General features: G+C 63.2%; 40 protein-coding genes (1 of these 40 cut by a window edge). 24 read left to right on the forward strand and 16 right to left on the reverse strand.

Annotated features, from left to right (window positions below):
• From urtC to KHP60_RS01835, 10 genes are all read left to right on the forward strand, one after another.
• Positions 1 to 906, forward strand: partial view of an urea ABC transporter permease subunit UrtC gene (urtC, locus tag KHP60_RS01790; protein WP_213561825.1) — the 3' portion only. It extends 231 nt beyond the left edge of the window; the window shows 906 of its 1,137 coding nt (coding positions 232–1,137); the start codon falls outside the window, past its left edge; it ends in the stop codon at positions 904 to 906.
• A gap of 3 nt (positions 907 to 909) precedes the next feature.
• Positions 910 to 1,662, forward strand: coding sequence for an urea ABC transporter ATP-binding protein UrtD (gene urtD, locus KHP60_RS01795; protein WP_213561827.1), 753 nt, complete (start codon positions 910 to 912; stop codon positions 1,660 to 1,662).
• A 2-nt stretch (positions 1,663 to 1,664) separates the two neighbouring features.
• Entirely contained in the window at positions 1,665 to 2,360 is a 696-nt protein-coding gene (gene urtE / locus KHP60_RS01800; RefSeq protein ID WP_213561899.1) for an urea ABC transporter ATP-binding subunit UrtE, read from the forward strand.
• A 115-nt stretch (positions 2,361 to 2,475) separates the two neighbouring features.
• The gene (locus tag KHP60_RS01805; protein WP_249688398.1) at positions 2,476 to 3,189 is read left to right on the forward strand and encodes an urease accessory protein UreD; all 714 of its coding nucleotides are present in this window, start codon (positions 2,476 to 2,478) and stop codon (positions 3,187 to 3,189) included.
• Between the two features lie 9 nt (positions 3,190 to 3,198).
• On the forward strand, positions 3,199 to 3,819 hold the full coding sequence (locus KHP60_RS01810) for an urease subunit gamma (protein ID WP_213561829.1): 621 nt from the start codon (positions 3,199 to 3,201) through the stop codon (positions 3,817 to 3,819).
• Positions 3,819 to 5,546, forward strand: a complete 1,728-nt coding sequence (gene ureC, locus KHP60_RS01815) for an urease subunit alpha (RefSeq protein WP_213561830.1) — start codon at positions 3,819 to 3,821, stop codon at positions 5,544 to 5,546. Before KHP60_RS01810 ends, ureC begins: the two co-directional genes overlap by 1 nt.
• A 1-nt stretch (position 5,547) precedes the next feature.
• The gene (locus KHP60_RS01820; RefSeq protein WP_213561832.1) at positions 5,548 to 6,030 is read left to right on the forward strand and encodes an urease accessory protein UreE; all 483 of its coding nucleotides are present in this window, start codon (positions 5,548 to 5,550) and stop codon (positions 6,028 to 6,030) included.
• Positions 6,023 to 6,724, forward strand: coding sequence for an urease accessory protein UreF (locus tag KHP60_RS01825; RefSeq protein ID WP_213561833.1), 702 nt, complete (start codon positions 6,023 to 6,025; stop codon positions 6,722 to 6,724). Before KHP60_RS01820 ends, KHP60_RS01825 begins: the two co-directional genes overlap by 8 nt.
• Positions 6,721 to 7,344: an urease accessory protein UreG gene (gene ureG / locus KHP60_RS01830; RefSeq protein ID WP_213561837.1), complete on the forward strand. Its 624-nt coding sequence runs from the start codon at positions 6,721 to 6,723 to the stop codon at positions 7,342 to 7,344. The genes KHP60_RS01825 and ureG overlap by 4 nt, the downstream gene beginning before the upstream one ends.
• Before the next feature lie 15 nt (positions 7,345 to 7,359).
• A complete protein-coding gene (locus tag KHP60_RS01835) occupies positions 7,360 to 7,929 on the forward strand; it encodes a HupE/UreJ family protein (protein ID WP_213561839.1) in 570 nt (189 codons plus the stop codon).
• A 7-nt stretch (positions 7,930 to 7,936) separates the two neighbouring features.
• On the opposite strand, the gene KHP60_RS01840 is transcribed toward KHP60_RS01835, so the two are convergent.
• Entirely contained in the window at positions 7,937 to 9,367 is a 1,431-nt protein-coding gene (locus KHP60_RS01840; protein ID WP_213561841.1) for a protein adenylyltransferase SelO, read from the reverse strand.
• A 162-nt stretch (positions 9,368 to 9,529) separates the two neighbouring features.
• On the opposite strand from KHP60_RS01840, the gene KHP60_RS01845 reads away from it, so the two are divergent.
• Both KHP60_RS01845 and KHP60_RS01850 read left to right on the forward strand, forming a co-directional pair.
• Complete coding sequence (locus KHP60_RS01845; protein WP_213561843.1) at positions 9,530 to 9,931, forward strand: hypothetical protein; 402 nt, start codon at positions 9,530 to 9,532, stop codon at positions 9,929 to 9,931.
• Between the two features lie 80 nt (positions 9,932 to 10,011).
• A complete protein-coding gene (locus tag KHP60_RS01850; protein ID WP_213561844.1) occupies positions 10,012 to 10,386 on the forward strand; it encodes a hypothetical protein in 375 nt (124 codons plus the stop codon).
• A 23-nt stretch (positions 10,387 to 10,409) separates the two neighbouring features.
• Here the strand turns inward: KHP60_RS01850 and KHP60_RS01855 are convergent, their stop codons facing one another.
• Positions 10,410 to 11,789: a murein L,D-transpeptidase gene (locus KHP60_RS01855; protein WP_213561846.1), complete on the reverse strand. Its 1,380-nt coding sequence runs from the start codon at positions 11,787 to 11,789 to the stop codon at positions 10,410 to 10,412.
• Between the two features lie 122 nt (positions 11,790 to 11,911).
• Here KHP60_RS01855 and mfd point away from each other — a divergent pair, with 122 nt between their 5' ends.
• Together mfd and KHP60_RS01865 are read left to right on the forward strand one after the other, a co-directional pair.
• Positions 11,912 to 15,244, forward strand: a complete 3,333-nt coding sequence (gene mfd, locus KHP60_RS01860; RefSeq protein ID WP_213561847.1) for a transcription-repair coupling factor — start codon at positions 11,912 to 11,914, stop codon at positions 15,242 to 15,244.
• A gap of 100 nt (positions 15,245 to 15,344) precedes the next feature.
• Complete coding sequence (locus KHP60_RS01865) at positions 15,345 to 15,572, forward strand: hypothetical protein (protein WP_213561849.1); 228 nt, start codon at positions 15,345 to 15,347, stop codon at positions 15,570 to 15,572.
• 3 nt (positions 15,573 to 15,575) lie between these two features.
• Here KHP60_RS01865 and KHP60_RS01870 read toward each other — a convergent pair whose 3' ends face one another.
• From KHP60_RS01870 to KHP60_RS01900, 7 genes are all read right to left on the reverse strand, one after another.
• Complete coding sequence (locus tag KHP60_RS01870) at positions 15,576 to 16,133, reverse strand: histidine phosphatase family protein (RefSeq protein WP_213561851.1); 558 nt, start codon at positions 16,131 to 16,133, stop codon at positions 15,576 to 15,578.
• A 107-nt stretch (positions 16,134 to 16,240) separates the two neighbouring features.
• Entirely contained in the window at positions 16,241 to 17,062 is an 822-nt protein-coding gene (locus KHP60_RS01875) for an alpha/beta hydrolase (protein WP_213561853.1), read from the reverse strand.
• A gap of 11 nt (positions 17,063 to 17,073) precedes the next feature.
• The gene (locus tag KHP60_RS01880) at positions 17,074 to 17,772 is read right to left on the reverse strand and encodes an ABC transporter ATP-binding protein (RefSeq protein WP_213561856.1); all 699 of its coding nucleotides are present in this window, start codon (positions 17,770 to 17,772) and stop codon (positions 17,074 to 17,076) included.
• Positions 17,772 to 18,527 carry an ABC transporter ATP-binding protein gene (locus KHP60_RS01885; protein ID WP_213561857.1) on the reverse strand — a complete coding sequence of 252 codons (756 nt, stop codon included), beginning with the start codon at positions 18,525 to 18,527 and terminating at the stop codon, positions 17,772 to 17,774. The genes KHP60_RS01880 and KHP60_RS01885 overlap by 1 nt, the downstream gene beginning before the upstream one ends.
• Entirely contained in the window at positions 18,520 to 19,551 is a 1,032-nt protein-coding gene (locus KHP60_RS01890) for a branched-chain amino acid ABC transporter permease (RefSeq protein ID WP_213561858.1), read from the reverse strand. The genes KHP60_RS01885 and KHP60_RS01890 overlap by 8 nt, the downstream gene beginning before the upstream one ends.
• 9 nt (positions 19,552 to 19,560) lie before the next feature.
• Positions 19,561 to 20,481, reverse strand: a complete 921-nt coding sequence (locus KHP60_RS01895) for a branched-chain amino acid ABC transporter permease (protein WP_213561859.1) — start codon at positions 20,479 to 20,481, stop codon at positions 19,561 to 19,563.
• A 135-nt stretch (positions 20,482 to 20,616) separates the two neighbouring features.
• Positions 20,617 to 21,792: an ABC transporter substrate-binding protein gene (locus tag KHP60_RS01900; RefSeq protein ID WP_213561860.1), complete on the reverse strand. Its 1,176-nt coding sequence runs from the start codon at positions 21,790 to 21,792 to the stop codon at positions 20,617 to 20,619.
• A gap of 396 nt (positions 21,793 to 22,188) precedes the next feature.
• On the opposite strand from KHP60_RS01900, the gene KHP60_RS01905 reads away from it, so the two are divergent.
• The 8 genes from KHP60_RS01905 (at position 22,189) to KHP60_RS01940 (ending at position 31,874) form a co-directional block, all read left to right on the forward strand.
• A complete protein-coding gene (locus KHP60_RS01905) occupies positions 22,189 to 23,838 on the forward strand; it encodes a benzoate-CoA ligase family protein (protein ID WP_213561861.1) in 1,650 nt (549 codons plus the stop codon).
• A gap of 102 nt (positions 23,839 to 23,940) precedes the next feature.
• Positions 23,941 to 26,295: a bifunctional salicylyl-CoA 5-hydroxylase/oxidoreductase gene (locus KHP60_RS01910; protein ID WP_213561862.1), complete on the forward strand. Its 2,355-nt coding sequence runs from the start codon at positions 23,941 to 23,943 to the stop codon at positions 26,293 to 26,295.
• Between the two features lies 1 nt (position 26,296).
• Positions 26,297 to 27,064, forward strand: a complete 768-nt coding sequence (locus tag KHP60_RS01915) for an SDR family NAD(P)-dependent oxidoreductase (protein ID WP_213561863.1) — start codon at positions 26,297 to 26,299, stop codon at positions 27,062 to 27,064.
• A 2-nt stretch (positions 27,065 to 27,066) separates the two neighbouring features.
• Positions 27,067 to 27,576, forward strand: a complete 510-nt coding sequence (locus KHP60_RS01920; protein WP_213561864.1) for a MarR family winged helix-turn-helix transcriptional regulator — start codon at positions 27,067 to 27,069, stop codon at positions 27,574 to 27,576.
• Positions 27,573 to 28,409 carry an enoyl-CoA hydratase family protein gene (locus KHP60_RS01925; RefSeq protein WP_213561865.1) on the forward strand — a complete coding sequence of 279 codons (837 nt, stop codon included), beginning with the start codon at positions 27,573 to 27,575 and terminating at the stop codon, positions 28,407 to 28,409. The genes KHP60_RS01920 and KHP60_RS01925 overlap by 4 nt, the downstream gene beginning before the upstream one ends.
• 1 nt (position 28,410) lies before the next feature.
• Positions 28,411 to 29,619, forward strand: a complete 1,209-nt coding sequence (locus tag KHP60_RS01930) for an acyl-CoA dehydrogenase family protein (RefSeq protein ID WP_213561866.1) — start codon at positions 28,411 to 28,413, stop codon at positions 29,617 to 29,619.
• Between the two features lie 14 nt (positions 29,620 to 29,633).
• Positions 29,634 to 30,077, forward strand: coding sequence for a RidA family protein (locus KHP60_RS01935; protein ID WP_213561867.1), 444 nt, complete (start codon positions 29,634 to 29,636; stop codon positions 30,075 to 30,077).
• Positions 30,078 to 30,398: 321 nt separating this feature from the next.
• On the forward strand, positions 30,399 to 31,874 hold the full coding sequence (locus tag KHP60_RS01940) for a sensor domain-containing diguanylate cyclase (protein ID WP_213561868.1): 1,476 nt from the start codon (positions 30,399 to 30,401) through the stop codon (positions 31,872 to 31,874).
• 277 nt (positions 31,875 to 32,151) lie between these two features.
• Here the strand turns inward: KHP60_RS01940 and greA are convergent, their stop codons facing one another.
• The 7 genes from greA to KHP60_RS01975 form a co-directional block, all read right to left on the reverse strand.
• Positions 32,152 to 32,619 (reverse strand): transcription elongation factor GreA, encoded by a 468-nt coding sequence (gene greA / locus KHP60_RS01945; protein ID WP_213561869.1) that lies wholly within the window; start codon positions 32,617 to 32,619, stop codon positions 32,152 to 32,154.
• 64 nt (positions 32,620 to 32,683) lie between these two features.
• Positions 32,684 to 33,718, reverse strand: a complete 1,035-nt coding sequence (locus KHP60_RS01950) for a branched-chain amino acid ABC transporter permease (RefSeq protein ID WP_213561901.1) — start codon at positions 33,716 to 33,718, stop codon at positions 32,684 to 32,686.
• An 86-nt stretch (positions 33,719 to 33,804) separates the two neighbouring features.
• Entirely contained in the window at positions 33,805 to 34,821 is a 1,017-nt protein-coding gene (locus KHP60_RS01955) for a branched-chain amino acid ABC transporter permease (protein WP_213561870.1), read from the reverse strand.
• Positions 34,818 to 35,543 carry an ABC transporter ATP-binding protein gene (locus KHP60_RS01960; RefSeq protein WP_311924538.1) on the reverse strand — a complete coding sequence of 242 codons (726 nt, stop codon included), beginning with the start codon at positions 35,541 to 35,543 and terminating at the stop codon, positions 34,818 to 34,820. The genes KHP60_RS01955 and KHP60_RS01960 overlap by 4 nt, the downstream gene beginning before the upstream one ends.
• The gene (locus KHP60_RS01965; RefSeq protein WP_213561872.1) at positions 35,536 to 36,312 is read right to left on the reverse strand and encodes an ABC transporter ATP-binding protein; all 777 of its coding nucleotides are present in this window, start codon (positions 36,310 to 36,312) and stop codon (positions 35,536 to 35,538) included. The genes KHP60_RS01960 and KHP60_RS01965 overlap by 8 nt, the downstream gene beginning before the upstream one ends.
• 6 nt (positions 36,313 to 36,318) lie before the next feature.
• Positions 36,319 to 37,509 carry a substrate-binding domain-containing protein gene (locus tag KHP60_RS01970; protein ID WP_213561873.1) on the reverse strand — a complete coding sequence of 397 codons (1,191 nt, stop codon included), beginning with the start codon at positions 37,507 to 37,509 and terminating at the stop codon, positions 36,319 to 36,321.
• A gap of 497 nt (positions 37,510 to 38,006) precedes the next feature.
• Complete coding sequence (locus KHP60_RS01975) at positions 38,007 to 38,942, reverse strand: DMT family transporter (RefSeq protein WP_213561874.1); 936 nt, start codon at positions 38,940 to 38,942, stop codon at positions 38,007 to 38,009.
• Between the two features lie 144 nt (positions 38,943 to 39,086).
• On the opposite strand from KHP60_RS01975, the gene KHP60_RS01980 reads away from it, so the two are divergent.
• Positions 39,087 to 39,542: a PaaI family thioesterase gene (locus KHP60_RS01980; protein WP_213561875.1), complete on the forward strand. Its 456-nt coding sequence runs from the start codon at positions 39,087 to 39,089 to the stop codon at positions 39,540 to 39,542.
• A gap of 538 nt (positions 39,543 to 40,080) precedes the next feature.
• On the forward strand, positions 40,081 to 40,467 hold the full coding sequence (locus KHP60_RS01985; RefSeq protein WP_213561876.1) for an ester cyclase: 387 nt from the start codon (positions 40,081 to 40,083) through the stop codon (positions 40,465 to 40,467).
• Positions 40,468 to 40,648 lie beyond the last annotated feature (181 nt).

A 40,648-nucleotide genomic window follows, 5' to 3' on the forward strand; every position in this document is an offset into this window, starting at 1 on the left:
TTCTTCGCGCTCGGCGGCTATGCCATGGGCATGTATCTCATGCGCCAGGTCGGGCCGCGCGGCGTCTATGCCGATCCGATCCTTCCCGATTTCATGGTGTTCCTGAACTGGAAGGAATTGCCCTGGTTCTGGCACGGCTTCGACTGGCTCCCGTTCGCAGCCGTCATGGTGCTGCTTGTGCCGGGCATCCTCGCCTTCGTGTTCGGCTGGTTCGCCTTCCGCTCGCGGGTGACAGGTGTCTATCTTTCCATCATCACGCAGGCGATGACATTCGCCCTGATGCTCGCCTTCTTCCGCAATGACATGGGCTTCGGCGGCAATAATGGACTGACCGACTTCAAGGAGATCCTGGGCTTTCCGATTCAGGCCGCCTCGACGCGGATCGTCCTGTTCGTCCTGTCGGTCGCAGCGCTTGTTGGAGGTTACCTGCTCTGCCGCTGGGTGGTGAGTTCCAAGTTCGGCAAGGTGCTCGTGGCGGTGCGCGACGCGGAGAGCCGTACCCGATTCCTCGGCTATCGTGTCGAGCACTACAAGCTTGCCGTCTTCACGCTCTCGGCCATGCTGGCTGGCGTCGCAGGCGCACTCTACGTCCCGCAGGTCGGCATCATCAACCCGAGCGAATTCGCACCCGCCAATTCCATCGAGGTGGTGATCTGGGTGGCGGTCGGCGGCCGCGGCACGCTGGCAGGCCCCATTCTCGGCGCTCTTCTGGTCAATGCAGGCAAGACCTGGTTCACCGGCGTGCTGCCGGAATTCTGGCTCTTCGCCCTCGGCGGCCTCTTCGTCTTCGTCACGCTCCTGATGCCCCGCGGCATCCTTGGCGCGGCCAAGGATCTCTGGGCGCATGCCGGGCAGCGGCTGAAGTCCCGGCCCATATCCGAACCGGTTTCCCAGGCGGCGGAGTAAGTCATGTCTGCACCCGTCACACCGACGCTTCTCTACCTCGACAACGTCTCCGTGTCCTTCGACGGTTTCCGCGCCTTGAATTCACTGTCGCTTGCGATCGATCATGCGGAGATGCGCGCCATCATCGGCCCCAACGGGGCGGGCAAGACTACGATGATGGATGTGATCACCGGCAAGACTCGTCCGAACGAAGGCACGGCGCTCTTCGAGGGCTCTCACGATCTGACGGCGCTCGACGAAGCTGCGATCGCCGAACTCGGGATCGGTCGGAAGTTCCAGACGCCGACCGTGTTCGAGATGCACAGCGTCGAAGACAACATTCTCCTTGCGCTCAAGGAAAACCGCTCTCCCTTCGCGACGCTTCTGTCGCGGCGTACGGCTCAGGAGCGTGAGCGGATCGAGGCGCTTCTGGAGCGGGTACGCCTGACGGCGCACCGCCACCGCAAGGCGGGGGAACTCTCACACGGTCAGAAGCAATGGCTTGAGATCGGCATGCTGCTGGCGCAGCAGCCCAAGCTCCTGCTGATCGACGAACCCGCCGCCGGAATGACGGACCAGGAAACGGCCGACACGGCCGATCTCCTGCGCGACATCGCGAAGACGCAGGCCGTCATCGTGGTCGAGCATGACATGACCTTCGTGCGTGACCTCGATGTGAAGGTCACATGCCTTCACGAAGGTACGGTGCTCGCCGAGGGAACGCTCGATGCGGTGAGTGCGAACGAGCGCGTGGTCGAAGTTTACCTGGGGCGATGACGATGCTTTCGGTCGACAATCTCTCTCTGTATTACGGTGCCGCACAGGCGCTGCGCAGTGTATCCGTGACCGCTTCGACCGGCGAGGTCACCTGCGTGCTCGGCCGGAACGGCGTTGGCAAGACGTCGTTGCTGCGCGCCATCGCCGGGCACCGGCCGATCGCGGGTGGGAGCATCCACTTCGAGGGCCGTGACATCGCGCGCCTGAAGCCCTTCGAGCGGGCGGCGCTCGGAATCGCCTATGTCCCGCAAGGCCGGGAGATCTTTCCCCTCCTCACCGTCAAGGAAAATCTTGAGACGGGCTTTGCACCCCTGAAGCGCGGCGACAGGAAAATTCCGGATGAGGTCTTCGAGCTGTTTCCCGTCCTGAAATCCATGCTTGGCCGGCGCGGCGGCGATCTTTCTGGCGGGCAGCAGCAGCAATTGGCTATCGGGCGGGCGCTGGTCACCCGTCCGCGTCTCCTTGTGCTCGACGAGCCGACCGAAGGCATCCAGCCTTCCATCATCAAGGATATCGGCCGGGCGATTACCTACTTGCGCGAACGAAAGGATATGGCCATCCTCCTGGTCGAGCAATATTTCGACTTCGCCCGCGACCTCGCCGATCGGTTCGTCGTGATGGAGCGCGGCGAGATCGTGCAGCATGGCGACCGTTCTGCTCTTGAGGGAGACGATGTACGTCAACGCTTGGCCATTTGATGGTCTCTCCCAGTCCGTGTCTCCACAGCGCCAGCGCGCCGTCGGGCGTGTTGCGTTCAGCGCAGCGCGCTTGAGCAGTCGCACACGGCCCATGCAGATCGAAGAGAGCGGATCCATGCGGATCAGGCTCCCGAAAGGCGAGGGAAGTGGTCTCGATGCCGTTCTCGTCAATACGGCCGGAGGCATTGCGTGCGGCGATCGCTTCTCCGTCGGAATCGAGGCGCGCTCCGGCGCTGCGGTAACGGTCGCGACACCCGCGGCCGAGAAGGTCTATCGTTCGGATGGGCCGGTTGCGGAACTGGCGGTCAACCTCAGGCTGGAGGCCGGCACACGGCTCGACTGGCTGCCGCAGGAAACCATTTTGTTCGACAGGGCACGCCTGCGCCGAAAACTCACTGCCGAGATGCCTGACGATGCGAGCCTGACCATGTTCGAGGCCGTCGTGTTCGGACGGGAAGCCCGGGCCGAGCACATCGCGAAGGGCTTGTTCGAGGATTGCTGGCGCATCCGGCGTGGAGGGCGCCTCGTCTACGCCGATACGCTGCGGCTCGGCGGATCGATTGCCGATCTCCTCCAGAAGCCCAGCGTCGGGAAAGGTGCCCGTGCCTTCGCCACCTTGATTCATGTCGCGCCGGATGCCGAGGCGCGCCTCGAAACCGTGCGTGAAAGCATCTCCTCCATTAATGGCTGCGACGCTGCGGCCAGCGCATGGAATGGGCTTCTCGCCGTACGATTCTGCGCCATGAAGGTCGAAGCGCTCCGCGCCGCGGCCGTTCCGTTTCTTCTCGCCTTTCGGCGCGAGCCTCTACCTCGTGTCTGGCTCAGCTAAGGTCGAACCATGCAACTCACCCCCCGTGAAAAAGACAAGCTTCTGATCGCCATGGCCGCCTTGGTCGCCCGCCGGCGTCTGGAGCGCGGCGTGAAGCTCAATCATCCGGAAGCCATCGCCCTCATCACCGATACGGTCGTGGAGGGTGCACGCGACGGACGCTCCGTCGCCGAGCTGATGGAGGCGGGCGCGCATGTCATCACCGCCGATCAGGTCATGGAAGGCGTTGCCGAGATGATCCACGACGTGCAGGTAGAAGCGACTTTTCCCGATGGCACCAAGCTCGTCACCGTGCATCATCCGATCCGTGGCGCGGCGTCCAAGGATGTGCCCGGTGAAGTGATGGCGCAGGAGGGTGAGATCATTTTCAACGAGGGCGCCGAGCGCATCGTGTTGACCGTCGCCAACACGGGCGACCGCCCGATCCAGGTCGGCAGCCACTATCATTTCTTTGAGACGAACCCGGCTTTGTCGTTCGACCGGGAGAGGGCCCGCGGCATGCGGCTCGACATTGCTCCCGGCACGGCTGTGCGTTTCGAGCCCGGCTCGACCCGCGAGGTGGTGCTCATCCCGCTTTCCGGCAAGCGCGAGGTCTATGGATTCCGCCAGGCCGTGATGGGAGCGCTGTGATGTCGAATACCAGAAGGCCCGCTTCCCTCCCGCGCTCCGGCTATGCCGACATGTTCGGCCCGACCAAGGGCGACCGCATTCGTCTTGCCGATACAGCTCTCGTGATCGAGGTGGAGAAGGACTTCACCACCTATGGCGAGGAGGTGAAGTTCGGCGGCGGAAAGGTCATCCGCGACGGCATGGGGCAGGCGCAGACGACCCGGGCCGAGGGCGCGGTCGACACCGTCATCACCAATGCGGTGATCCTCGACCACTGGGGCATCGTGAAGGCCGATATCGGCATCAGAGGCGGCCGGATTGCGGCCATCGGCAAGGCGGGCAATCCGGACGTGCAGCCCAATGTCGACATCATCATCGGGCCCGGCACGGAGATCATCGCGGGCGAGGGCAAGATCATCACGCCCGGCGGCTTCGACTCGCATATCCACTTCATCTGCCCGCAGCAGATCGAAGAGGCGCTCATGTCCGGCATCACCACGATGCTGGGCGGTGGGACAGGCCCGGCGACCGGAACCTTCGCCACCACCTGCACGCCAGGACCGTGGCACATCGCCCGCATGATCGAAGCGGCCGACGCTTTCCCGATGAACCTGGCCTTTACGGGCAAGGGCAATGCCTCCAAGCCGGGTGCTCTGGAAGAAATGATCCAGGCCGGCGCCTGCGCGTTGAAGCTGCATGAGGACTGGGGCACGACACCGGCGGCCATCGATTGCTGCCTTTCCGTCGCCGATGCCTATGACGTGCAGGTGATGATCCACACCGACACGCTCAACGAATCCGGCTTCGTCGAGGATACGATCGCGGCCTTCAAGGGCCGCACGATCCACGCTTTCCACACGGAAGGAGCGGGCGGCGGGCATGCGCCGGACATCATCAAGGTGGCGGGCCTGCCCAATGTGCTGCCGTCCTCCACCAACCCGACGCGGCCCTATACGGTGAACACCATCGACGAGCATCTCGACATGCTCATGGTCTGCCACCATCTCTCGCCCTCGATCCCGGAGGATCTCGCGTTCGCCGAGTGCCGCATCCGCAAGGAGACCATTGCGGCCGAGGATATCCTGCACGACATCGGTGCGCTCTCGATGATGTCTTCCGACAGCCAGGCCATGGGCCGTGTCGGCGAGGTCATCATCCGCACGTGGCAGACGGCTCACAAGATGAAGGTTCAGCGCGGCGCGCTTCCCGGCGAGACCGGTGACAACGACAACTTCCGCGCCCGTCGCTACGTGGCAAAATACACCATCAATCCAGCCATCGCCCACGGCGTGTCCAGGCATGTCGGCTCGGTCGAGGTCGGTAAGCTCGCTGATCTCGTGGTCTGGACTCCGGCATTCTTCGGCGTGAAGCCCGATCTCGTGCTCAAGGGTGGCGCCATCGCGGCGGCCCTGATGGGCGATCCGAACGCCTCGATTCCGACGCCGCAGCCGGTGCATTATCGGCCCATGTTCGGTGCCTACGGGCGGGCTCTTGCCACGACTTCACTCACCTTCGTATCGAAGGCCGCGGTGGAGAATGGGTTGGCGGCGAAGCTCGGTGTCCAGAAGCGGCTCGTTGCCGTCGAGAACGTCCGCAGCGGAATTGGCAAGAAGGACATGGTGCACAACGATGCGACACCTCTGATCGAGGTCGATCCCGAAACCTACGACGTTCGTGCCGACGGCGAGCTGCTTGTCTGCGAGCCCGCCGAGGTCCTTCCCATGGCTCAACGCTACTTCCTGTTCTGACATGATCCGTGCCACATCCATCATCCGTCGCGAAGCCGTCGAGCAGGATCGTATCGTCGATATCATCACTCTCGATCACGGTGACCGCCACCGACGCCGCATCATGCTCAATGCTGATGGCGGAACTGCTTTCCTGCTCGATCTTGGCAAGGCCGATGTGCTGGAGGACGGTGATGCCATCCGGCTGGAGAGCGGCTGGCTCGTCGAGGTGAGGGCCGCGCCGGAGAAGCTCGTGGAGATCACGACGGACGATCCACTCGAACTTCTGACCCTTGCCTGGCATATCGGCAACCGGCACGTGCCGGCGGAGATCACGCGCGCGGCGATCTATATCGGCTATGATCATGTGCTCGTCGACATGTTGCTCGGGCTTGGCGCCAAGGTGGAAATTGTCGAACGTCCCTTCCGCCCGGTCCGCGGCGCCTATCATCACCACGAGGATGGCGGGCATTCCGGCCATCATCATGGACATGACCATGGATGATGCGTCCATCAAAACACAGGGCCCGGGAGACGAGGCAGCAATCCTGCCTCTGTTCGCCTGGCTCTCGCCGTCCTATCCTGTCGGCTGCTATGCCTATTCACACACCCTGGAATGGGCCGTAGAGGCTGGTGACGTCATCGATGAAACGACTCTTGCCACATGGCTGACCGATCTGCTCACTCTCGGTCTCGGCCGCAACGATGCCATTCTTCTGAGCCACGCCTACCGGGCCGTTGAGCAGGGGCATCGCAGTGACCTTGAAACCGTCAATGAACTCGCTCTCGCCTTGTCGCCCTCCGCCGAGCTTTACCTCGAAACCAGTCAGCAGGGACGCAGCTTCCTCGACGCGACCCTTGCGGCCTGGCCATCGCCGCGGCTGCCTTCGCTCGATGGCGATGTTGCCTTTCCTGTCGCCATCGGCATGGCAGCGGCCGCGCATGACATTCCGCTGCCGATTACATCGCGAGCCTATCTCTTCGGCCTCGTGCAGACCCTTGTGTCCGCAGCCATCCGTCTGGCACCCATCGGGCAGACGGCAGGCATCCGCGTGACCGCCGCCCTTGCCGGCACGGTTCAGGACGTCGCACGCCAGGGAATGGCTCTCACGCTCGACGATATCGGCGGCTCGACCTTTCGGGCCGATCTCGGCTCCTTTCATCATGAAAACCAGTATACGAGGCTTTTCCGCTCATGACTTCTCACACGGGACCCCTACGCGTCGGCATCGGCGGACCGGTCGGCTCTGGCAAGACAGCGCTGATGGAAGCACTCTGCAAGACGTTCCGCGAGCGCTACGACATCTGCGCGATCACCAACGACATCTACACCAAGGAGGATGCGCGCCTCCTGACCGTTGCAGGCGCGCTGCCCGTTGAGCGCATCATGGGCGTAGAGACCGGCGGATGTCCGCACACCGCCATTCGCGAGGATGCCTCCATCAACCTTGCGGCCATCGCCACCATGCGCAGGCGCTTCCCGGCACTCGACGTCGTGCTGGTGGAATCCGGCGGCGACAATCTGGCGGCCACGTTCTCGCCCGAACTCGCCGATCTGACGATCTACGTCATCGACGTGGCCGGTGGCGAGAAGATCCCGCGCAAGGGCGGCCCTGGCATCACGCGCTCCGATCTCCTCGTGGTCAACAAGATCGATCTGGCTCCCTATGTGGGCGCCAACCTTGCGATCATGGAAGAGGATACCAAGCGCATGCGCGGCCAGCGCCCTTATGTGTTCAGCAATATCCGCGACGGTGTCGGTGTCGGTGCCATCGCCCAGTTCATCGAACAGGCCGGCGGCCTGTCGTCAGCGGCCTAAAAGGGGTTTTCCAGGATGTTCAAGCGCTCAGTTCCTGTCACGATCTTCGTCGCGGCAACCACCCCCGCCTTGGCCCATACGGGCCATGACGCCGCCTCAGGTTTTCTCGCAGGTCTCTCGCATCCCCTGGGAGGCCTCGATCATGTTCTTGCCATGGTGAGCGTCGGCCTCTTTGCAGTTCTGCTCGGAGGGAAGGCTCTATGGGCGCTTCCCATGAGCTTCGTGGGGATGATGCTGGCTGGTGGAATTCTGGGCCTGACCGGCATCGAAGTTCCAGCCGTCGAGTTCGGCATCGCGATGTCCATCATCGTTCTAGGTGCTGTCGTGACGTGGGGACGGCAGTGCCCGATCCAGGCGGCGGTTGCGCTCGTCGGCGTCTTTGCCGTCTTCCATGGCTATGCCCATGGCGCGGAAATTCCGTTTGGATCCGACGCTGTTCTCTACAGCCTGGGATTTGCTCTCGCGACTGCCATGCTGCATGGTGCCGGGATCGCTGCCGGTCTGCTCACACTCGGCCATTCCACCGTCATGCGGACTGCCGGCGCAGCGGTGACCATGACAGGCCTTGTCCTCGCTTTGGGCTAATGCCCTCCTAGTGCGCGGGATCTGCACCATAGACCTCGGCCATGGCGCGGATCTCGGCAAGCTTCCGCTCAAAGGCCGACCAATCGTCCGCCGCAGCAATCGGAGCCCAGAGCGCCTCGACCTCGTCGATCAGCATGGTGCATGGATTCCGCTGTGCGAAATAGGGGTGATCGAGCCTGATCTGAGGGGATGGCGCGAATGTGCCTAGAGCCGCGCGAACCGGCTCGAAGAATGGCTGGGCGTACAGATCTGCGGAAGGACTCTTCTCGGCACGATGTGCACTGAGAAGGCCGCCATACCAATCGAAGAAGGTTTGCTCGAATGGAGCTTTGCTCTCGTGCAGGAACGTCCATATCGCTTTGGCGAGAACGCCATCCTGCTCATGGCCTTTCGATTGCAAGCCGAGGCGGCGCAGGATCGCGGCGGGGAATTCGCGATGAAGGGCAGGCTCGAATGTCGTGAGCGCCTGCTCGAGGCTGCTCTGCTGGGCCAAGGGAAGCAGGCATTCTGCAAGGCGAAACAAGTTCCACAAAAGCGTATCGGGCTGCCGCCCGAAGGCATAAAGACCTGTCTCGTCGAAATAGGCAGCGGTGAAACCGGGCTCGTAGACGGGCAGGAAACGCCACGGGCCGTAATCGAAGCTTTCTCCAGTGACGTTGATGTTGTCGGTGTTGAGTACGCCGTGCACGAACCCGGCGGCCATCCATTGCGCGCCCATGCGGGCGACACGTCGGCACACCTCCTCCAGAAATGCCGGAACGCGATCTGCTTCATCGTCGCGCCAGATCTCCGGCATGTAGGTTCGAATGGTGTAGTCGAGAAGCTTGCGGAGGTTGTCGGTCTCATCCAGGTAAAGCAACCGCTGGAACGTTCCGATGCGGATGTGGGAATGGCTGAGACGCACCAGCACCGATGATCGCGTGGGGGAGGGTTCATCGCCGCGCTCGAGTTCCTCGCCGGTCTCGATCAGGCTGAAGGATTTGGAGGTCTCGACGCCGAGCGCCTCGAGCATTTCCGTCGCCAGGATCTCCCGCAGGCCACCCTTCAGGGTCAGGCGGCCATCCGCATGGCGCGACCACGGGGTTTGCCCGCTGCCCTTCGTGCCGAGGTCGAGGAGCCTGCCATCCTGCACATCATGCAACTGAGCAAAAAGAAACCCGCGCCCATCGCCCAGGTGCGGATTGTAGGTTCGGAACTGATGGCCATGGTAGCGCAAGGCGAGGGGTTGCACGAAACTGCCTGGGAGCGGCGCGAAGCGTCCGAAATGGTCGATCCACTCCTCGTCGGTGAGCGGCCCGAGACCGACGCGCTCAGCCCAGCGCTGGTTGCGGTAGCGCAGAGTATGCTGCGGGAATTCCGCCGGTCGGACGATGTCATAGAAGTCCGAACCGAGTTCCTGATGGCGTTTCGAGGCGCGATAATTGCTGGAGCAGGGCATGTACGATATCCCATGAACCCGTGTTCAATTCCAACGCAACAGAAATGTTCAGAATCGTCCAGGCCGATCAAGCCGATCCCGGAGGGCAAGGCAATGCCCCGGTTCCCGAACCAGGGAACACCATCGACTACAGAATAGATCTATACAACGTTACGACATCGCTTGGAATCGAGCCTGCGCCCGATGCTGCCAAAAAATAATGCATCGTCCGGGCAGCAAGAAAAGCTCTGCCTTTTCCACGCGTTCCGCCTCGTTTCTCAAGCGGCGGACCGTCATTGGTTCGACAATCTGTGCTTTGGTCTATTGGCTGCGACCAAGAGGTCCCCTAGGATTCTTGAATCAAAGCAGACGGGAGGAAGGTTTATGGCATTCAAGGATGTGCTGAGCCTTTGTGGCCGGGTCGGGCTGATCGTGGCTGCGTTCGCGTTCGTTGCTGGGATCGTTGCCGGTCCTCTCCTTGAAAGAGTCTGGTCGTCGCGTGTGACGGTCACGCAGAACAACGATACTCCTCTTTCGGTTCCGCCCAAGGTCCCCGCCGATCCTCAGGCAGGGAAGCCGGGCTAACACCTTTTTAGAGATCCCTGGTTCATACCACATCATCGCCGGTGCAGGCAGGAATGCGGCTCCTCTTTGGGAAGGGTGCGATGAGCAGCGAGACACTCATACGGCAAGAGATCCGTGACTCTCTTGGTTTCGTTCGCAGCATGATCGATCATTATTCAGGCCTCTATTCGGGCGAGAACCTCACGCGGGACGTGCTTCGTTTCTGCGATGAGATGACGTCGACCGAGGACTCGAACCTTCGGTTGAGAGAGGCCCGTCGCATCGTCGAAGAACGCTGTCGCCAGCTGGCTCAGGCAACGGATCGCTTCGCACAACGAGATCCTGCTTCGATCGCGGCAATGCGGGCTCAGGCTGTCGCCGCCATCGACATGTTCCAGGATGCCGCTTTCGAATGGCACAAGGCCCGAAAGGTCATTCCGTCCTCCGGACGCTTGCTACGCAGGAAGAGTGGCTGATGCGGCGTTGATCCGACGCGCTCTTACAGGCGCTTCGGCTTGATCGAGGCCGTTGCGGGCACATCCACGACCTGAGGCTCCGGCAGAGGATCGCTCCTCGGCGTATCGAGACCATAGATATCGTCGCGGAAATGCACGGCGCCGTCCGCTGTCGAATAGCCGGTCAGATAGACCCAGGCGACGGGCACCGGCTTCTCGAGGCGAATGTCCTGACGTGCCGCATTGGCGATGGCCGTATCGAGCCCATCCCTCGTCCATGCGCCGGCCGGTCCATTGGTGCCGCGCAGCAGCCATTCGGCAAAATCGACGACATCGGCCACACGAACGCAACCCGAGGAATGAAAGCGTGCATCCTGTGCGAAGAGCTGCTTCTTGGGCGTGTCGTGCATGTAAACGGCATGCTTGTTCGGCATGTCGATGCGGATTTGTCCGAGCGAATTGATCGCTCCGGGATCCTGGCGCAGCGTGTAGTTCACCGCATTCTGCGTGGACCAGTCGAGCGTCCTGGGATCAACCTCCTGTCCTTTCGCATCGAGAATGCGGATCTTCATCCTCTCCAGATACCCGGGTTCCTTCCGGACATGGGGAATGATGTCCTTCTTGATCAAGGAGACAGGTACCGTCCACGTGGGGTTGAGATTGACGGCGGTGATGCGGGTTTCGACGACAGGCGAGGGGCGGTCCACCTTGCCGGCGATTGCGACGAAGCGGCGAGCCACTTGTCCGCGCTCAACGGCTTCGACGGCAGCGGATGGAATGTTGACGACCACATAGCGTTCGCCGAAGGAAAACGTGGAGCCTGCCAGCCGTTGGGCCGAAGCGGTTAGCTGGCGGTGGCGCGTGAGAGCCGGGACGTTCAGCGCTTCCAGGGTTCGCGCCCTCACGGCGCCGGATTCCGGCAGACCATGACGGGCCTGGAACCGCTTGACGGCCTTTGTCAGTTGGGAATCGAAGTCCGTTCCTGTGTTGAGGTCGGCGGAAAGGTCGCCCTCTGAGGCAAGGCGTTGCCGAAGGGTTTCGACGAGCGGGCCCTTGTCGCCCGCCTTCAGGACCGTGCCTGCGGGCAGGCTGGGCCATCCTCCCGTCTCGGCAATGCGCTTATAGGTCCAGGCGGCCCGCATCGTGTTGATGAAGGTGCTCGCGTCCAGAGTCGGGCGGGAATCCTGCGAGATTGAGACCACAGGTGCAGCCTTCTCGACAGACTTGCCGGAGGCCGGGGTTGCTGCTTTCGGTCGCAGGTTCATTCCCCCGGCCGGGGGCGCCGGAATGCTCGGCAATGCCTGAACCGGAGTCGCTGGGGAGATATTCTCGGCAGCGGCGAGAGCGCCCGAAACGCTTCCGAAGGCGGAGCATGAGAGCAGAGCCAATCCGAGACAGAGACGTTTTGCATTACCATAGGTCATGATCGGATTATGAGCGACGTTGGTTTACAAAAAGCTGTAAGGGGTTGCCGGTCGAGCGCTTGCAACTGCGGCAGTGTCTGAACGTTGTCCTTGGGTCCCGAGCCCCGTCACACGAGTGCCCCATGCGTGCCAAGCCTGCCCCCTCCCAGGACATCAGGCGGATCGATCTTGCCTTGCCTTCTTCATTGGGTCTCCACGCCGTGCGGCTGCTCGAGCATGTGCAGTCGGCCGGGCTGGGAGGGGTCATTTATGTTGCAGGAGGGGAACGCTGGGCCGAGCAGCTGGCGCAGGCCATGAAGGGATTAGCCCCCGATCTCGATATCGACCTCCTGCCCCCATGGGATTGTCTTCCATACGACAGCGCTTCGCCCTCGCGTGAGGCCATGGGACGACGTATGGCGGTTCTCCGGCGCATGAGCGAACCGGTCACGGCTCCTCGGCTCCTGGTGACCAGCGCTGCCGCAATCCTTCAGCGCGTGCCGCCGCGCAACAGCGTGAAGAAGGCGGTCTTCAATCTTCGGACAGGCGAGGAATTCTCGTCTGAGGCACTGAGAGACTACCTGCATCAGGTCGGCTACATCCTCGATGAGAGAGTGGATGAGCCGGGCGAGGTGGCTATCCGGGGGCAGGTGATCGATCTTTTCCCAGCCGACAGCCCCTTGCCGTATCGGGCCGAGCATGATGGGCAAACCATTGCGGCCATTCATTCCTATGACCCGATCTCCCAGTTGACGGAAACGGAGGTCAACCATCTCCTGATCGGACCTGCTTCGGAGATCATTCTGAAAGGAGCCGAAGACCGCGACGCATCCGTCGAACGGTTCGATGGAATGGAGCATCAATTGCCGGACTATTTCCCACGTCTGGAGACGGTGTTCGATTACTGGCCGGATGCAGCAGTCGTTGTGGATGCAAAGGCTGAGGAGAGGCGGCAGCTTGTGATGGAGCAGGTCGCAGACGCTTATGGAAGTCGGGCGAGTGTGCGCATTCACGGCGGCATCAAAGCACCTGCCATATCGCCTGAGCGGCTTTTCATCCAGGACGACGAGTGGGCCGATGTTCTGTCGAAGCGCCGTCTCGTTTTCATTCACGCTGCATCGCAGGATGATTTCCCGCAAAGTGCGGTGCCGAATTTCGCGATCGCCTCAAAGCCTTCGAAGGCCCTTGCAGATTTCCTTCGTACGCAGACGGGTGCCGGTCGAAAGATCGTTCTGGCTGCGGCAGCCCGATCGGATCTGATGCGGCTCAGGCGTCGCATTCAATCCATCGGACGTCCTGACGATGTTGATAGCTGGAATGATGTCGTCGACGGCTCTTCCGAGGGATGGTTTGCGTTGCAGGCTGATCTCAAGAAAGGTTTCGTGGATGAGCGGGATGGCATCGCGCTGATCACGGCCACGGACGTTCTGGGTAGCCGCGTCAGCACGGGTGCCGAGAAGGAGGTGGGTTCAGCCGCTTCGAACTTCACGGATACCGGGTTCCAGATCGGCGACGCCATCGTCCATGTCGATCACGGCATCGGGGTGCTCGAGGGCATGGAGACCATACCGGCGGGCGATGCCGGCATAGGCGATGCCATCAGGCTCGGCTATGCGGCCGGCACGACGCTCCTGATCCCCGCGACGGAGATGGACCGCGTCTGGCGCTATGGTGCGATGTCGGATTCCATCTCCTTGGATAAGCTGAAGGGCGATGCATGGTCCGACAGGCGCAGGAAGATCGAAGCCGAAATCCAGGAAACAGCCAAAAGCCTGATCGACTTGATCGAGGCCCGCAGAGCGGTGAAGCTGGAGCCGCTTGTCCCGCCGAGCCGCGCGTATGAACGCTTCGTTGCCCGTTTTCCGTTTTCCGAGACGGCGGATCAGATTCGCGCCATCGAGGATGTTCTTCAGGATCTCTCATCAGGACGGCCGATGGACCGCCTGATCTGTGGTGATGTCGGCTTCGGCAAGACCGAGGTCGCCTTGCGTGCAGCCGCCGCTGCCGCTCTCTCCGGCAAACAAGTGGCCGTTGTCGCTCCGACGACCGTTCTGGCGCGCCAGCACGTACGAAGCTTCCAGCGCCGCTTTGCCGGCCTCGGCATCGAGATCGCGCATCTCTCCCGTCTCGTGACACCGGCCGAGGCTCGGGCGGTGAAGAAGGGACTGGCCGATGGCACGATCCGCATCGTCATCGGCACCCATGCGCTCGCCGCGAAGGGCGTCACCTTCAAGGATCTCGGACTTGTCGTCATCGACGAAGAGCAGCGGTTTGGTGCGGCACATAAAGCCAGACTCAGGGACTTGGCCGCAGGAGGGCATGTGCTGACCCTGACCGCTACGCCGATCCCACGGACGCTGCAATCGGCCTTGGTCGGCTTGCAGGAGTTGAGCATCATCGCGACACCTCCGGCGCGCCGGCAGCCGATCCGCACGTTCCTGACGCCCTTCGATCCGGCAAGCGTTCGCGATGCGCTCATGCGCGAACGGCGGCGGCGAGGCCAGAGCTTCTTCGTCTGCTCGCGGGTGGAGGACATCGAGCCGATGCGCGAGCGGTTGGCAAAGCTCGTTCCGGAGCTGGACATCATGGTGGCTCACGGGCAGATGGCTCCCGCTGAGACGGACGATGTGATGGTGCGCTTTGCCGATGGCGAGGGTGACGTCCTTCTTGCGACAAACATCATCGAGAGCGGTCTCGACGTTCCCCGTGCCAACACCATGCTGGTCTGGCGCGCCGACCGATTCGGACTCGCGCAGCTGCACCAGCTCCGCGGGCGCGTCGGGCGCGGGCGCATCAGGGGTACGGCCTATCTGTTGACGGAACCTGGCCAGGACCTTTCAGCTGCGACGGAAAAGCGCTTGCGGACCTTGACGGCCCTCGACCGGCTTGGGGCGGGCTTCGCCGTCAGTGCACAGGATCTCGATCAGCGCGGGGCAGGTGCGCTCCTCGGCGAGGAGCAGACTGGTCACATCAAGCTGATCGGCACCGACCTCTACCAGCATATGCTCAAACACGCCTTGCGTGGCGAGACCCTGGACGATGACTGGAGACCTGAGCTCAATATTGGATTGGCCGGCACAATTCCGGAAGAGTATGTGAATGAGCCCGAGATGAGGATCAATCTCTATGCCCGCCTGGCTCGTTTCAATTCACATGAGACAATCGATGAGCTGGAGGCGGAAATCGAGGATCGGTTCGGAGCGATACCTGAGTCTGTTCAGAATCTTCTGAGGCTCGCGAACCTGCAGCAACTCTGCCGACGCCTCGGGATCGCCCGCATCGATGCAGGGCCTCAAGCGATCGCTCTGACGTTCCGACCCGGTTCGGCGGACAAGCTCTCACTGCAGATGACGATCGACGCTTCTCAGGGAATGCTACATTGGAGCAAGGAGCGCCTCATCTTCTCGGTATCCAGTGAGCAGGCAGAGGAGCGTCAAAAGCAGATCCTGGGATTGCTGGATTCTCTCGAACTATGAAACGGCCACGAAGCAGTCGTGATCTGCCTGAAGAAAATGATCTTGAACGGATCTGGCCCGACGGACTTAATACTGAAATCGTCTTGATCGTGAGGAGCCTATGACGTCCGAGGAAATCAAGGAATTGAACGCTGCGCGCGAAAACCTTGTGAAGCGGCGCAGGGAGATGGCGCGGCAGATTTCCGAGGCGCCGCTCCCCTCCGTCGAGATGGCGGAGGAACTCACCAAGATCCTTGTGGCCATCGAAGCCTTGGATCGTGCCCTCAACGAGGCCGGGCATCCCTATATGAGCCAGGGTGTGGTCGAGCAGCTCAGGGCCGATCGTTGATCTCTAGAGCTTGATCCTTCCGATGAGATCGAAACCGGCACCCGGCTTCGGTCTGAGCACGAGCACTTCTCCCTCTCCGGGAAAGACACCGGTGAGCGCCGTGATATTGACCTGGTGCGTGACGAGCACCAGGACACCGTTCGTGCGCCAGTCCTGAACGGTCCGGCGCACAGCCTCCGTCCGGGCCGGTTCCTGTTCCCGTCCTGAGAAGAACGAATCCAGTGGCGGGAAATGCTCCGTCAGGCTGCCGAAGGCCAGGCGGGCCGTGTCGAGTGCGCGGCACCAGCGGCTCGAGAGCACCCGCCCGACGGAGATCTGCCGGGCCGTGAACGCCTCCCCGATGGCCCGCGCCTGACGACGGCCTTCGGCCGAGAGGTTGCGCTGCGTTGCGCAATCCTCAAGCCGGAAGTTGGCCGGATCGCCCGTTCCCGGCGCGCGAGCATGCCGCAACAGGGCAATCGTGCCTCCGTCCCGCAGAGCCTGCCATGCTTCCTCGGATGCCCGCAGGGCTTGAGGCCAGGCCATTGCCACAAGGACCAGAAATGCCAGCGCGATAGGCATGCGTCACCTGCCGATCCTTATGCCGCTACCTCTTATAGAAACACCCGCTCACCGAGAGACGCAACGTCGGATAAAGGTACAGGTTCCTGGAGGCATCCTGCTTGATTTCAAGCCTCGGCTGCCAGCTCTACGAGCATGTCCACGAGCGGGTCGCTAGGGTTGGAAAGCCCAGCGACGACGTCGAAGTGATGCGCTCCGGGCACCTCGTGGTACCGGGTCGCAACACCCGCTTGCCTCCATCGTTCGACGATGGTGTGGGACTGGCGCAGGAATTCACTGCTTTCGGCCTCACCGACCACTGCAATGAGCTGCCCGCTCGTTGGTGGATCCCACTCCAGCGGACTCATGCGATGAGCCTCTTCGACGGTGAGCGCAAGAGCCTTGTTGATCGAGGTCGGAACCAGCGGGGGCAGGTCGAAAAGGCCGGAAATGGACATGGCGGCGCGAACAGGCATCTCCAACGCGTTGGGTCGCGCCATGAGGCACGCCGCCAGATGTCCGCCGGCCGAGTGGCCGCTCACGACGAGAGGGCAGCCCGTGCGCCGCATGACGAAATTCGCGGCGGCCTCGATATCGGACACGATGTCGGCCAGTTTGGCGGCAGGGGCAAGCGTATAGCTTGGGACCGCAACCGTCAGCCCGCGCTCGTTGGCGCCACGGGCCAGATGGCTCGAGGTCGACTTGTCGAGCGCCTGCCAGTAACCGCCATGGATGAACAGTACGGCCGGGCCACCGGCATCGCCGTTCTGCGGATAGAAGAGATCGAGCCGGTGCCGTTCTCCGGGGCCGTAGGAGATATCCAAGTCGCAGCGAGCGCTTGCGCGATAGGCGGCGGAATCCTGCTGCCAGCCTGCGATGTGAACGGGATGATCGGGAACGCGGGCCCGGTTGTTGTACTCGCCCTCCAGGTCGAGTTCTTCGGCTGCCATCGCGATTGTCCTTAAACGTGGAGGTATCGGTCCTTGAGGCTGGTGTCGGTCATGAGCTGATCGCTCGTCCCGGTCCAGACCGAGCGGCCCTTCTCGATGATCACATGGCGGTCGGCAAAGCTCGCCAGAGCACCGATATTCTTGTCGATCACCAGGATCGACTGGCGTTCGCCCTTGAGGCGCTTCAGGCACGTCCAGATCTCGGTGCGGATCAGCGGCGCCAGCCCTTCCGTGGCCTCATCGAGGATGAGCAGTTTCGGGTTGGTCATGAGCGCGCGGCCAATGGCCAGCATCTGCTGTTCGCCCCCGGAGAGCTGCGTGCCCAGATTGCTCCGGCGTTCTTTCAGGCGCGGGAACAGATCGTAGACCGCCTCCAGCGTCCAGCGGCGGGAGCCCGTTCTGGCCGAAGCCGTTGCAACGAGATTTTCCTCCACCGTCAGCGTCGGAAAGATCTGCCGGCCTTCCGGCACGAGCCCGATGCCGGTCTTTGCGATGCGATAGGGCGCAAGGCCGGTTACGGCAGCGCCATCGAAGCGCACTTCGCCGCCACGGGGGCGGAGCAGGCCCATGATGGAGCGCACGGTGGTGGTCTTGCCCATGCCGTTGCGGCCGAGCAACGTCACCACTTCACCGGCATTGACCTCCAGCGAAATATCGAAAAGAACCTGGGCTGCGCCATAGGATGCCTGGAGCTGTCGGACGGAGAGCATCAGACCATCTCCTCTTCACCGAGATAGGCGGCGCGAACCTCCGGATTGGCCCTGATCCGTTCCGGCGTGTCGGTGGCGATCACGCGGCCATAGACGAGAACGGACACGCGATCCGCAAGGGAGAAGACCGCGTCCATGTCGTGCTCGATCAGCACGATGGTCAGGCGGCTCTTCAGACGCCGCAGGGTCTCGACGACACGCTGGGATTCATCGTGACCGGTGCCGGCGAGGGGCTCGTCGAGAAGCAGCAGCTTCGGCTCCGTTGCAAGGCCGATGGCGAGTTCGAGCTGACGCTTCTCGCCGTGGGACAACAAGCCCGCCGGGATATGGGCGCGAGCAGCGAGTCCCACCTCGGCGAGACAATCCATGGCAGGCGCGTTCAGGGCCTTCTCCAGCGATGCGTTGCCAAAGAAGCGGAAGCTCGATCCCGAGCGCGCCTGAACCGCAAGCGCCACATTCGCCAGAGCGGAGAAGCCCGGCAGGATCGAGGTGATCTGGAAGGAGCGCGCGAGCCCGCGCCGGACCCGTTGCGGCATCGAGAGATGGGTGAAGTCTTCACCGCCGAACAGGATGGATCCGGAATCCGACGACAGGGTTCCGGAGATCTGATGGATCAGGGTCGTCTTGCCCGCGCCGTTCGGACCGATGATGGCGTGCAGCTCGCCGGGCTGGACGGAGAGGCTAACGTCGTCGGTGACGATGAGGGCGCCGTAAGCCTTCCGCAGGTTGCGGAGCTCGAGAAGAGGCTCAGCCATGGTGAGGCCTCCGCAGCAGGCCCATGATCCCGCCTCTGACGAACAGAACGATCAGGATGAGAAGGGGGCCAAACACCATCTTCCAGTTCTCGGCGAGATGAGCGCGTGTCTCCTCGCCCAGGAAGAAGCTCAAGCCGTGCAGGATCTCGGGCAGGAATTCCTCCAGGAGCAGGAAGGCGGCGGCGCCGATGATGGCGCCATGCAACGAGCCCAGCCCGCCGAGCACGACCATGAAGATCAATTCGCCGGAACGCTGCCACGTCATGTAGGCCGGGCTCACGAACTCCGCCTGGTTGGCGAGCAGGCACCCGGCGAGCCCTGCCATCATGCCGCTGAGCACATAGGCTGCCAGCTGATAGCGGAAGGGCTGAAAGCCGATGGCTTCCATCCGGATGGCGTTCTCCTTCGTGCCGCGCAGGACACGTCCGAACCTGGAAGCGACGACGGATCGGGAGAACGCATAGGCTCCGAGAAGGCAGAGCAGGCAGACCCAGTAGAAGGTGAAATCGTTCTCGAGGATGCTCGACCCGGCCACCAGACTGCGCGACGCCAGCGTCATGCCGTCGTCGCCGCCATAGGCCGCCAGCGACGTGGCGAGGAAGTACAGCATCTGCCCGAAGGCCAGGGTGATCATGATGAAATAGACCCCCTTCGTCCGCAGGGAGATCGCGCCCGTGATCAGGGCAAAGATGGCGGAAGCCGCGAGCGCGACGGGGATCTGAACGAGCAGATCCTCGATGCCGTGGCTGGCAAGGATGCCGACCGCATAGCCTCCGAGCCCGAGGAAGGCCGCATGGCCGAAGCTGACAAGTGCGCCGTAGCCAAGAATGAGATCGAGCGCCATGGCGGCGATGCCGAAGACCATCACGCGGGTCAGCAGGGACAGGACATACCCCTCCGCCCCGGAGACCATGGCAAAGAGTGGCGCTGCCACAAAGGCCGCGAAAAGGACGATGGGAACGATCTCGAACCGCGTGGCGAGCGATGGCATGGGAGCGGAGGGCGTTTCGGCGAGTTCGGTCATGAACGGCCCCTAGCGTTTCACAGGAAACAGGCCGGAGGGGCGGAAGAACAGCACCGCAGCCATGAAGATATAGATCAGCATCGGGGCGATGGCCCGGCCGGTCTGGCTCGCCGCTGCAGGATCGAGAAAGAGGCGCAGCAGGTTCGGAGCGAAGGTGCGCCCCACCGTATCCACCAGCCCGATCAGGAGGGCCGCGAGAAACGCGCCGCGGATCGACCCGATGCCGCCGATCACGATGACCACGAAAGCGAGGATCAGGATGTTGTCTCCCATGCCCGGCTCGACCGAGAGGATCGGAGCGACCATCGCGCCGGCAAAGCCTGCGAGCATGGCGCCGAAGCCGAACACGATCATGAACAGCCTCTGGATGTTGACGCCGAGCGCCGACACCATGGAGGCATTGCTGGCTCCCGCCCGCACCAGCATGCCGACGCGCGTGTGGTTGACGAGCCCATAGAGCAGGGCGGCGACCACGAGCCCTGCCGCGATGATCGCCAGCCGATAGACGGGATAGAGTAGGCCGCTCGCGATTTCCACCGAACCTGAGAGCAGCTCGGGAACCGGAACGCTCAAGGGGGCTGCGCCCCAGACGAACTTCACGCCCTGGTTCAGGAACAGGATCACGCCGAACGTGGCGAGCACCTGATCGAGGTGATCGCGGTCATAGAGGTGTCTGAAGACCAGCACTTCGAGCAAAAGGCCGAAGGCCAGCGCCGAAGGCAGGGCGAGAAGCAGCGCCCAGCCGAAACTTCCGGTCCAGGCGCTGAACGCCGCCACCAGATAGGCGCCGACCATGTACTGCACGCCGTGAGCGAGGTTGATGAAGTCCATCACTCCGAACACCAGGGTCAGCCCGGCAGCGATGAGAAAAAGGATGAGGCCGAATTGAAGGCCGTTCAGAGCCTGGACGAAGAGGAGTGTTGCGTTCATCGGCACGTCACTGGCTGCAGGCCTGCATCGGTCGAGCCTCCGCTCGGGCGCTCGAATGCGAGAGCGCCTTGATGGTGTCATAGGATGTCGATCGATCTGCCCGCGAGGGCAGATCGATCGGATATGCGGTGCGCCTCAGTTTGTGGCGGTGCATTCCTTGGCGTAAGCGTCCGTGTAATCGTCGAACACCTTCTCGACGACTTCCGTCTCCAGCTTGCCGTCAGGGCGCTTGGCCGCCTTCACCAGGTAGAAGTCCTGGACAGGGAAGCCGTTGGCGCCGAACTTGAAATCGCCGCGAAGCGACTTGAACTCCGCCTTCTTGATGGCGGCGCGCAGGGCTTCCTTGTCGTCGGTCTTGCCGCCCGTCGCCTTGAGGGCCGCGTCGATCAGCAGAGCCGCGTCGTAGGAGTGCATGGCGTAGGAGGCAGGCACGTTGTTGTAGGCGGCCTCAAAGGCTGCGACGAACTTCTTGTTCTCCGGAGTATTCATGTTCGGAGCCCAGTTCGAGCCGCTCAGCATGCCGATGGCGGCATCCTGCTGCGCGGGCAGGTTCGTCTCGTCCACGGTGAAGGCGGAGAGGAACGGAATACGATCGGCGAGCCCCGCGGCGCGGTACTGCTTGACCAGGTTCACGCCCATGCCGCCGGGCATGAAGGTGAAGATCGCATCCGGCTGCATCGAGGCGATCTTTGCGAGCTCGGACTGGAAATCGAGGGTGTTGAGGGGCGTGTACGATTCTTCGACGATCTCGCCCTTGTAGTGGCGCTTGAACCCGGCGAGGGCGTCCTTGCCGGCCTGATAGTTCGGCGCGAGCAGGTAGACCTTCTTGTAGCCGCGGTCCTGCGCAACCTTGCCGAGGACCTCATGATTCTGGTCGTTCTGGTAGGAGGTCGCGAAGAAGTACGGGTTGCAGCTTTTGCCGGCGAGGTTCGAAGGGCCGGCATTGACGCTGATGTAGAAGGTCTTGGCGTCGACGATAGGCTTGTGCGTTGCAACTGCCACGTTCGAGAAGATCGGTCCGACGACGAAGTCGACCTTGTCGCGCTCAAGAAGCCCCTTCACCTTCGTCACCGCCACATCGGGCTTCAACTCGTCGTCGACGATGACCACCTCGACATCGCGCCCGCCGAGCTTGCCGCCGAGATCCTTTACCGCAAGCTGAAAGCCGTCCCGTGCGTGCTGGCCCAGCACGGCCGAGGGGCCGGAGAGGGTCAGCAGCAGGCCGACCTTCAGCTTCTCCTGCGCCATGGCCGGTGCCGCAGCCAGGCCGACGGCCGCTGCAAGGCCAAGGGTTTTGATCGTCACGTTCATCATAGTCTCCCGAGTGGCTGTTCCCTGCGCACATTTGCTGTGCTGCGTGATTGGTCCCGGCGGGACGTAAGACGCCTCGACGGACAGATCGGCGATACTCTGCCGCAAAAATTTTCTACCGAACACTCCCTTTATCGGAGCTTTCGTCCCGGCGTCCCCAACCTTTGCCCAATCTTTGGGATTGCCAAGGATTATTTTAAGATTAAAATATTTTTCAGGTTCTTCAAGCGGATTGTTTCGCAGAGGAAAGCGGGCGAAATGACGAGCGCGTGATCGGCGGACGGGCGGCGATACAGGGTTCGCCATTGGGCGGCGACTAAGCAGGCGCTGCCTCGACCCGGCCAGGCTGACGGTGCTCCATTCTCCTGCAACACAAGAAAACATGAGGAGCGGACGATGGCGGACACGGCGCATGTGGATACCTTCGCGAGGGACAATCTTCCGCCTCGGGATCAGTGGCCGGCATTCCAGTTCACACGTCCGGAACTGCAATATCCCGAGCGACTCAACTGTGCCGTGGCCTTTCTCGACCGATGGGTCGATGCGGAACGGGGTGACGAACCGTGCATCATCAGCCCGACCGAGACGCTGAGTTATCGCGCTCTGCAGGAGCGGGTGAACCGCATCTGCAACGTTCTGGTCCACAAGCTCGGCTTCGTGCCGGGCAACCGCGTTCTGCTGCGCTCGGCCAACAACCCGATGATGGTGGCAGCCTATCTGGCGGTCCTAAAGGCCGGCGGCGTCGTCGTCGCCACCATGCCGCTGCTGCGTGCCAGGGAGATCGCCTATCCGCTCAAAAAAGCCGAGATCACCATCGCCTTCTGCGACCATCGTCTCGCGGAGGAGATGGAGCGGGCCAGGGCGATGGCGCCGGCTCTTCAGCATGTGGTGTATTGGGGATCCGGCCGGCCCGACAGCCTTGAGACGCTGATTGCCGAAGCCTCACCGGACTTCCATGCGGTCGATACGGCGGCTGACGATGTCTGCCTGATCGGCTTTACCTCCGGCACGACAGGGGAGCCGAAGGGCACCATGCATTTCCATTGGGACATGCTGGCGATCTGCGACGGCTATGCCCGAAACGTGCTGCGGCCCGAGCCGAGCGACCGCTTCATCGGCTCGCCGCCGCTCGCCTTCACCTTCGGGCTCGGCGGAATCGTGCTGTTTCCGATGCGCGTCGGCGCGTCGACCGTGCTGCTCGAGAAGGCGGGGCCTGACGATCTATTGCCCGCCATCATGCAGTACAAGGCCACGATCTGCTTCACGGCGCCGACCGCCTATCGCGCGATGCTGTCGAAGCTCGAAGGCTATGACATCTCGAGCCTGCGCAAATGCGTCTCGGCCGGCGAGCCGCTTCCGAAGGGCACTTTCGAGGCCTGGAGGGCTGCAACGAACATCCGGCTCATGGATGGAATCGGCGCAACGGAAATGCTGCACATCTTCATCGCCGCAACCGAGGATGAGATCCGTCCCGGAGCGACAGGCAAGCCTGTCCCGGGTTACGAGGCGAAAGTCGTCGATGATGAGGGTCGGGATCTCCCGCCCGGCAGCATCGGCCGCCTGGCCGTGCGCGGGCCGACCGGATGCCGCTATCTCGCCGACGAGCGGCAGCGCAATTACGTGCAGGACGGCTGGAACATCACCGGCGACACCTACCTCATGGATGAGGACGGGTATTTCTGGTACCAGGCCCGCTCCGACGACATGATCATTTCCGCGGGCTACAACATTGCAGGGCCTGAGGTCGAGGCCGCGCTCCTCACGCACCCGGCTGTGGCCGAATGCGGCGTGGTGGGGGCTCCCGACGACGGGCGCGGAACGGTGGTGAAGGCCTATGTGGTCCTGCGCTCCGGCCATCTCCCGGGTCCGGATCTGACGAAGGTGCTCCAGGATCACGTGAAGGCGGAGATTGCGCCTTATAAGTACCCGCGCCTCATCGAATATGTGGGCGCCCTCCCGCGGACCCAGACGGGCAAGCTGCAGCGCTTCGCGTTGCGCCAGATCGCTCAGGACGCCGAGAACCACCCGGAGGCCATGAGGGCCTGACAGCCTGCAGACAAGCGTTCAGCAGGGGAACGGCTTGCACCGGTTGATCAAAAATTATTTTAAGCTTAAAACAATAAATGCAATGTCTCGGGTAGGATTCTCATGAAGACGGCGATCATTGGCGGCGGCCCGGCGGGGCTCTATTTCGCGATCCTGCTGAAGAAGCTTCGGCCGGAATCCGACATCACGGTCTATGAGCGGAACCGCGCCGACGAGACGTTCGGCTTCGGCGTCGTGTTCTCCGACGCGACGCTGGACAATTTCGAGAAATACGACCTTCCGAGCTATCAGCGGATCATCAGGGAATTCGCCTACTGGGACGACATCGCGATCCATTTCCGGGGAAGCGAGCATCGGATCGGCGGCAACGGCTTCTGCGGTTGCTCGCGCCGCACGCTGCTCCTCATCCTGCAGGATCGCGCGGAGGAGCTCGGCGTCAGGCTTCGCTATGAAGTCGACGTGGATGACGAGAGCCTTTTCGCCGATGCGGATCTCGTGGTCGTGGCCGACGGCATCAACAGCCGCTTCCGGGAGCGTTATGCGGATCACTTCCAGCCGGAGGTGGACCTGCGGCCCAACAAGTTCACCTGGATGGGCTCCACCAAGCCGCTCGATGCCTTCACCTTCATCTTCCAGGAGACCGAGTGGGGGCCCTTCATCGCCCATGCCTATCAGTATGAGGCGAACCGCTCCACCTGGGTGTTCGAGACCGATCCGGAGACCTTCGAGCGGGCCGGGCTGAAGGACAAGAGCGAGGCTGAATCGGCCGCGCTGATGGAAGAGATCTTCGGCTGGTTCCTCGGCGGGCACCGCATCCTCACCAACCGCTCGATCTGGCGCAATTTCCCGATGATCCGCAACAAGCGCTGGGTCATGGGGAACAAGGTGCTGCTGGGGGACGCGAAGGCTTCGGCGCATTTCTCCATCGGCTCCGGCACGAAGCTTGCGATGGAGGATGCCATCGCGCTCTACGAGGCGATTCGGCGCGATCCGAGCGTCGAGGGTGCGCTGTCGCTCTACGAGACCGGACGCCGCGAGGAGGTGGAGAAGACCCAGCACGCGGCCGACGTGTCCCTGGTCTGGTTCGAGCACGTGGCGCGGTTCTGGGACTTCGATCCGGTGCAGTTCGCCTTCGGCGTCATGACCCGCGCCAAAGCGATCACCTACGACAATCTGCGCCTGCGCGCACCCGACTTCGTCGCGGCCGTCGACAAGACCTTTGCGTCCCAGGTGCGCCGGCAGGGTTTCGACGTTTCGGTCGACAACCCGAGCGCGCCCATGTTCCAGCCCTTCCGTCTGCGGGAGATGACGGTTGCCAACCGCGTGGTCGTGTCGCCGATGGACATGTATTCGGCAAAGGACGGCGTGCCGGGCGACTTCCATCTCGTCCATTACGGCGCGCGCGCCACGGGCGGTGCAGGGCTGGTCTTCACGGAAATGACCTGCGTGTCGCCGGAGGCGCGCATCACGCTCGGCTGCACGGGGCTGTGGAACGACGAGCAGGAGGCGGCCTGGAAGCGGATCGTCGATTTCATCCATGCTAAGTCCGGGGCGAAGTTCTGCCTGCAGCTCGGACATTCGGGCCGCAAAGGCGCGACCAGGCTCATGTGGGAAGGCATCGACCGTCCGCTGGAGGATGGCGCCTGGGACATCTGCTCCGCATCCCCGATTCCCTATTTCCCGGACAGCCAGGTGCCGCGTGAAGCGACGCGCGCTGACATGGATCTCATCAAGGCGCAGTTCGCCGAGGCGGCAAAGCGCGGCGAGCGAGCCGGGTTCGACATGCTCGAACTGCATTGCGCCCACGGCTATCTGATGGCGAGCTTCCTGTCACCGCTCACCAATCGCCGAACGGACGAGTATGGCGGCTCGCTCGAGAACCGGCTGCGGTTTCCGCTCGAGGTGTTCGATGCCATGCGCGAGGTCTGGCCCGCGCACAAGCCCATGTCGGTGCGCATTTCCGCGACCGACTGGGCGGAAGGCGGCATCACGGGTGACGACGCGGTCGAGATCGCCCGGGCCTTTGCCGAGCATGGCGTCGACCTCGTCGATGTTTCGACGGGACAGACCGTGCGCGAGGCGCGGCCGATCTACGGGCGCATGTTCCAGACGCCGTTCTCCGATCAGGTTCGCAATGAGGCACAGGTCGCCACCATGTGCGTCGGCAACATCACGGCGGCCGATCAGGTGAACACGATCCTCGCCGCAGGCCGCGCGGATCTCGTCGCGCTCGGACGGCCGCATCTGGTCGATCCGTTCTTCACCATGAAAGCGGCCGCCTGGTATGGCGCGAAGGACATCCACTGCCCGCCGCAATATATGGCCGGCAAGGACCAGATCTTCCGCAACTCCGTCCGCGATCGGCAGGATCTCGAAGAGCTCAAGGTGAAGGCAAAGCCCAAGACCCGGGCGGAGTTGAAGATGGAGGCCGGCGAGAAGCCTCTCGCGGCGGAATGACATGACCATGAAACCTCTCAAGGGCCGGCATGCTTTGGTCACCGGGGGCGGCCGCGGGATCGGCCGCGCCATCGCGGCATCGCTCGTGACAGCCGGTGCGACCGTCACCGTCGCCGGACGAAGCGCCACATCGCTCGAGCAGGCGATCGTGCAGGGTTCAGCCCATGCGGCGGCGGTTGTCGACGTGACGGATCCGCAGGCGGTGCAGCGAGCTGTCCGGGAGGCGGTCGACCGCTATGGGCCGGTCGACCTGATGATCGCGAATGCGGGCGCAGCCGCCTCCGCGCCGTTCATGAAATCGGGACCCGACGTTTTCCGGCAGATGCTGGACGTGAACCTGCTCGGCGTCACGAACATGGCCCAGGCCGTGCTGGGTACCATGACGGAACGCGGGTTCGGGCGCATCGTCGCCGTGGCATCGACCGCCGGGCTCAAAGGCTATCCCTATGTGAGCGCCTATTGTGCCGCCAAGCACGCGGTCATCGGCTTCGTTCGCGCGCTCGCCCTCGAGACGGCGATGACCGGGGTCACGGTCAATGCCGTGTGCCCTGGCTTTACCGACACCGATCTCGTGGCCGAGAGCCTCGAGCGGATCATGGCCAAGACGAACCGAACCCGTGACGAGGCGCTCGGCGAACTCGTGAAGCATAACCCGCAGGGCCGTTTGATCGACCCTTCCGAGATTGCCGATGCCGTGCTCTGGCTTTGCGGCGATGGCGCGCGCTCCGTGACGGGGCAGGCCATTGTGGTGGCCGGTGGAGAAATTTGACAATGGACGACCAAGCGATTCCCCTCGACGCCGAGACGAAGGCGGTCGAGATGCCGGAGGATCACCGGGAGGAGCTGCGCCTGTGGCTGCGGCTTCTCACCTGCTCCACGCTGATCGAAGGCGAGGTGCGACGCCGCCTGCGCGAGCGCTTCGACGTGACGCTCCCTCGCTTCGACCTGATGGCGCAGCTCGACAAGGCGCCGGACGGCATGATGCTGTCCGATCTGTCGAAGCGGATGATGGTCTCGAACGGCAATCTTACCGGCCTCGTCGACAGGCTCGTCGCGTCGGGGCATGTGGTTCGAACCGTGTCGCCGACGGACCGTCGAGCCATGGTGATCAGACTGACGGAAGAGGGCCGTGCCGAATTCCGGACCATGGCAGGCGAGCACGAGCATTGGATCGCCGAGCTCTTCGGCGATCTCACCGGCAAGGACCGCAACGATCTCATGCGGCTGCTCGCGAAAACCAAACTGTCCGCCCGGCGGGCCATCATGGGAGACGCCCAGTGACGCAGTATGCCAATTCTGTCACGCTTCCGCTGGCAGGTTACGAGCCACGGCATTTCCTGCTGTCGGTCGATGGACCTGTCGCGACGGTCACCCTCAACCGACCGGACAAGAAGAATCCGCTCACCTTCGAGAGCTACCGCGAGCTGAGCGATTTCTTTCATGCGTGCGCCAAGGACGATGACGTCAAGGCGATCGTCGTCACGGGTGCGGGCGGAAACTTCTCGTCCGGCGGAGATGTGTTCGAGATCATCGGTCCGCTCGTCGAGATGGACACCAAGGGCCTGACCGCCTTCACCCGGATGACCGGCGAACTGGTGAAGGCCATGCGCGCCGCGCCGCAGCCCATCGTGGCGGCGGTCGAGGGCATCTGCGCGGGAGCCGGCGCCATCGTGGCCATGGCGTCCGATTTGCGTCTCGCGGCACCGGGCGCCAAGGTGGCATTCCTGTTCAACAAGGTCGGCCTCGCCGGCTGCGACATGGGCGCGTGCGCCATTCTTCCGCGCATCATCGGACAGGGACGCGCGTCCGAATTGCTCTACACCGGTCGCTTCATGAGCGCGGAGGAGGGCGAGCGCTGGGGCTTCTTCAGCCGTCTCGTCGACGCCGCGGATCTTCTTGCCGAGGCTGGCAATCTCGCTCGGGCGATCGGCACCGGACCGACCTATGCCAACACCATGACGAAGCGCATGCTTGCCATGGAATGGGCCATGTCAGTGGAGGAGGCCATCGAGGCGGAAGCCGTCGCGCAGGCCCTGTGCATGACGACGGAGGATTTCGCCCGAGCCTATCGCGCCTTCGCGGCGAAAGAGAAGCCCGTCTTCAAGGGAGACTGACGTGATCGATGCGAGCTTTCTCTCCTGGCCGTTCTTCGAGGACCGCCATCGGCAGTTTGCCGATGACCTGAATGCATGGGCGTCCAGAGAGGTCAAACCGCTCGTCGATCATCACGACGTGGATGCTTCCTGCCGCCGCCTCGTGCGCCGACTGGGCGAGGGCGGATGGCTCAGAGCCGTCGTGCCGCAGGCCTATGGCGGCATCTCGTCTTCCTTCGATGTGCGCACCCTGTGCCTCGCGCGGGAAACGCTTGCCGCTCATGAGGGCTTGGCGGATTTCGCCTTTGCCATGCAGGGCCTCGGCACGGGTCCGATCACCCTGTTCGGCTCCGACATGATCAAGGAGCAGTACCTGCCGCCGGTGGCCCGAGGGGACGCCATCGCGGCCTTTGCTCTCTCGGAGCCCGAAGCCGGATCGGATGTGGCCGCCATGAGCACCACGGCCACGCCGGATGGCCCCGACCATGTGCGGATCGACGGCGTGAAGACCTGGATCTCGAATGGCGGGATTGCGGATCACTATGTCGTCTTCGCTCGCTCGGGTGAGGCGCCCGGCGCGAAAGGTCTGTCCGCTTATGTGGTCGATGCGCAGAATCCTGGATTGACCATCGAGAGCCGCATCGATGTCATCGCGCCCCATCCTCTTGCGACGCTGCGTTTCGAAGGCTGCCGTGTGCCGCTTGCGAAGCGCATCGGCGGTCCGGGAGAGGGTTTTAAGGTCGCCATGGCGACGCTCGACGTGTTCCGTTCGACTGTCGGAGCCGCTGCGCTCGGGCTGGCGCGCCGCGCCCTTGCCGAGGCGCTGCAGCATGCATCCTCGCGCAAGCTCTTCGGAGCGCCGCTCAGCGATTTGCAGATGACCCAGGGATCTCTCGCCGACATGGCGACGGGCGTCGACAGCGCCGCGCTTCTCGTCTATCGCGCGGCCTGGACCAAGGATCAGGGAGCGCCGCGCGTGACCCGCGAGGCCGCCATGGCGAAGATGTATGCGACGGAAGCGGCGCAGAGCATCATCGACAAGGCGGTGCAGATTTTCGGCGGTCTCGGCGTCACCAAGGGCGTGAAGGTCGAAGAGCTGTATCGGGAAATCCGCGCCCTGCGCATTTACGAGGGCGCCACCGAGGTCCAAAAGGTCGTGATCGCCCGCGAGCTTGTGAAGATGCTGGAGGCACAGCGCTCCAGGGATCGTGACACTGCGTCCGATCGATAAGGGGAGGAACAACAATGACAGCCGCTTTGGAAGGCACTCCCATGCCGGGCGTCGAGGATGGACCGGAGGTCCTCAACCCGAAGCATTGGCCGACGCCCAAGGGCTATGCCAATGGCATGATGGCCGAGGGCAGGGTTCTGGTGACGGGCGGGGTCGTCGGCTGGGACGAGAAAGAGGTCTTCGCCGACAGTTTCGTCGCGCAGGCCCGCCAGATCTTCGAGAACATCCGCGCCATTCTGGCCGAAGGGGGCGCAGAACCCCGGCATCTCGTGCGCCTAACCTGGTACGTGGTCGATATCGACGAGTATCTCGCCAATCTCCGTGAGCTGGGTCGCGCCTATCGGGATGTGTTCGGCACACATTACCCCGCCATGGCTCTCGTTCAGGTCGTGCGGCTCGTCGAGAGGGTCGCGCGGCTTGAGATCGAAGCGACAGCCATCGTTCCCAGCAAGGGTTAGCATGCTGCAGCCCTCGGATGCGTCACGAGAAGCCTCATAGCCTCGTCCTCGTCATGGCCGTCCCCGGCCTTGATCTGAGGATCAGTCCCGGCCATCCCGACAAGGACAAGCGCGGCACCTCTCGAAACGAGATCACCGGCAGGAGGCCGGTGATGACGAAACTGAAGTTGGGGACAGTTGCGACAAATCGGCAGTGTTGCAAGAATGCCTGATTCTTGGACAACCTTCATTCTGCCTGAAAAAATACCGAACTTGACCTAGTATTACATTGCGGGTCTGCGCTGAATGGCGCCCGAGATCGGGTTCATCTGCAGGCTTTCCATGCTGTCCTCCAAAGTCGATCGTATCAATATTCAGCCGGCGGGCGAACTTGCCGACGATGCCGAGATGTTCGAGTTGGCGCCTGTCTCTCTCTGGCTCGAGGATTATAGCGGCCTCAAGGACCTGTTCGGGCGATGGCGCGAATCCGGTGTGACCTCGCTGAGGGAGTACCTGCTGGAGGATACGACACGGGTGGAGGCCTGTTCCAGCCTGATACGGGTCATCAAGGTGAACCGCAGAACGTTGAGCCTTTACGAGGCCGCGGACCTGCCACAGCTGGTGAGCAATCTCGGTCGGATTTTTCGCAATGACATGCTGAAAACCCATATCGAGGAGCTTGTGCAGCTCTGGGATGGGCACACGGAATTCTGCAGCAACACCGTGAACTACACCCTCTCGGGGAAAAGGCTCGACATTCAGCTCAAGGGCAGCGTGCTGCCCGGACATGAAGAAAGATGGGATCGCGTTCTGATCGCCATCGAGAACGTGACCGAGCGTGAGTCTGCCCGCCGCCAGCTTGCGGCGAGTGAAACCTATGCCCGCGGCCTGTTCGAGCACTCGCCCGTCTCGCTCTGGGTGGAGGATTTCAGCTGCGTCAAGCATCTCCTCGACGACGTACGCCGGCAGGGTATCACCGATTTCCGTGTGTTTACCGATGTGCATCCGGAATTCGTCTCGCGGTGCATGAGCGAGATCCGCGTGATCGATGTCAACCGTCATACGCTCGATCTCTTCTCGGCGCCCGACAAGCAGACCCTGCTGATGCGGCTCGGGGATGTATTCCGCGACGAGATGCGGGAGCAGTTCAAGGAGCAGTTGATCGATCTCTGGAACGGAAAGACTTTCCAGCAGCGCGAGGTCGTCAATTATTCCCTGTCAGGCGACGAACTGCATCTTCATCTGCAGTTCTCCGTGCTGCCCGGCTACGAAAAGGACTGGTCGCTGGTCCAAGTGGCGCTCACCGATATCACCGCACGCAAGCGCGCGGAGGCCTATCTGGAATATCTCGGCAAGCACGACGTCCTGACCAAGCTCTACAACCGCTCCTTCTATGTCGACGAGCTCAACCGCCTGGAGCGCAAGGGACCGTTCCCAGTCACGATCGTCATCATCGACCTGAATGGCCTGAAGGCGGCGAACGACCAGCTCGGCCACGCCGCAGGCGACGCATTGCTTCGCCGTGCCGGCGAGGTGCTGAGCAAGGCCGTCGACAAGCCGTCCTATGCTGCGCGCATCGGCGGCGACGAGTTCGCCCTGCTGTTGCCGGGAACCGACGAGCGCGACGCCAAGATCGTGATGGACAGTATCGATAACCTGCTCGAAGTGAACAACCAGTTCTACACTGGCCTGCCCCTCAGTTTCGCCATGGGCGCCGCGACGAGCCAGCCGGGTGAAAGGCTGGAGGCCCTCGTCAAACGCGCCGACCTTCTGATGTACGAGGCCAAGCGGGCGTATTATGCGACGGCTGCGGAGTAGCGCTTCACTGCCATTCCGGGGCGCACCTTAGGTGCGAGCCCGGAATCCATGAACGGTAACGGTACAGACCAAGGCGCAACGCTGCTCGTCTTTCCATGAAGATGGCGTGGCTATGGATTCCGGGAGCTGCGTAGCGGCCCCGGGATGACAGGTGATGCACTCGTTCCAAGGTCATGGCCGGACCCGTCCCGGCCATCCCGATTTGAAGGGTGGTGCGCTCGACTGCATCGAGATCACCAGCGCAGGGCCGGTGATGACGTGTGGGGAAGAGGCGCCGTTACAAACCGATCTCGACGATTTCGGCCGTCGTCTGCCCGATCGGGACCACGTCGCCGATTTCCTTGCCCATGAGCGCCTGTGCCAGGGGAGAAACGTAGGACAGGCTTCCCTTGGCGGGATCGGCCTCATCTTCTCCGACGATCCGGTAGGTCTGACGCCGGCCGTCCTCGCGCTCGAAGGTGACCCGCGCGCCGAAGCGCACATGAGCGGCGTCCGTCGGTGGCGGCACCACCTCCGAGGAGGCCCGGCGGGCGGACCAGTAGCGCAGGTCGCGGTTGAGGCGCGATACTTCAGCCTTGTCGTCGGCAGCCTGAGCCTCGGCAAGGCGCTTCTGCAGGGAGTCGATTTCCGCCTCCATCTGGGCCAGCCCCGAGGGCGTCACGAGATGATGCGGGCTGATCATCCGGTCGGGAAGGTCCTCGAAGGCTTCTCCACCCTCGGTTTCACGAACAAAGGCACGGCTCATTACGTCTCCTCCGCTCCTCTGGAGGAAACGGTTCGAGGCTCGTGAAGGTTTCCGGGCTCAGCCTTTATTGCTTGGCTTGCCGCAGGCGTCCGACGATGCCTCCCGGGAAGGCGTAGACGCTGACGATGAACAGAGCGCCGAGCCACAGGAGCCAGCGATCCGGATGGATCAGATCGGGCAGGAGCGGAATGCCCGCCAGTGCCGTGCTCCCTGCACTCATCAGCACTTGCAGGTAGCTCTGGGCCAGAACGAACAAAGCAGCCCCGATGACCGCGCCATACATGGTGCCCATGCCGCCGATCACCACCATGAGCAGGATGTCGACCATGATCGAGAAGGACAGGGTGGTGTCGGGCCCGTTATAACGCAGCCACAGCGCCATGAGCGCACCGGCGACCGTGGCGGCCAGCGCCGAGATGACGGACGCCGCAGTGCGGTAGGCGACGACGCGGTAGCCTAGCGCCTCGGCACGGAACTCGTTCTCGCGGATCGCCTGCAGCACGCGCCCGAAGGGAGAGTTCACGATGCGCAGAAGGATGAGGAAGACGACAAGAGAGACGAAGAACACGAGATAATAGGCGAGAAGCCGCCCGTTGACCGCCGTGCCGAAGAGGGGTTCGGACAGGAGCCGGAAGGCAGGGCGCAGGGCGGGTGGCAGCTGAAACGACAATCCGTCCTCACCGCCGGTCACGTCAGACAATTGCGAGGCAAGGACGGCGGCGGCTGAGGCGACCGCGAGGGTGATCATCGAGAAGAAGATCGCCCGCACCCGAAGCGACAGGAGGCCGATGGCGACGGCGAGCAGAGCGGACAGGACCAGCGCTGACAGCAAGCCGATGGCGGCGGAGCTCCAGGTCGGCCCCATGCGCTCCAGAGCGATGGCGATGCCGTAGCCGCCGATGCCGAAGAACATGGTGTGGGCGAAGGACACGATGCCGGAATAGCCGAGCAGAAGGTCGTAGCTCGCGACGAGCACGACGAAGACGCAGATTTTTGCCGCCGTGCTCACCGGCTGGCTTCCGGAGAACAGGAACGGCGTCGCAGCGAGCAGCAGCAGGATGGTAAGAAGGATGATGCTCAGCACCCGTGAGCGCGGCATGTCCGAGGACAGGATCGTGCTGAAGAAGCCGCCGCGCCGGCGAGTCTCGTCGAAGGGAAGGGCGAGGGCGAAAGAAGGGGATGTGCTCATCGGCGGGCCACCGGGAACAGGCCCTGCGGACGCCAGATCAGCACGAGGGCCATGACGAGGATGTTGGAGATCAAGGCGAGCTTGGGCTCGATGAAGCCGACATAATTGGCGACCAACGCGACGAGAATCGAGCCGACGAAGCAGCCGCCGACCGAGCCGAGTCCGCCGATGATGATGACGATGAACACCAGCACCATCACCTCCATGCCCATGCCGGCGGTGAGCGTCTGGCGATAGAACGCCCACATGACGCCGCCGAGACCGGCGAGTGCGGAGCCGGCGATGAAGACGCTGACGAAGAGGCGGCGGATGCGGTAGCCCAGCGCCTCGACCATCTCCGGGTTCTCGACCCCGGCCCGGATCAGCAGGCCGATGCGGGTGCGGTTGAGGAGCAGTTGCATGCCGGTGAAGACCGCAAGGCCGATCACCACCGCCACGACGCGGTAGCGCTCCATCACGATGTCGCCGAGCACGAAGGCGCCGCGCAGGGATTGCGGCAGCGGGATCGGGATCGGCGAGGCGCCCCAGATCGCATGGATCGCCTGTTCGGTGACGATCAGCCCGCCCATGGTGACGAGGATCTGCTTCAGGTGGCTGCCGTAGACCGGGCGCACGATGACGCGCTCGAACACGGCGCCGACCACGCCCGTGAGAGCCATGGCGGCGAGGATGCACAGCAGCAGCAGGGCGAGGTTGAGGCCCAGGGAATCCGCCGTCGCCCATCCGGCGAGGGGCCCGAGCACGAGGAGCGTCGCGTAGGCGCCGAGCGAGATGAAGACGCCGTGTCCGAAATTGATGATGTCCATCAGGCCGAAGACCAGGGTGAGGCCCGATGCCATGAGGAAGATCATCATGCCCATGGCGAGCCCCGCCACCGTGAGCGTCACCCAGGTCGAGGGGCTGCCGACGAAGGGCAGCGCCAGCAGAGCGAGGGCCGGAACGAGAAGCAGCGGGAGCCAGTCGGACCTGGCGCGCGGCAGCTCGGTCGAGGCGTCAGCGGTCATGTCGCTCATTGATGCGCATCCAGAGAGAGGCCGAGCAGGCGCTGCTGCAGGGCGTTGTCCTCGACGAGCTCGCTCATGGGGCCGGAATGCACGATGCGCCCGTCATCCATGACGATCACGTTGTCGCCGAGCGCCGAGGCGGCGTAAAAATTCTGCTCCACCAGCAGGATCGTCTCGCCCGCTTCCTTCAACGCCCTGAAGGCCTCGATCATGGACCGCACCATCACGGGCGCGAGGCCTTTGGTCGGCTCGTCGATGAGCAGCAGGCGGCGCGGCTCGGCAATGGCGCGGGCGATCGCAAGCATCTGCTTCTGCCCGCCGGAGAGATCGCCGGCAGGCAGGTTCCAGAAGCGCTTGAGGGCGGGGAACAGGCCGAGGATCCAGTCGAGACGGGTCCTGTCGACCGGTCCGCTGCGCGCAGCGAGCACGATGTTCTCGCGCACCGTCAGATCGGTGAAGATGCCCATCGCTTCCGGCACATAGGCAACGCCCAGGCGCGCGATGTCCGGCGTGGAGGCCTTGGCGATGTCGCGGCCGTCGAAACGGATGCGGCCGGAGGAGGCCTGCCACAGGCCCATGATGGTGCGCAGCGTCGTTGTCTTGCCCGCGCCGTTGCGGCCGAGCAGCATGGTGAGCTCGCCTGCGGGAATCGCGAAGTCCACGCCGTGCAGGATGTGATAGGGACCGATATGCGTGTGCACGCCCGAAAGTTGAAGGAGGGGCTCAGACACGGGCGGCCTCCAGGCCGAGATAGGCTTCCTGCACCACCGGCGAGGCGATGACCTGCGCAGGCTCGCCATCCGCGACGAGCGTGCCGTTGTGCAGCACGATGATGCGATCGGACAGCGAGCGAACGACGTCCATCTTGTGCTCGACGAGAAGCACGGTCGCATCCCCGCGCTGTTTGATGTCGTGGATGAGTTCCAGCACGGTCGGCACCTCGTCCACGCTCATGCCGGCGGTTGGCTCGTCGAACATGAAGACCTTGGGTTCCATAGCGATGAGAAGCGCCACTTCGAGCTTGCGCTGGTCGCCGTGCGAGAGCGCCTTCGGGGCGATGTGGCGCTTGTCCGCGAGGCGTACCCGCTCCAGGATGCCTTCCGCCTTCTCGATCAGGTCACGGCGCCCGTTCCACACCTTGAACATCGACCAGCCCGCATCCGCGCGGCTTTGCACCGCGAGGCGGACATTCTCGAGTGCCGTCAATTGCGGGAACAGGTTGGTGAGCTGAAACGCGCGTCCCAGACCACGTCGCGTGCGAGCGGAGGCGGGCAGACCCGTGATGTCCTCGCCCGCGACGACGACCTGTCCGGATGTGGCGCGAAGCTGGCCGGAGATGAGGTTGAAATAGGTGGTCTTGCCGGCGCCGTTCGGACCGACGATGGCCGTGAGCGTGCCGGGGGTGAACCGGCACGACACGTCGTTGACGGCCACATGGCCGCCGAAGCGGATGGTCAGCCCGCGCGTTTCGAGCGCGGGCGTCGTTGCCGATAAGGTCACGTGTGCTTAACGCTTGTTCCGAACCGGGATCGGCATCTTGTCGGCCGGGATGGTGGCGACGAGATCGAGCAGGTCGTTGGCGTCCTTGCCGTTGGCCTTGACCTTGAAGTGATACATGTCCTGCAGGGCCTGGTGGTCTTCCTTGCGGAAAGTCATCGGGCCCTTCGGGGTCTCGAAGGTCATGCCTTCCATGGCGGCGATCAGCTTCTCGGTGTCGGTGCCGCCCGCCTTCTGGATCGCCGTGACGGCGGCGGAGGCGGCCGCGAAGCCGCCTGCGGTGAAGAAGTCCGGCGGCGCGTTGAAGCGCTTCTGGTGCTCGGCCACGAGCCAGTCGTTCATGGCGTTCTTCGGGAAGGCATAATAGTAATACACCGCGCCCTCCATGCCGGGATAGTTCTTGTAGATCTGCATGGCCGGCAGGATATTGCCGCCGGGTGCGATCTCGATGCCGAAGCGCTCCGGCTTCAGGTCGGCGATCTTCGGCAGCGGATGCTGGCCGGCCCAGATGATGTTGATGATCTTCCTGCCCGGCTTGTCCTTGAGCGCGTCGAAGATGCGCTGGGCGGATGCGGTGAAGTCCGTGGCGTTCTGCGGCGCATATTCCTCGAACACCACCTTCGCGTTCGGGCGGATCTGCGCGAGCGCAGTCTTGAGGGCCGCGACACCGTCCTTGCCGAAGGCGTAATCCTGCGCGAGGGTCGCAATGGAAACCTCCCCGCTTGCCGGAACGGCCGCTGCAGCGCCATAGGCGTCCTGGGTCGAGTTGCGCGCAGTGCGGAAGATGAAGCGGTTCCACTTCTCGCCCGTGATCGCATCGGCCACGGCGGGTTCCACGATCAGCACCTTGCCGTTCTCCTCGGCCACCGGCAGCATGGCGAGCGCCGCAGCGGACGACGTGGTGCCGATGGCCAGGTCGACATTGTCGTCGTTATAGGCCTGCTCCAGCAGGGTCTTGGCGAGGTCGGCCTTGAGCTGGTCGTCCTTCACGATGACGCTGATCTTGCGGCCGCCCACCGCCATCGTGCCCTTCGTGAGGTATTCCAGTCCCATCATGAAGCCGGCTTCGGTCTGCTTGGCATAAGCCTCGAGCTGCCCGGTCTTGCCGGCGATCAGAGCGATCTTGATGTCCTGGGCAAAGGCTGCGGATGCAAAGAGAATGCCAGCCGCAGCGGCGGCGATTGTGAGCTTCAGGCGCATCGAACTCCCCGTGTTTTATGGGGTCATTGACGGCTGCGTGGTGCAGCGTGTCAAGTTCGACTCTCGGACCATGAAAGGCGGGCTCGTCGATCTCCGACCTCCTCAGAGTCCGGCCGAAAATCCACTTCCCTTCGTCGTCACCGGCCTTGTGCCGGTGATCCCGATTCGTTGAGGCGCCAGCGCTTCACAGCATCGGGATGGCCGGCACAAGGCCGGCCATGACGGCGGGAGCAGGGGTGCGACTGGATCAGGGAACACGCCGGAGGAGCCGCAGCCTCTCACTCCTCCACGTCACCACCTCCTCCACGCCATCACCGGGCCCGTCCCGGTGATCTCGATCGGAAAGGCACAGCGCTCACCGGATCGGGATGGCCGGACAAGCCCGGCCATGACGAGGAGGGTGGAATCCGCAGCTGGAGGCTCACGGTCAGGGCTTGGGCATGCGCCGGTTGTCGGGCCGCACATCGAAGGGAGGCGGCATGGTTCAGCCGTCTCGATCACGCCTCCGGCAGGACGGGCGTCTCGATGTCCTTCGCCTCGCGACCGCGCCTTGCGGCCTCGCGCTCCAGGAGCAGGAGAGCCAGTCCCGCGCCGCAGATGACGGCGGCGCCGACCAGGGTCCAGAACTGCACCACATCGCCGAAGAACAGGTAGCCCAGCACGATGGCCCAGACGATCAGCGTGTATTGATAGGGAGCGACCACGGAGGCCGGCGCGATCTTCAGCGAGCGGTTGACGCACACATGGGCCACCATGGACACGATGCCGAGCAGGAACAGGCCTGCCAGATCGAGCGGCCCGGGCGTCACCCAGGCCAGGGGGGCTGCGATGAGGCCGAAGATCAGCGCGCCGAGAATCTGGCCGAGCACCAGCGTGGCATCGTGGGTCTCCCGCAGCTTGCGGGTGGTGATCATGAGCAGCGAGTAGAACAGGCTTCCGGCGAGCGCGATGAGGGCCGGCAGGGACAGGGTGGCGGTCGACGGGCGCAGGGCGATGAGAACGCCGACAAAGCCGATCCCGATGGCGAGGATGCGCGGCTTGTCGATCTTTTCTCCGAGCCAGAACGCCGCGAAGGCCGCCACGTAGATCGGCCCGGCCAGGTAATAGGTCATCACGTCCGCCAGCGGCAGATAGGTGACGGCCCAGTAGAAGCAGGCGACCTCGAGCGTCGAGAGGATGATCCGCACTGCGTGCAGCCCCGGCTGCGGCGGAATGGCGAAAGGCACCTTCTGCCGGCGCATGAGGGGCAGGAGGATCATCAGGGCCGCAACGCTGCGCAGGAGCAGGACCTGGCCGACGGAATAGGTCGCGACGAGCCATTTTCCCATGACGTCGTTCATGGCGAACATGAATACGCCGAGCAGCATCAGGCCGATGCCGACGAGCGTGCCCGAGCGGACCTTGTGGGAGGAGGGCGAACTGGAATGCTTCATGGGGCGGATCAATGAGGGAAAATGAACGTGATTCCAAGGCTTTTAAGCGCTGATTTTGACCATCGGGCCCAAAGTCGCGCATCGTCGGGAGCGGAGTTTCGGCTCCGCACGATTCGCCCGTCTCACACATCCGGAGATACCGACATGACCGATCCGGCGCCGAAAGATCCCGATTACGAGGCGCGGGTGCGGGCGAGCTTCGCGTCCCAAGGGTTGATGGTGACCCTGGGCGCATCCCTGGTACGCGTGTCTCCCGGCCTGGTGGAGATCGCGCTGCCTGCCTCCGCGGCGGTGTCGCAGCAGCACGGCTTCGTGCATGCGGGGGCGCTGGCCAGCATTGCGGATTCCGCGGCCGGTTATGCGGCCCTGACCCTGATGCCTCGGGGTTCGGGCGTTCTCACTGCCGAGTTCAAGATCAACCTCATGGCGCCCGGCATCGGTGAACGCATGATCGCGCGGGGCTGGGTCGTCAAGGCGGGCAGGACGCTCACCCTCGCACAGACCGACGTGTTCGCCGTGCATGAGGGCCGTGAGAAGCAGATCGTCCTTTTGACCGCCACGCTCATGGCCGTGGAAGGGCGTGAAGGGGTGAGCGACTAGCGCCATGAGGTCGTGAGCTCTTTTCCCCTTGCAGGGAGGAGTGAGGGTGAAGCGACGGGGTAAAACGTCCCCTCATTCCGCACGGCCCTTCATGATGCCTCTCCCGTTATCACCGGCCTTGTGCCGGTGATCCCGATCCTGTGGAGCGCCGCGCTCTTCCGATCGGGATGGCCGGGACAGGCCCGGCCATGACGGGGGAGCGTGTGATGGGTCAGACGGCCAAGGAGCGCGTGATCAGGGACAGTGACCCAGGACAGTGTCATGCCCCACCTCGTCATCACCGGGCTCGTCCCGGTGATCCCGATCGGTGAGGTGCGGCGCTTCACCGAATCGGGATGGCCGGCACAAGGCCGGCCATGACGTGGCGTGGATGGAGTCATGGCCAGCGGCCACAGGCCTGAAAGGCGATCCACCTGAATGAGCCGATCGGCCGGAGATGGTCAGGTTCTCCTGCCCCCTTGAACCATGCGGTCTCGGGTGCGAGATTCCATCTCGTCCTGCGGTTCCGCCAGGACCTTGCCGACGCGGGGCAATCGCCGTGATCACAGCCGACCTGTCCGATCTCTACCGAGACTACATTGCCTGCCTGAACCGGCAGGATTGGCCGAGGTTGAAGCAGTTCGTTCATGATGATGTCCACTACAACGGTCGGCGCATCGGATTGCAGGGCTATCGCGAGATGCTGGAGAGGGACTTTCGGGAAATTCCGGATCTCCATTTCGACATTCAGCTGCTGATGGCCGATCCGCCTCATATCGCGAGCCGGTTGGGCTTCGACTGTACGCCGACGGGAAAGTTCCTGGATCTGCCTGTCAACGGGAGGCGGGTTCGATTTGCCGAGAATGTCTTCTACGAGTTTCGGGAAGAGAAGATCGTGCAAGTCTGGTCGGTCATCGACAAGGCGGCCATCGAAGCTCAGATCTAGAGCAACGGCAGTTCTGACGGAGTCCTTGGGGCTATGCGGCGCGGCGGCTTCGTGATTCACTTGTCTCAGCCCTCTTTCTGGGAGGAGATGAGCGATGACCAAGTCCTACTCGCTGGATCTGCGCCGCCGAGTGGCGCGCTTTGTCGAGGCGGGGCATTCCTGTCACGCGGCCGCCCGCCAC

The organism is Microvirga sp. 3-52 (genome assembly GCF_018383585.1).
GTDB lineage: Bacteria > Pseudomonadota > Alphaproteobacteria > Rhizobiales > Beijerinckiaceae > Microvirga.

Bases quoted from the DNA above. Each gene is read 5' to 3' on its own strand.
- urtD (WP_213561827.1), top strand. From the start codon at position 910: ATGTCTGCACCCGTCACACCGACGCTTCTCTACCTCGACAACGTCTCC.
- urtE (WP_213561899.1), top strand. From the start codon at position 1,665: ATGCTTTCGGTCGACAATCTCTCTCTGTATTACGGTGCCGCACAGGCG.
- KHP60_RS01805 (WP_249688398.1), top strand. From the start codon at position 2,476: ATGCGGATCAGGCTCCCGAAAGGCGAGGGAAGTGGTCTCGATGCCGTT.
- KHP60_RS01810 (WP_213561829.1), top strand. From the start codon at position 3,199: ATGCAACTCACCCCCCGTGAAAAAGACAAGCTTCTGATCGCCATGGCC.
- ureC (WP_213561830.1), top strand. From the start codon at position 3,819: ATGTCGAATACCAGAAGGCCCGCTTCCCTCCCGCGCTCCGGCTATGCC.
- KHP60_RS01820 (WP_213561832.1), top strand. From the start codon at position 5,548: ATGATCCGTGCCACATCCATCATCCGTCGCGAAGCCGTCGAGCAGGAT.
- KHP60_RS01825 (WP_213561833.1), top strand. From the start codon at position 6,023: ATGGATGATGCGTCCATCAAAACACAGGGCCCGGGAGACGAGGCAGCA.
- ureG (WP_213561837.1), top strand. From the start codon at position 6,721: ATGACTTCTCACACGGGACCCCTACGCGTCGGCATCGGCGGACCGGTC.
- KHP60_RS01835 (WP_213561839.1), top strand. From the start codon at position 7,360: ATGTTCAAGCGCTCAGTTCCTGTCACGATCTTCGTCGCGGCAACCACC.
- KHP60_RS01840 (WP_213561841.1), bottom strand. From the start codon at position 9,367: ATGCCCTGCTCCAGCAATTATCGCGCCTCGAAACGCCATCAGGAACTC.
- KHP60_RS01850 (WP_213561844.1), top strand. From the start codon at position 10,012: ATGAGCAGCGAGACACTCATACGGCAAGAGATCCGTGACTCTCTTGGT.
- KHP60_RS01855 (WP_213561846.1), bottom strand. From the start codon at position 11,789: ATGACCTATGGTAATGCAAAACGTCTCTGTCTCGGATTGGCTCTGCTC.
- mfd (WP_213561847.1), top strand. From the start codon at position 11,912: ATGCGTGCCAAGCCTGCCCCCTCCCAGGACATCAGGCGGATCGATCTT.
- KHP60_RS01865 (WP_213561849.1), top strand. From the start codon at position 15,345: ATGACGTCCGAGGAAATCAAGGAATTGAACGCTGCGCGCGAAAACCTT.
- KHP60_RS01870 (WP_213561851.1), bottom strand. From the start codon at position 16,133: ATGCCTATCGCGCTGGCATTTCTGGTCCTTGTGGCAATGGCCTGGCCT.
- KHP60_RS01875 (WP_213561853.1), bottom strand. From the start codon at position 17,062: ATGGCAGCCGAAGAACTCGACCTGGAGGGCGAGTACAACAACCGGGCC.
- KHP60_RS01880 (WP_213561856.1), bottom strand. From the start codon at position 17,772: ATGCTCTCCGTCCGACAGCTCCAGGCATCCTATGGCGCAGCCCAGGTT.
- KHP60_RS01885 (WP_213561857.1), bottom strand. From the start codon at position 18,527: ATGGCTGAGCCTCTTCTCGAGCTCCGCAACCTGCGGAAGGCTTACGGC.
- KHP60_RS01890 (WP_213561858.1), bottom strand. From the start codon at position 19,551: ATGACCGAACTCGCCGAAACGCCCTCCGCTCCCATGCCATCGCTCGCC.
- KHP60_RS01895 (WP_213561859.1), bottom strand. From the start codon at position 20,481: ATGAACGCAACACTCCTCTTCGTCCAGGCTCTGAACGGCCTTCAATTC.
- KHP60_RS01900 (WP_213561860.1), bottom strand. From the start codon at position 21,792: ATGAACGTGACGATCAAAACCCTTGGCCTTGCAGCGGCCGTCGGCCTG.
- KHP60_RS01905 (WP_213561861.1), top strand. From the start codon at position 22,189: ATGGCGGACACGGCGCATGTGGATACCTTCGCGAGGGACAATCTTCCG.
- KHP60_RS01910 (WP_213561862.1), top strand. From the start codon at position 23,941: ATGAAGACGGCGATCATTGGCGGCGGCCCGGCGGGGCTCTATTTCGCG.
- KHP60_RS01915 (WP_213561863.1), top strand. From the start codon at position 26,297: ATGACCATGAAACCTCTCAAGGGCCGGCATGCTTTGGTCACCGGGGGC.
- KHP60_RS01920 (WP_213561864.1), top strand. From the start codon at position 27,067: ATGGACGACCAAGCGATTCCCCTCGACGCCGAGACGAAGGCGGTCGAG.
- KHP60_RS01935 (WP_213561867.1), top strand. From the start codon at position 29,634: ATGACAGCCGCTTTGGAAGGCACTCCCATGCCGGGCGTCGAGGATGGA.
- KHP60_RS01940 (WP_213561868.1), top strand. From the start codon at position 30,399: ATGCTGTCCTCCAAAGTCGATCGTATCAATATTCAGCCGGCGGGCGAA.
- greA (WP_213561869.1), bottom strand. From the start codon at position 32,619: ATGAGCCGTGCCTTTGTTCGTGAAACCGAGGGTGGAGAAGCCTTCGAG.
- KHP60_RS01950 (WP_213561901.1), bottom strand. From the start codon at position 33,718: ATGCCGCGCTCACGGGTGCTGAGCATCATCCTTCTTACCATCCTGCTG.
- KHP60_RS01955 (WP_213561870.1), bottom strand. From the start codon at position 34,821: ATGAGCGACATGACCGCTGACGCCTCGACCGAGCTGCCGCGCGCCAGG.
- KHP60_RS01970 (WP_213561873.1), bottom strand. From the start codon at position 37,509: ATGCGCCTGAAGCTCACAATCGCCGCCGCTGCGGCTGGCATTCTCTTT.
- KHP60_RS01975 (WP_213561874.1), bottom strand. From the start codon at position 38,942: ATGAAGCATTCCAGTTCGCCCTCCTCCCACAAGGTCCGCTCGGGCACG.
- KHP60_RS01980 (WP_213561875.1), top strand. From the start codon at position 39,087: ATGACCGATCCGGCGCCGAAAGATCCCGATTACGAGGCGCGGGTGCGG.